Origin of the sequence: Leifsonia sp. 563, from assembly GCF_040545055.1 — a bacterium.
Taxonomy (GTDB): Bacteria; Actinomycetota; Actinomycetes; order Actinomycetales; family Microbacteriaceae; genus Leifsonia.
The window spans coordinates 569885-625705 of the sequence record NZ_JBEPLE010000002.1 but is presented as its reverse complement, the minus strand read 5'-3'; the positions used below and the strand labels follow the sequence as shown (position 1 = coordinate 625705).

General features: G+C 70.8%; 60 protein-coding genes (2 of these 60 only partly in view). 17 read left to right on the top strand and 43 right to left on the bottom strand.

From position 1 onward, the window contains the following. Positions 1–12, top strand: the 3' portion of a protein-coding gene (locus tag ABIC47_RS09945) for a hypothetical protein (RefSeq protein ID WP_354479896.1). 1914 nt of this gene lie to the left of the window's left edge; the window shows 12 of its 1926 coding nt (coding positions 1915–1926); the start codon falls outside the window, past its left edge; the stop codon is at positions 10–12. A gap of 125 nt (positions 13–137) precedes the next feature. On the opposite strand, the gene der is transcribed toward ABIC47_RS09945, so the two are convergent. From der to ABIC47_RS09910, 7 genes are all read right to left on the bottom strand, one after another. Continuing rightward, positions 138–1643, bottom strand: coding sequence for a ribosome biogenesis GTPase Der (gene der, locus ABIC47_RS09940; RefSeq protein WP_020075328.1), 1506 nt, complete (start codon positions 1641–1643; stop codon positions 138–140). Continuing rightward, positions 1636–2307 (bottom strand): (d)CMP kinase, encoded by a 672-nt coding sequence (gene cmk / locus ABIC47_RS09935; RefSeq protein ID WP_018190193.1) that lies wholly within the window; start codon positions 2305–2307, stop codon positions 1636–1638. The genes der and cmk overlap by 8 nt, the downstream gene beginning before the upstream one ends. Further along, complete coding sequence (locus ABIC47_RS09930; protein WP_354479892.1) at positions 2304–3392, bottom strand: prephenate dehydrogenase; 1089 nt, start codon at positions 3390–3392, stop codon at positions 2304–2306. Before ABIC47_RS09930 ends, cmk begins: the two co-directional genes overlap by 4 nt. Before the next feature lie 280 nt (positions 3393–3672). Then, entirely contained in the window at positions 3673–4425 is a 753-nt protein-coding gene (locus tag ABIC47_RS09925) for a pseudouridine synthase (protein WP_309857492.1), read from the bottom strand. Further along, positions 4415–5053 (bottom strand): SMC-Scp complex subunit ScpB, encoded by a 639-nt coding sequence (scpB, locus tag ABIC47_RS09920; protein ID WP_018190190.1) that lies wholly within the window; start codon positions 5051–5053, stop codon positions 4415–4417. The genes ABIC47_RS09925 and scpB overlap by 11 nt, the downstream gene beginning before the upstream one ends. After that, on the bottom strand, positions 5043–5894 hold the full coding sequence (locus ABIC47_RS09915; protein ID WP_354479888.1) for a segregation and condensation protein A: 852 nt from the start codon (positions 5892–5894) through the stop codon (positions 5043–5045). Before ABIC47_RS09915 ends, scpB begins: the two co-directional genes overlap by 11 nt. After that, the gene (locus ABIC47_RS09910) at positions 5878–6777 is read right to left on the bottom strand and encodes a ParA family protein (protein WP_018190188.1); all 900 of its coding nucleotides are present in this window, start codon (positions 6775–6777) and stop codon (positions 5878–5880) included. The genes ABIC47_RS09915 and ABIC47_RS09910 overlap by 17 nt, the downstream gene beginning before the upstream one ends. Positions 6778–6892: 115 nt before the next feature. Here ABIC47_RS09910 and ABIC47_RS09905 point away from each other — a divergent pair, with 115 nt between their 5' ends. Then, the gene (locus ABIC47_RS09905; RefSeq protein WP_354480149.1) at positions 6893–7411 is read left to right on the top strand and encodes a GNAT family N-acetyltransferase; all 519 of its coding nucleotides are present in this window, start codon (positions 6893–6895) and stop codon (positions 7409–7411) included. Positions 7412–7512: 101 nt separating this feature from the next. Here the strand turns inward: ABIC47_RS09905 and xerD are convergent, their stop codons facing one another. The 8 genes from xerD to tyrS form a co-directional block, all read right to left on the bottom strand. Then, positions 7513–8418: a site-specific tyrosine recombinase XerD gene (xerD, locus tag ABIC47_RS09900; protein ID WP_354479885.1), complete on the bottom strand. Its 906-nt coding sequence runs from the start codon at positions 8416–8418 to the stop codon at positions 7513–7515. After that, the gene (locus ABIC47_RS09895) at positions 8415–9062 is read right to left on the bottom strand and encodes an NUDIX domain-containing protein (RefSeq protein WP_354479883.1); all 648 of its coding nucleotides are present in this window, start codon (positions 9060–9062) and stop codon (positions 8415–8417) included. Before ABIC47_RS09895 ends, xerD begins: the two co-directional genes overlap by 4 nt. Beyond that, entirely contained in the window at positions 9062–10789 is a 1728-nt protein-coding gene (gene pyrG, locus ABIC47_RS09890; protein WP_081626597.1) for a CTP synthase, read from the bottom strand. Before pyrG ends, ABIC47_RS09895 begins: the two co-directional genes overlap by 1 nt. A gap of 40 nt (positions 10790–10829) precedes the next feature. Then, positions 10830–12572 (bottom strand): DNA repair protein RecN, encoded by a 1743-nt coding sequence (gene recN / locus ABIC47_RS09885; RefSeq protein ID WP_354479880.1) that lies wholly within the window; start codon positions 12570–12572, stop codon positions 10830–10832. Further along, positions 12565–13482, bottom strand: coding sequence for an NAD kinase (locus tag ABIC47_RS09880; protein WP_354480146.1), 918 nt, complete (start codon positions 13480–13482; stop codon positions 12565–12567). The genes recN and ABIC47_RS09880 overlap by 8 nt, the downstream gene beginning before the upstream one ends. 99 nt (positions 13483–13581) lie before the next feature. After that, positions 13582–14382 (bottom strand): TlyA family RNA methyltransferase, encoded by an 801-nt coding sequence (locus ABIC47_RS09875; RefSeq protein ID WP_020075335.1) that lies wholly within the window; start codon positions 14380–14382, stop codon positions 13582–13584. Continuing rightward, complete coding sequence (locus ABIC47_RS09870) at positions 14369–14530, bottom strand: hypothetical protein (RefSeq protein WP_018190180.1); 162 nt, start codon at positions 14528–14530, stop codon at positions 14369–14371. The genes ABIC47_RS09875 and ABIC47_RS09870 overlap by 14 nt, the downstream gene beginning before the upstream one ends. Positions 14531–14552: 22 nt before the next feature. Continuing rightward, positions 14553–15902, bottom strand: a complete 1350-nt coding sequence (gene tyrS, locus ABIC47_RS09865) for a tyrosine--tRNA ligase (protein ID WP_354479877.1) — start codon at positions 15900–15902, stop codon at positions 14553–14555. Between the two features lie 146 nt (positions 15903–16048). Here tyrS and ABIC47_RS09860 point away from each other — a divergent pair, with 146 nt between their 5' ends. Further along, a complete protein-coding gene (locus ABIC47_RS09860) occupies positions 16049–16678 on the top strand; it encodes a DNA-binding protein (RefSeq protein WP_354479874.1) in 630 nt (209 codons plus the stop codon). Further along, positions 16675–17280, top strand: a complete 606-nt coding sequence (locus ABIC47_RS09855; protein WP_354479872.1) for a hypothetical protein — start codon at positions 16675–16677, stop codon at positions 17278–17280. The genes ABIC47_RS09860 and ABIC47_RS09855 overlap by 4 nt, the downstream gene beginning before the upstream one ends. Positions 17281–17302: 22 nt before the next feature. Here ABIC47_RS09855 and ABIC47_RS09850 read toward each other — a convergent pair whose 3' ends face one another. The 14 genes from ABIC47_RS09850 to infC form a co-directional block, all read right to left on the bottom strand. Next, on the bottom strand, positions 17303–17932 hold the full coding sequence (locus ABIC47_RS09850; RefSeq protein WP_354479869.1) for a DNA-3-methyladenine glycosylase: 630 nt from the start codon (positions 17930–17932) through the stop codon (positions 17303–17305). 1 nt (position 17933) lies between these two features. Then, positions 17934–18056 carry a hypothetical protein gene (locus ABIC47_RS09845; protein ID WP_018190175.1) on the bottom strand — a complete coding sequence of 41 codons (123 nt, stop codon included), beginning with the start codon at positions 18054–18056 and terminating at the stop codon, positions 17934–17936. Beyond that, positions 18056–19525, bottom strand: coding sequence for an argininosuccinate lyase (gene argH, locus ABIC47_RS09840; RefSeq protein WP_354479866.1), 1470 nt, complete (start codon positions 19523–19525; stop codon positions 18056–18058). Before argH ends, ABIC47_RS09845 begins: the two co-directional genes overlap by 1 nt. Next, complete coding sequence (argF, locus tag ABIC47_RS09835) at positions 19522–20460, bottom strand: ornithine carbamoyltransferase (RefSeq protein WP_020075340.1); 939 nt, start codon at positions 20458–20460, stop codon at positions 19522–19524. The genes argH and argF overlap by 4 nt, the downstream gene beginning before the upstream one ends. Before the next feature lie 38 nt (positions 20461–20498). Further along, positions 20499–21725, bottom strand: a complete 1227-nt coding sequence (locus tag ABIC47_RS09830; protein ID WP_354479862.1) for an acetylornithine transaminase — start codon at positions 21723–21725, stop codon at positions 20499–20501. A 26-nt stretch (positions 21726–21751) separates the two neighbouring features. After that, positions 21752–22699, bottom strand: coding sequence for an acetylglutamate kinase (gene argB / locus ABIC47_RS09825; RefSeq protein WP_354479860.1), 948 nt, complete (start codon positions 22697–22699; stop codon positions 21752–21754). Next, a complete protein-coding gene (gene argJ, locus ABIC47_RS09820; RefSeq protein WP_354479857.1) occupies positions 22699–23853 on the bottom strand; it encodes a bifunctional glutamate N-acetyltransferase/amino-acid acetyltransferase ArgJ in 1155 nt (384 codons plus the stop codon). The genes argB and argJ overlap by 1 nt, the downstream gene beginning before the upstream one ends. A 55-nt stretch (positions 23854–23908) precedes the next feature. Then, positions 23909–24967, bottom strand: coding sequence for an N-acetyl-gamma-glutamyl-phosphate reductase (argC, locus tag ABIC47_RS09815; protein ID WP_089874951.1), 1059 nt, complete (start codon positions 24965–24967; stop codon positions 23909–23911). A 331-nt stretch (positions 24968–25298) separates the two neighbouring features. Then, entirely contained in the window at positions 25299–27842 is a 2544-nt protein-coding gene (gene pheT, locus ABIC47_RS09810; protein ID WP_354479853.1) for a phenylalanine--tRNA ligase subunit beta, read from the bottom strand. Then, positions 27842–28882 carry a phenylalanine--tRNA ligase subunit alpha gene (gene pheS / locus ABIC47_RS09805; RefSeq protein ID WP_354479850.1) on the bottom strand — a complete coding sequence of 347 codons (1041 nt, stop codon included), beginning with the start codon at positions 28880–28882 and terminating at the stop codon, positions 27842–27844. The genes pheT and pheS overlap by 1 nt, the downstream gene beginning before the upstream one ends. Before the next feature lie 85 nt (positions 28883–28967). Continuing rightward, the gene (locus tag ABIC47_RS09800; protein ID WP_309857435.1) at positions 28968–29768 is read right to left on the bottom strand and encodes a TrmH family RNA methyltransferase; all 801 of its coding nucleotides are present in this window, start codon (positions 29766–29768) and stop codon (positions 28968–28970) included. Between the two features lie 153 nt (positions 29769–29921). Further along, entirely contained in the window at positions 29922–30314 is a 393-nt protein-coding gene (gene rplT / locus ABIC47_RS09795) for a 50S ribosomal protein L20 (protein WP_026307091.1), read from the bottom strand. A 33-nt stretch (positions 30315–30347) separates the two neighbouring features. Continuing rightward, the gene (gene rpmI / locus ABIC47_RS09790; protein WP_018190164.1) at positions 30348–30542 is read right to left on the bottom strand and encodes a 50S ribosomal protein L35; all 195 of its coding nucleotides are present in this window, start codon (positions 30540–30542) and stop codon (positions 30348–30350) included. After that, the gene (gene infC / locus ABIC47_RS09785) at positions 30542–31198 is read right to left on the bottom strand and encodes a translation initiation factor IF-3 (protein WP_354480143.1); all 657 of its coding nucleotides are present in this window, start codon (positions 31196–31198) and stop codon (positions 30542–30544) included. Before infC ends, rpmI begins: the two co-directional genes overlap by 1 nt. 268 nt (positions 31199–31466) lie before the next feature. Between infC and ABIC47_RS09780 the strand changes: the two genes are divergently transcribed. Together ABIC47_RS09780 and ABIC47_RS09775 are read left to right on the top strand one after the other, a co-directional pair. Beyond that, positions 31467–31841, top strand: coding sequence for a DUF1844 domain-containing protein (locus ABIC47_RS09780; protein WP_018190162.1), 375 nt, complete (start codon positions 31467–31469; stop codon positions 31839–31841). 1 nt (position 31842) lies between these two features. After that, positions 31843–33639, top strand: coding sequence for a gamma-glutamyltransferase family protein (locus tag ABIC47_RS09775; RefSeq protein WP_354479845.1), 1797 nt, complete (start codon positions 31843–31845; stop codon positions 33637–33639). Positions 33640–33651: 12 nt separating this feature from the next. Here the strand turns inward: ABIC47_RS09775 and ABIC47_RS09770 are convergent, their stop codons facing one another. The 3 genes from ABIC47_RS09770 to ABIC47_RS09760 form a co-directional block, all read right to left on the bottom strand. Further along, positions 33652–35028 (bottom strand): pyridoxal phosphate-dependent decarboxylase family protein, encoded by a 1377-nt coding sequence (locus tag ABIC47_RS09770; RefSeq protein ID WP_354479842.1) that lies wholly within the window; start codon positions 35026–35028, stop codon positions 33652–33654. A gap of 78 nt (positions 35029–35106) precedes the next feature. Then, positions 35107–36534, bottom strand: a complete 1428-nt coding sequence (locus ABIC47_RS09765; protein ID WP_354479839.1) for an amidase — start codon at positions 36532–36534, stop codon at positions 35107–35109. Positions 36535–36543: 9 nt separating this feature from the next. Continuing rightward, on the bottom strand, positions 36544–37686 hold the full coding sequence (locus ABIC47_RS09760; protein ID WP_354479836.1) for an alpha/beta hydrolase family protein: 1143 nt from the start codon (positions 37684–37686) through the stop codon (positions 36544–36546). Between the two features lie 124 nt (positions 37687–37810). Here ABIC47_RS09760 and ABIC47_RS09755 point away from each other — a divergent pair, with 124 nt between their 5' ends. From ABIC47_RS09755 to ABIC47_RS09740, 4 genes are all read left to right on the top strand, one after another. After that, complete coding sequence (locus ABIC47_RS09755; protein WP_354479833.1) at positions 37811–38233, top strand: GntR family transcriptional regulator; 423 nt, start codon at positions 37811–37813, stop codon at positions 38231–38233. Then, positions 38230–39147 carry an ABC transporter ATP-binding protein gene (locus tag ABIC47_RS09750; RefSeq protein ID WP_354479830.1) on the top strand — a complete coding sequence of 306 codons (918 nt, stop codon included), beginning with the start codon at positions 38230–38232 and terminating at the stop codon, positions 39145–39147. The genes ABIC47_RS09755 and ABIC47_RS09750 overlap by 4 nt, the downstream gene beginning before the upstream one ends. After that, complete coding sequence (locus ABIC47_RS09745; protein ID WP_354479827.1) at positions 39144–39917, top strand: hypothetical protein; 774 nt, start codon at positions 39144–39146, stop codon at positions 39915–39917. The genes ABIC47_RS09750 and ABIC47_RS09745 overlap by 4 nt, the downstream gene beginning before the upstream one ends. A 206-nt stretch (positions 39918–40123) precedes the next feature. Then, positions 40124–40468: a DMT family transporter gene (locus tag ABIC47_RS09740; RefSeq protein WP_442911219.1), complete on the top strand. Its 345-nt coding sequence runs from the start codon at positions 40124–40126 to the stop codon at positions 40466–40468. Between the two features lie 7 nt (positions 40469–40475). On the opposite strand, the gene ABIC47_RS09735 is transcribed toward ABIC47_RS09740, so the two are convergent. The 6 genes from ABIC47_RS09735 to ABIC47_RS09710 all read right to left on the bottom strand — a co-directional run bounded on the left by ABIC47_RS09735 (position 40476) and on the right by ABIC47_RS09710 (position 44252). Then, a complete protein-coding gene (locus ABIC47_RS09735) occupies positions 40476–40706 on the bottom strand; it encodes a hypothetical protein (protein WP_354479825.1) in 231 nt (76 codons plus the stop codon). Continuing rightward, complete coding sequence (locus tag ABIC47_RS09730; RefSeq protein ID WP_354479822.1) at positions 40706–41257, bottom strand: DUF2781 domain-containing protein; 552 nt, start codon at positions 41255–41257, stop codon at positions 40706–40708. The genes ABIC47_RS09735 and ABIC47_RS09730 overlap by 1 nt, the downstream gene beginning before the upstream one ends. A 19-nt stretch (positions 41258–41276) precedes the next feature. Continuing rightward, a complete protein-coding gene (locus ABIC47_RS09725; protein ID WP_354479819.1) occupies positions 41277–42329 on the bottom strand; it encodes a hypothetical protein in 1053 nt (350 codons plus the stop codon). Positions 42330–42416: 87 nt separating this feature from the next. Continuing rightward, positions 42417–42995: a GNAT family N-acetyltransferase gene (locus ABIC47_RS09720; RefSeq protein ID WP_026307088.1), complete on the bottom strand. Its 579-nt coding sequence runs from the start codon at positions 42993–42995 to the stop codon at positions 42417–42419. 34 nt (positions 42996–43029) lie between these two features. Continuing rightward, positions 43030–43722 carry a uracil-DNA glycosylase gene (locus ABIC47_RS09715; RefSeq protein WP_354479816.1) on the bottom strand — a complete coding sequence of 231 codons (693 nt, stop codon included), beginning with the start codon at positions 43720–43722 and terminating at the stop codon, positions 43030–43032. Between the two features lie 8 nt (positions 43723–43730). Continuing rightward, positions 43731–44252 (bottom strand): phosphoribosyltransferase, encoded by a 522-nt coding sequence (locus ABIC47_RS09710; RefSeq protein WP_018190148.1) that lies wholly within the window; start codon positions 44250–44252, stop codon positions 43731–43733. Positions 44253–44294: 42 nt separating this feature from the next. Between ABIC47_RS09710 and ABIC47_RS09705 the strand changes: the two genes are divergently transcribed. Both ABIC47_RS09705 and ABIC47_RS09700 read left to right on the top strand, forming a co-directional pair. Continuing rightward, on the top strand, positions 44295–45755 hold the full coding sequence (locus ABIC47_RS09705; RefSeq protein WP_354479813.1) for an MFS transporter: 1461 nt from the start codon (positions 44295–44297) through the stop codon (positions 45753–45755). Between the two features lie 2 nt (positions 45756–45757). Next, positions 45758–46552 (top strand): aminoglycoside adenylyltransferase domain-containing protein, encoded by a 795-nt coding sequence (locus ABIC47_RS09700; protein WP_354479810.1) that lies wholly within the window; start codon positions 45758–45760, stop codon positions 46550–46552. An 18-nt stretch (positions 46553–46570) separates the two neighbouring features. Here ABIC47_RS09700 and ABIC47_RS09695 read toward each other — a convergent pair whose 3' ends face one another. Both ABIC47_RS09695 and ABIC47_RS09690 read right to left on the bottom strand, forming a co-directional pair. Further along, complete coding sequence (locus ABIC47_RS09695; protein WP_354479807.1) at positions 46571–47275, bottom strand: potassium channel family protein; 705 nt, start codon at positions 47273–47275, stop codon at positions 46571–46573. Positions 47276–47285: 10 nt separating this feature from the next. After that, positions 47286–48059 carry an SDR family oxidoreductase gene (locus ABIC47_RS09690; protein WP_354479804.1) on the bottom strand — a complete coding sequence of 258 codons (774 nt, stop codon included), beginning with the start codon at positions 48057–48059 and terminating at the stop codon, positions 47286–47288. A 140-nt stretch (positions 48060–48199) separates the two neighbouring features. Between ABIC47_RS09690 and ABIC47_RS09685 the strand changes: the two genes are divergently transcribed. The 5 genes from ABIC47_RS09685 (at position 48200) to ABIC47_RS09665 (ending at position 53966) form a co-directional block, all read left to right on the top strand. Then, positions 48200–49522 (top strand): bifunctional o-acetylhomoserine/o-acetylserine sulfhydrylase, encoded by a 1323-nt coding sequence (locus ABIC47_RS09685; RefSeq protein WP_018190143.1) that lies wholly within the window; start codon positions 48200–48202, stop codon positions 49520–49522. A gap of 155 nt (positions 49523–49677) precedes the next feature. Then, positions 49678–50883 carry a homoserine O-acetyltransferase MetX gene (gene metX, locus ABIC47_RS09680; protein ID WP_354479801.1) on the top strand — a complete coding sequence of 402 codons (1206 nt, stop codon included), beginning with the start codon at positions 49678–49680 and terminating at the stop codon, positions 50881–50883. A gap of 16 nt (positions 50884–50899) precedes the next feature. Continuing rightward, a complete protein-coding gene (locus ABIC47_RS09675) occupies positions 50900–52066 on the top strand; it encodes a sensor histidine kinase (RefSeq protein WP_354479798.1) in 1167 nt (388 codons plus the stop codon). Continuing rightward, the gene (locus tag ABIC47_RS09670; RefSeq protein ID WP_018190140.1) at positions 52063–53280 is read left to right on the top strand and encodes a hypothetical protein; all 1218 of its coding nucleotides are present in this window, start codon (positions 52063–52065) and stop codon (positions 53278–53280) included. The genes ABIC47_RS09675 and ABIC47_RS09670 overlap by 4 nt, the downstream gene beginning before the upstream one ends. Before the next feature lie 32 nt (positions 53281–53312). Then, the gene (locus tag ABIC47_RS09665; protein WP_018190139.1) at positions 53313–53966 is read left to right on the top strand and encodes a response regulator; all 654 of its coding nucleotides are present in this window, start codon (positions 53313–53315) and stop codon (positions 53964–53966) included. A 15-nt stretch (positions 53967–53981) separates the two neighbouring features. Here the strand turns inward: ABIC47_RS09665 and ABIC47_RS09660 are convergent, their stop codons facing one another. The 3 genes in view from ABIC47_RS09660 to ABIC47_RS09650 are tightly spaced (at most 9 nt apart) and all read right to left on the bottom strand, a layout consistent with a single transcriptional unit that may run on beyond the window. Further along, positions 53982–55274, bottom strand: a complete 1293-nt coding sequence (locus ABIC47_RS09660; protein WP_354479794.1) for an MFS transporter — start codon at positions 55272–55274, stop codon at positions 53982–53984. A 9-nt stretch (positions 55275–55283) separates the two neighbouring features. Further along, positions 55284–55520, bottom strand: coding sequence for a hypothetical protein (locus ABIC47_RS09655; protein ID WP_354479791.1), 237 nt, complete (start codon positions 55518–55520; stop codon positions 55284–55286). A 1-nt stretch (position 55521) separates the two neighbouring features. Further along, positions 55522–55821 carry the 3' portion of a thiamine-binding protein gene (locus tag ABIC47_RS09650; protein ID WP_018190136.1) on the bottom strand. The gene runs 9 nt beyond the window's last position, so the window shows 300 of its 309 coding nt (coding positions 10–309); its start codon lies beyond the right edge, outside the window — the gene reads right to left on this strand; it ends in the stop codon at positions 55522–55524.

Here is a 55821-nt window from a genome sequence, read left to right as displayed (position 1 = left end):
CGCCAGCGCTGACGTCGCCCCTCCGCGCCGCCACTCCGCCCCACAGCCACACCGTCGAGTCCGCACAAATTGCACGCCGCGGGGCGGTTTTGTGTGCAGTTTTTGCGTACTCGACGGTGGGTGGAGGGGGGTGGGGGTCAGCGCTTGCGCTTCTCGCGGACGCGCATGTTGAGGACGATCGGGGTGCCCTCGAAGCCGTAGACCTCGCGGAGGCGGCGGATGATGTACCGCCGGTAGCCCGGGTCGAGGAACCCGGTCGTGAACACCACGAATGTCGGCGGGCGGCTCGTCGCCTGCGTGCCGAAGAGGATGCGCGGCTGCTTGCCGCCACGGACCGGGTGCGGATGCGCGGCCGTGAGCTCGGCGAGGAACGCGTTGAACTTGCCGGTCGGGATGCGGGTGTCCCACGACTCGAGCGCGAGCTCCAGCGCAGGGACGAGCTTCTCGAGGTGGCGCCCGGTCCGTGCGGAGATGTTGACCCGCGGCGCCCAGGAGACGTGCGCCAGGTCCTGCTCGATCTCCCGCTCCAGGTAGCGGCGACGGTCATCGTCCAGGAGGTCCCACTTGTTGAACGCGAGCACGAGCGCGCGGCCCGACTCGAGCACGAGGTCGATGATCCGGACGTCCTGCTCGCTGATCGGCTCGCTCACATCGAGCACGACCACGGCGACCTCCGCCTTCTCCAACGCGGTGGATGTGCGGAGCGAGGCGTAGAAGTCGGCGCCCTGCTGCAGGTGCACGCGGCGGCGGATTCCGGCCGTGTCGACGAATCGCCAGATGCGGCCGCCGAGCTCGACCTGCTCGTCCACCGGGTCGCGCGTGGTGCCCGCGAGCTCGTTGACGACGACGCGCTCCTCCCCCGCGGCCTTGTTGAGCAGCGACGACTTGCCGACGTTCGGACGACCCAGGATCGCGACGCGGCGCGGACCGCCGACCTCCTGCTTGGCGACGGCCGACACCTCCGGCAGCACCTTCAGGAGCTCGTCCAGCAGGTCCGCGACACCGCGGCCGTGCAGGGCGGAGACGGGATGCGGTTCGCCGAGGCCGAGCGACCACAGTTCGGTCGCGTACGGCTCCTGGCGTGCGTCGTCGACCTTGTTCGCGGCGAGGAAGACGGGCTTCTTGGTCTTGCGGAGCAGCCGGACGACGTGCTCGTCGGTCGACGTCGCGCCGACCGTCGCATCCACGACGAAGAGCACGGCGTCGGCGAGGTCGATGGCGACCTCCGCCTGCGCGGCGACCGAGGCGTCGATCCCGCGGGCGTCGGGCTCCCAGCCGCCGGTGTCCACCAGGGTGAACCGGCGACCGTTCCACTCCGCCTGGTACGAGACGCGGTCGCGCGTCACACCCGGAGTGTCCTCGACGACGGCCTCACGGCGGCCGAGGATGCGGTTGACGAGCGCGGACTTGCCGACGTTCGGCCGCCCCACGATCGCGAGCACCGGTAGTGCCGGCAGATAGGTGATGCCGTCGACGTCCTCGCCGGCGACCTCGAGGATGTCGAGGTCGCTCTCGTCGAGCTCGTACTCCTCGAGGCCGCTCCGCAGCGCGTTGGCGCGCTGGACGGCGAGTTCCTCGTCGAGCTCGGAAAGCCGGGTGACGAGGTCGTCGTCGCCGGTCGGCTCGTTTTCGATGTCAGACATGTGCTGCTTTCTGTACGACCTGGATGACCGCGTCGACGGTCTGGTCGAAGTCGAGGTCGGTGGAGTCGACGGTGGTCACACCGTCCGCGGCGTTCATGAAGTCGACGACACGGGCGTCGGCCTCGTCGCGTCTCCGAAGTGCCTCGCCGACGTGGGCGGCGGAATGGCCGGCCAGCTCGGCGGAACGCCTGGCCATTCTAACGGCTTCGTCGGCGGTCAGCAGGATGCGCACCGGCGCATCCGGGCAGACGACTGTCGTGATGTCGCGGCCCTCGACCACGATCCCGTCGCGGTCGGTCGTGCGGATGATGTGCCGGAACAGCCCGGTGAGGAACTCCCGCACCTCGGGGACCCGCGCGATCGCACTGACGACGGCGGTCACTTCCGGCGTCCGGATGGCCTCGGTCACGTCGGTGTCGCCGACGAACACGTGGTACGTGTCGGGGTCGGTGCCGATCCGGTAGTCGAAGTCGGGAAGGGAGTCGATCACCGCCGCGGCGTCCGTCGGGTCGACCTGCCGCTCCACGACGTACCAGCTGAGCGCGCGGTAGGCGGCGCCGGTGTCGAGGTAGGCCCAGCCGAGCCGCTTGGCGGCCGCCTTGCTCACGCTCGACTTGCCGCTGCCGGCCGGTCCGTCGACCGCGACCACGATCGTCTCGGTCATCCGGTGATCCTCCATCCACGTTCGGTCAGGTCTTCGACGGTGCGGTGCAGCACCTCGGGCAGCACCGCGATATCGGCGAGGCCGAAGGCCGCGCCGGGCGAGTGCTCCAGGCGCAGGTCCTCCATGTTCACGCCGAGTTCGCCGAGCTCGTGCAGCAGGCGCGCAAGTTCGCCCGGGCGGTCCTCCACCATCACCACGAAGCGCGAATATTTCCGGTCCTGGCCGTGCTTGCCCGGCAGCCGGGACACCCCGATGTTGCCGCCCGCGATTTCCTCCGCGATGGTGCGGCGGGCTCCCGCGGCGTCGACGTCGCCGAGGGCGATGAGCACGCGGTCGAGGTCGTCGCGGTAGGCGCGGAGGATCTCGACGATGGCGGGCGCGTTCGCCCCGAGGATCTGGACCCACAGTTCCGGCTCGCTCGCGGCGATGCGCGTGACGTCGCGGACGCCCTGCCCCGCGAGGGCGAGGGCTGTGTCCGGTGAGTCCGCCAGGCGCTTCGCCATGAGGGAGGAGACGAGCTGGGGCGCGTGCGAGACGAGAGCGACGGCGGCGTCGTGCTCGGCCGCATCCATCTCGACCGGGGTGGCGCCGAGGTCGAGGATGAGCGCCTCCACCAGGCTCACGGCTGGTCGCGGGTTCTCAGGGCGCGCGGCGACGACCCAGGGCCGGCCGATGAACAGGTCGGCGCGCGCGGACGAGGGCCCACCGCGCTCCCGCCCGGCGAGCGGGTGGCCCCCGACGTAGCGGGCGAGGTCGACCCCGGCCTCCTGCAATTCGGCGAGCGGGGCGACCTTCACACTGGCGACATCGGTGACGATGGCATCGGGATGCGCTCCCAGCTCTTCCGCGACGACCTTCCCGGTGAGGTCCGGCGGCACGGCGACCACGATGAGCGCGGGCTCCGCTCCCCCGTCGTCGAGCCGACCCGCCCCATAGTCCGCCGCCAGCCGCAGGTGCGCGGGCGACGCGTCGGCGAGCAGCACGTCGACGCCCCGGGCGCGCAGCCCGAGTCCGACGGATGCGCCGAGCAGCCCCGCGCCGACGACGCGGACGGGGCCGGAGAGGCGGGCGGAGATCTCAGTCACCCGTCCACCTTAGCCAGCGCGTGCCGCCCGTTTTCGCACTCGACCGGTCTGGGAGGAGGCTCCGGCGATATCCGTCACGGATCCCCTCCGTTTTCGGCGCGCGCCCGGCGCGGCGCGGGAGAAGTCCTCCGTTCGCCACAGCTGAGGTGAGTACGCGCAAACGGAGGAGTCCGGGGCGGACACGCCGGCGCGCGACGACGAACGGAGGTCGCTGCGGCGCGCACGCGCCGAACCTCCTCCGTTCCCGCCGAGGCTGCCGCGGGGATGAGCCGGAGAGCGCTCAGCGGTTCTCGCGCGAGATGGTGAGCAGCTGGCCCAGTTCCGCCTTCGTGAGGTCGCGCAGCTGACCCGACTTCAGCGTGCCGAGGTGCAGCGGCCCGAACTGCCGCCGGACCAGCTCGACCACCGGGTGCCCGACCTCGGCGAGCATCCGCCGGACGATGCGGTTGCGGCCCGAGTGCAGGGTGATCTCGACGAGCGAGTCGTCGCCCCGCGGGTTCGACTGCAGCAGCTTGGCCTTGTCGGCGGCGATCGGGCCGTCCTCGAGCTCGACGCCCTTCGTCAGCCGTCCGATGGTCTGCGGCGTGACGACGCCGCGCACACGAGCGATGTAGGTCTTCGTCACCCCGAACGATGGATGCGCGAGCACGTGCGCCAGTTCGCCGTCGTTGGTGAGGATGAGCAGCCCGGAGGTCTCCGCATCCAGCCGGCCCACGTTGAACAGCCGCTCCGGGTAGTCCGCCGTGAAGCGCGACAGGTCGGGCCGGCCCTGCTCGTCGCGCATCGAGCTCACAACGCCCACCGGCTTGTTGAGCATGACGTAGCGGCGGGAGGTGTCGAGCTGGACGGCCGTGCCGTCCACCGCCACCTGATCCACCTCGGGGTCGACTCGCGTTCCGAGTTCGCGGACGACCTTCCCGTTGACCGTCACGCGGCCCGCCACGATCATGTCCTCCGACACCCGGCGCGAGGCCACACCGGCGGCCGCCATCACTTTCTGCAGGCGCTCGCCCTGCATCGACTCAGCGGACATCGCCCTCGAACCCGTCCGCGCCATCCGCGAGCAACGGAGAGATCTTGGGCAGCTCGTCGATCGAGTTGATGCCCAGCTGGCTGAGCAGCAGATCGGTGGTGCCGTAGTTGATCGCGCCGGTCTCGCTGTCGGTGAACAGCTCGGTGATCAGGCCGCGGCCGAGCAGTGTCCGCACCACGGAGTCCACGTTGACGGCTCGAATGGATGCGATGGCGCCGCGACTGATCGGCTGCTTGTACGCGATCACCGCAAGGGTCTCCAGTGCCGCCTGCGAGAGCTTGGTCGGGTTCTGCTGCAGCACGTAGTCGGCCACGACGTGGTCGAACTCCTCGCGGACGTAGATGCGCCATCCCCCGCCCACCTCGCGCAGCTCGAAGCCGCGGCGGACACCGCCGCCCTCGCCGTCGAAGTCTGCGACGATCGTGGCGAGCGCCGCCCGGACACGCTTCACCGGCGCTCCGACGGCTGTGGCCAGCGTGACGACGCTCATCGGCTCGTCCGCGACCATGAGGATCGCCTCGAGGGCGCGCTCGATCTGCGCGTCCTCGACCGGCGCGGGCACTTCGGTGGTGTCGGTCACCTCGGTCGTCTCGGTCGCGTCCGCGACGTCCGTGTTCTCAACCGTCATAGTCGGCTCCCAGATTCGACAGGTTCTCTTCTGACCAGTGCTCGGCGGTCCACCTCAGCGTCAGCTCGCCGAGTGGCTCCAGCTGCTCGAAGGCGATCGCCGCCCGCCGGTACAGCTCCAGCACGGCGAGGAACCGCGCGACGACGACGCCCTTCTGCTCGGCGCCGGCCACCAGCTGCCGGAAGCTCATCGGCTCGCCGTGGCGCAGCATCCCGACGACCACAGCGGCCTGCTCGCGGATGCTGACGAGCGGCGCGTGCAGGTGGTCGAGCCCGACGACGGGGACCTCGCGCGGCGTCATCGCCAAGGTGGCGAGGGCCGCGAAGTCGTCGAGGCTGAGCGTCCAGACGAGCTCAGGCGTGCGCTGGCGGAACTTGTCCTCCAGGCGCACCAGCCGGGCATGACGGGCACCCTCGGCCTCCAGCCGCTGCGCGAACCACGCGGACGCCTCCTTGAAAGCACGGTATTGCAGCAGCCGGGCGAACAGGAGGTCGCGGGCTTCGAGCAGGGCGACGTCCTCCGCATCCACCAACTCGCCCTGGGGCAGCAGACCGGCCACCTTAAGGTCGAGCAGGGTCGCCGCGACCAGCAGGAACTCGCTGGCCTCGTCGAGGCTCTCGTCGGTGTCGAGCTGCCGGAGGTAGGCGATGAACTCGTCCGTCACCCGGCTGAGCGAGATCTCGGTGATGTCGAGCTCGTGCTTGGTGATCAGCGAGAGCAGCAGGTCGAACGGGCCCTCGAAGTCGCCGAGGGAGACACGGAAACCGGACGACTCCTCGGCGGGAACGGTCGCCGCCGGTTCGGTCGTCCCCGGTTCGCTCGTATCAGGCGACGGCGCCACGGAACACCAGTTCCCGCGCCAGCTGGCGGTACGCCTCCGCCGCCTGGTGCTCGGGCGCGAACTGCGTGATCGGGGTGGCCGCGACCGACGCGTCCGGGAACTTCACCGTGCGCGAGATGACCGTCTCGAGCACGCGGTCGCCGAAGGCGTCGACGACGCGCTCCAGCACCTCGCGCGAGTGCAGCGTGCGCGAGTCGTACATGGTGGCGAGGATGCCGTCCAGCTCGATCGCGGGGTTCAGCCGCTCGCGCACCTTGTCGATCGTCTCGATGAGCAGAGCGACGCCGCGGAGGGCGAAGTACTCGCACTCGAGCGGGATGAGCACGCCGTGGCTGGCGGTGAGCGCGTTGACGGTCAGGATGCCGAGCGACGGCTGGCAGTCGACCAGGATCACGTCGTAGTCGTTGGCGACCTTGCGCAGAACGCCGGCGAGGATCTGCTCGCGGGCGACCTCGTTGACCAGGTGCACCTCGGCCGCGGACAGGTCGATGTTGGCCGGGATGATGTCGAGCCCGGGCGTCGACGTCGTCTGGATCGCTCCCTGCACGTCCGCGTTGCGGTTCAGCAGCAGGTCGTAGATGGTCGTCGCGTCGTGCGTGTGGGCGCCGAGGCCGGCGGACAGCGCACCCTGCGGGTCGAAGTCGACCGCGAGGACGCGACGGCCGTACTCGGCGAGGGAAGCGCCGAGGTTGATGCTGGTCGTCGTCTTGCCGACGCCGCCCTTCTGGTTGCAGAGGGCGATGATCTTCGCCGGACCGTGCTGCTTCAGCGGAGCGGGCACCGGGAACGCACGCTGCGGACGGCCGGTGGGTCCGGGCTTCGTGGCGATGGATGCGACATCCATGCCCGGCAGCTCGGTCTCGACCTCGTCGTTGCGCGTCACCTGGGTGTTCCTCGTCCCTCTCGTGGCCGGTCTTTCAAGGGGACAGTCTATCCGCGCCGTGCCCCGCTTGCGGGGCGCGCGCCCGGCGGTTCGGTACGCTGGCGGCGTGCAGCCGATGCCGTCCGCCCTCGAGACCCCGCGCCTGCGTCTGCGCCCGCGCGATGGGCGCGACGCCGAGTGGAACCTCGCACTGCTCGCCGAGCATCCCCTCGGCCGGGCTCCGGGCTCGGTGGAGGACGAGCGGGAGCGGCTGGATGCGCAGCGCGCGACGTTCGAGGAACGCGGGTTCGGGCTGTATGCGATCGAGCTCGCCTCGACGGGTGAGGCGGTCGGGTACTGCGGGCTCGTGGTCGGGCGGGCCAGCGCATCCCAGCCGGAGATCGCCTACGAGCTGCTGCGGGGCCATGTCGGGCACGGCTACGCGACCGAGGCCGCGGCTGCCGTCGCGGACGCGGCGTTCGACGCGGGGTTCCCGACCCTGTGGGCGACGGTGGCGACGTGGAACGCGCCCTCGTTCGGTGTGCTCGCGAAGCTCGGCTTCGCCGGAACGCGCCGCGCCGGCGGGGACGCACGCTCCGTGTTCGTGTGGCTGCGTTGCCGGGCCCCGCGCCGCCGGCATCGCACGGCTCCGTAGGCGAAGATTTGCGCCAAATCGCGGTTATCGCAGCGCCAAAACCGCGATTTGCGCCAAATCTCGCGACTCCCGACCGCGGGACGGAGGGCGGCTCGCAGGGTTCAGCGTGCGCGCGGGTGGGAGGCGGTGTAGACGTCGCGGAGGGTGTCCGCGGTCACCAGCGTGTAGATCTGCGTCGTCGCGACCGAGGAGTGGCCCAGCAGCTCCTGCACGACCCGCACGTCCGCTCCCCCGGCCAGCAGGTGCGTGGCGAACGAGTGCCGCAGCGTGTGGGGCGAGATCTCCAGGTCGAGCTTCGCCCGTTCCGCGGCCGCCCGGATGATGAGCCACACGTTCTGGCGCGACAGCCGCGCCCCGCGCATCCCGAGGAACAACGCGGGGGTCGCCCGTCCCTTCGCCGACAGCACCGGCCGGGCGCGTACCAGGTAGGCGGAGAGCGCGGCCTGGGCGTAGCCGCCCAGCGGCACGATGCGCTGCTTGTTCCCCTTGCCGGTGAGACGGACGACGTCGGTGTCGATGACGTCGTCGACGTTGAGGTCGACGGCCTCGCTCACCCGGGCGCCCGTGGCGTACATCAGCTCGAGGAGCGCCTTGTCGCGGAGCGCCGCGACATCGTCGCCGTCCGTCGCGGCGAGCAGCGCGGCCACCTGTTCGACGGTGATCGCCTTCGGCAGGCGGCTCGGCAGCTTCGGCGGGCGCAGGTCGCGGGCCGCGTCGGCCTGCACGCGCCCCTCCTCGAGCAGGAACCGGTGGAACCCGCGGACCGTGGACAGCATCCGGGCGAGGGATGACGCCGTCAGCGGCGACTCCTCCCGCGTCCCGAGGTGCAGGGCGAACTCCGAGAGGGTCGCCGGGGTGACGACCGACACATCCCCGATGCCCTGCTCTTCCAGCCAGGAGGCGTAGACGACCAGGTCACGGCGGTAGGCGGCCACGGTGTTCGCCGAGAGGCCGCGCTCGATGGCGACATGCCTCAGGAAGGCGTCGACATCGGCCGCGACGGTCATCTCGCGAGCTTGGGGTGGCTCGGCCAGGGCTCGTCCGCCGAGCCGAGCGTGGCCCATCCGCCGTCACGCGCGGTGCGGGCGGCGAGCAGGGCGATGATCAGCGGAGCGTTGTGGACGCGGCGCTGCAGCACCGCCTCCACCGCCTCGTCGAGGGGCACCCAGCGCACCTCGATGTCGGCCTCCTCCGCCTCACGGGCGAACGCGGAGCCGGTCGAGTGGATGCCACGGGCCAGGTAGATCCGGATCGCCTCGTCGTTGCCGCCGGGGCTCGTGAACACGTCGGCGAGCACGTTCCACTCGTCGGCCTGGAGGTCGGCCTCCTCACCCAGCTCGCGCTTCGCGGCCTCCAGGGGGCTCTCGCCCGACATGTCGAGCAGCCCGGCCGGGATCTCCCAGTCGCGGTGACGGACCGGGTGCCGGTACTGGCGGATCAGCAGCACGCGGCCGTCGTCGTCGAGGGCGAGGATGCCGACGGCGCCGGTGTGATCGACGTACTCGCGGGTGATCTCGTCGCCGTTGTACCGGAAGACGTCACGGCGGACATTCCAGATCGCTCCCTCGAAGACCGTCTCGGACGAGACGACCTCCGGGCGGAAGGGCTGGTCGTTCAGCTCAGCGGCTGCGGTCTCGACGTTCTCCGTCATCAGGCTTCGGCGACCATCTCGGCGTCCGCCTCGGCGACCTCGAACAGGAGGCTGGCCTTCTGACGGTCGAGGGCGGCGCCGACGAGCCCGGCGAAGAGCGGGTGCGCGCGGTTCGGGCGCGAGCGGAGCTCGGGGTGGGCCTGCGTGCCGACGTAGAACGGGTGGACGTCGCGCGGCAGCTCGACGTACTCGACCAGGTGGCCGTCCGGCGACGTGCCGGAGAACCAGAGGCCCGCGTCGGCGATCTGCTCGCGGTAGTTGTTGTTCACCTCGTAGCGGTGGCGGTGACGCTCCGACGCCTCGTTCGAGCCGTACAGCTCGGAGACCAGGGAGCCCTCGGCGAGGTTCGCCGGGTACAGGCCCAGACGCATCGTGCCGCCGAGGTCGCCGCCGGCGATGATGTCCACCTGCTCGGCCATGGTGGCGATCACGGGGAACTCGGTGTCCGGGTCGAACTCCGACGACGACGCACCGCCGAGACCGGCCTCGTGCCGGGCGTACTCGATGACCATGCACTGGAGGCCCAGGCACAGGCCGAGCGCGGGAATGCCGTTCTCACGCGCGAACCGGAGCGCGCCGACCTTGCCCTCGATGCCGCGAACGCCGAAGCCGCCGGGCACGCAGATGGCGTCGACGTCCGACAGCTGCGCCGCGGCGCCCTCGGGCGTCTGGCACTCGTCGGAGGCGATCCACTTCAGCTTCACCTTGGTGCGGTGGGCGAACCCGCCGGCCCGCAGGGCCTCGGTGACCGAGAGGTAGGCGTCGGGCAGGTCGATGTACTTGCCGACCAGGCCGATGGTGACCTCGTGCTTGGGGTCGTGGACCGACTCCAGCAGGCGCGCCCAGCCGTCCCAGTCGACGTCGGCGGCCTTGTCGAGGCCGAGCTGGTCGATGATGTACGCGTCGAGGCCCTGCTCGTGCAGCATGGTCGGGATGTCGTAGATGCTCGGCACGTCGACGGCGTTCACGACGGCCTGCTCATCCACGTCGCACATCAGCGCGATCTTGCGCTTGTTGCTGTCCGACACCGGGCGGTCGCTGCGCAGGACGAGCGCGTCCGGCTGGATGCCGATGGAGCGGAGGGCGGCGACCGAGTGCTGCGTCGGCTTGGTCTTCTGCTCGCCGGACGCGTTCATGAACGGCACGAGCGAGACGTGCACGAAGAAGCAGTTCTTGCGGCCGAGCTCGTGGCGCACCTGACGGGCCGACTCGATGAACGGCTGCGACTCGATGTCGCCGACGGTGCCGCCGATCTCGGTGATGATGACGTCGGGCGCGGGCTCGCCGTCCGGCCCCGGCTGCGCCTGCAGCCGCATCCGGCGCTTGATCTCGTCGGTGATGTGCGGGATGACCTGGACGGTGTCGCCGAGGTACTCGCCGCGGCGCTCCTTCGCGATGACGTTGGAGTAGATCTGCCCGGTGGTGACGTTGGCCGACTGCCCGAGGTTGATGTCGAGGAAGCGCTCGTAGTGCCCGATGTCGAGGTCGGTCTCCGCGCCGTCGTCGGTGACGAAGACCTCACCGTGCTGGAACGGGTTCATCGTCCCCGGGTCAACGTTGAGATAGGGGTCGAGCTTCTGCATGACCACGCGGAGACCGCGGGCCGTCAGAAGGTTGCCGAGGGAGGCCGCCGTGAGGCCCTTCCCCAACGAAGAAACGACACCACCTGTCACGAAGATGTGCTTGGTAGTGCCGTTCGATGTGCCCGCGTCTGAATAATCCACCACGGGCTTATAGCCTATCACCCGCCGGGGCTCCGGCTGACCGTCAGCGCCGCGCGGCGGACGCCATGTCGACTAGCTCGCGGGCGTGGGCGAGGCCGCTCTCGGAGTCCGGGAGGCCCGAGAGCAGGCGGGCCATCTCGGCGATGCGCTCGTCGCCGTCGAGTCGCCGCACGGACGATTCCGTCACGGCGCCGTCGCTCCCCTTGACCACGGTGAGGTGGTTGGTGGCGAACGCGGCCACCTGGGCCAGGTGCGTGACGACGATGACCTGCGCGGTCTCGGCGAGCCGCGCGAGGCGGCGGCCGATCTCGATGGCGGAGGCGCCCCCGACGCCGGCGTCGACCTCGTCGAAGATGAAGGTGGGCACCGGGTCGCTGCCCGCGATGACGACCTCGATCGCCAGCATCACGCGCGACAGCTCGCCGCCCGATGCACCTTTGCCGAGCGGGCGGGGCTCGGCGCCGGGATGCGGCTGAAGCAGGATGGCGACCTGGTCGCGGCCGCTCGCGGTGTAGGCCTGCGGGTCTGCGTCGTCGCGCTGCGTCACCTCGACGACGATGCGCGCGTCGGGCATGGCCAGCGCGGAGAGCTCTTCCGTGACCGCTTCGGACAGGCGTGCGGCGGCGGCCGTGCGCTCGGCGCTCAGGCCGGCAGCGAGCTCGGCGACCAGCGCAGCATCTGCCTCGACCTCCTGCGTCAGCTCTCCGATGCGGTCGGCGTCGCCGTCGAGCTCCAGCAGGCGCAGGCTGCCCGTCTCGAGCGTGCGGATGACGTCGTCGAGGGTCGGGCCGTACTTGCGGATCAGGATCGCGAGTTCCGAGCGGCGCTCCTGCACCACCTCCAGCTCGTTGGCTCCGTCGGCGTCGAGCGTCGCGAGGTAGGTCGACAGCTGCGCCGCGATGTCGGAGATCAGGTAGTTCGCTTCCGCGACCGACTCGGCGAGCGGCTGGAGTGCGCTGTCGTGGGGTGCCACGCGCTCCAGCTGGCGGCGTGCGTTGTCGAGCAGGCCCAGGGCGTCCGTGCCCTCGGACTCCTCGGCACTCAGCAGCTCACGGGCGGCGCCCGCGGCGAGCCGGAGGTCCTCCAGGTTGGTGAGCCGCTCGGCGCGTTCAGCCAGCTCGTCGTCCTCTCCCGGCTGCGGTGCGACGGACTCGATCTCGGCCATCGCGACCCGCAGATCCTCCGCCTCACGCGCGCGGCGGTCTTGATCGGCGATCAACTCGTCGAGTTCGGCGCGGTTGTCGCGCCAGCGGTGGAAGACCTGCTCGTAGGTGGCCAGCTGCTCCGCGAACTGCGGACCGGCGAACCGGTCGAGGGCGGCCCGCTGGGCGATCGCCGAGCGCAGCCGGATCTGATCGGACTGCCCGTGGACGACCACGAGCTGCTCGCCGAGCTCGGTCAGCACCGAGACGGGCGCGCTGCGCCCGCCGACGACGGCCCTCGAGCGGCCCTCGGCCGAGACGGAACGGCTCAGCACGAGCTCCGCCTCCGCGGTGTCGATGGGGTCGACGTCGCCGCCGGCGTCGCGAACACGTGCGACGACCTCGCCCGACGACGGCACGCGCCAACGGCCCTCCACCCAGGCCTGCGGACTGCCGAGGCGGACAGCGCCGGTGTCGGCACGCTCCCCGAGCAGCAGGCCGAGCGCCGAGACCACCATGGTCTTGCCCGCGCCGGTCTCGCCGGTGATGGCCGTGAATCCCGCGCCGAGCGGGAGGGAGGCGTCTGCGATGACGCCCAGGTCTTTGATCGAGATCTCCTCGATGCCCCCGCGTGCGTCAGTCACGACCGACCGGCCCCCTCCAACCCGTCACGGGGAGGTCGAACTTGTGCACAAGACGGTCGGTGAAGGGCCCAGGGTGGAGCCGAGCCAGCCGCACCGGGATGGGCGAGCGCCGCACGACGACACGCGCCCCCGGCGGGAGGTCGAACGGACGGCGGCCGTCGCACCAGAGGATGCCGGCGCCGCCCGCACGGTCGAGCAGCTCGACCGCGAGGGAGGAGTCCTCATCCACCACCAGAGGCCGGGAGAACAGGGCGTGTGCGCTCAGCGGCACGAGCAGCAGCGCGGCGACGCCGGGCCAGACCACCGGGCCGCCCGCGGAGAACGAGTACGCCGTCGAGCCGGTCGGCGTCGACATGACGACGCCGTCGCAGCCGAAGCTCGACATCGGGCGGCCGTCGACCTCGATCACGACTTCGAGCATCCGCTCGCGGCTGGCCTTCTCGACCGTGGCCTCGTTGAGAGCCCAGCTCTCGTAGACGACCTCACGGCCGACCTTCACCCGGGCCGACAGCGTCATGCGCTCCTCGACCTCGTAGTCCTTCTCCAGCCCGCGGGCGACCGCGGTCTCGAGATCGTCGCGCTCGCTCTCGGCGAGGAACCCGACATGGCCGAGGTTCACGCCGAGGAGCGGAGCCGAGCAGCCGCGGACCAGTTCGGCCGCACGCAGGATGGTGCCGTCGCCGCCCAGGACGATGACGAGCTCAAGTTCGCTCGGGGCCACGTCGTCGCCGAGCACCGCCACCGCGTCGAGCGACGGATCGGCCTCCAGCAGATCTCGTCGCTCATCGGCGCTCAGCACCGGGACGACGCCCGCGTCGAGCAGCTGCCGGGACACCCGGACACCCGCCTCGAGGGAGTCCTGACGACCGGTGTGCGCGACGACGAGGATGTACCGCGTCGCTGCACCCATCAGTGTCACGTTCCCTCCTGTCGAAAAGCCGTTCTCCCATTCTGTCTGTTTTCACGCGCAGGGCGAGGCCACGCGGCCAGGTTTGTGGAGAACGTTCACCTAGCGCGAAAGTCGCACGACCTCGTCGCGCAGCCCGGACGGGTCCGGCGCGCCCGAGCGCAACCAGACCAGGAACTCGCGGTTGCCGTGCCCTCCGGCGATCGGCGACGGGATGAGGCCCGCCGTTCCGAGGCCGACGTCGTGAGCCGCCCACAGCACGTCGGACACCGCGTCGGCCCGGAGGCCCGCATCCCGGACCACGCCCTCGCGGATGCCCTGCCGCCCGACCTCGAACTGCGGCTTGATGAGCAGGAGGAAGTCGGCGCCGCGGACGGCCGTGGCCACCAGTGCGGGAAGCACCTGCGTGAGCGAGATGAACGACAGGTCGGCCACCACGAGGTCCGGGCGCACGTCGTCGCCGGTCAGACCGGCGAGCACCTCGGGCGAGAGGGAGCGGACGTTGACGCCCTCGTACGATTCGAGGCGCTCCTCCCCCGCCAGCGCGGGCGACAGCTGGCCGTGCCCCACGTCGACGGCGATCACACGGGCGGCGCCGCGTTCCAGCAGCACCTGCGTGAAGCCCCCGGTGGATGCGCCGGCGTCGAGAGCGATCCGGCCCGCCGGGTCCACTCCGAAGCCGTCGAGGGCGGCGATGAGCTTGTGAGCGCCGCGGCTGACGTAGTGGTCGGCTCCGGCGATCCGCAGTTCCTGCCCGTCGCCGACCTTCGCCGCCGCGCGGACCACCGGCTGCCCGTCGACGGTGACCAGCCCCTCCGCGATCAGAGCGGCCGCGTGCGACCGAGAGCGGGCGAGGCCGCGCTCGGCCAGGGCGACGTCGAGCCGCTGCTCAGCTCCGGCCATGGTCGTCGTCGCCTTCCAGGGTGCGACGGAGCTGCTCGTGGAGGTTCGCGTAGGCGTCGGCCCGTGCGGCCAGCGGCTGCTCCTCGATCACATCCAGCCGGTCGACGAGGCCGCCCTCGTCGACCGATCCCTGCGGTTCATCGGACATGGCTCAACCGTACGTCAGCGCCTCACGCGACGAAGACACCCGCGAGGGTCTTCTTTCCGCGTCGCAGCACCACCATGTCGCCGGGCAGCACCGAAGAGCCGATGGGCTGCTCCGCGTCCTCGACCTTTGCGTTGTTGACGGAGACGCCGCCCTGGGCGACCGCGCGCCGCGCCTCGCCGAGGCTCGACGTCAGCCCCGTGTCGACGAGCGCCTGCGCCACGGTCGTCGACGGCGCGGTGGTGGTCGTGTTGGGGAGTTCGCGGAGGGCGGCCTCGAGCGTCGCCGCGTCCAGGTCGGCCAGTTCGCCCTGGCCGAAGAGCGCCTGGGAGGCCGCGATGGCCGCCTCGGTCGCCGCGACGCCGTGCACGAGCGAGGTGACCTCGAACGCGAGCCGTCGCTGCGCCTCGCGCTTGAACGGTTCGTCGGCCACCTTCTGCGCCAGCTCCTCGATCTCGGCCTTGGACAGGAAGGTGAAGATCTTGAGCCGGTCGATCACGTCGGCGTCGTCGGTGTTCAGCCAGAACTGGTACATCGCGTACGGCGTCGTCAGCGTCGGATCGAGCCAGACGGCGTTGCCCTCGCTCTTGCCGAACTTGGTGCCGTCGCTGTTGGTGATCAGCGGCGTCCCGATGGCGTGAACATGCGCGCCCTCGACCTTGCGGATGAGCTCGGTGCCGCTGGTCAGGTTGCCCCACTGGTCGCTTCCGCCGGTCTGCAGCACGCAGCCGTACTGGCGGTAGAGCTCGAGGAAGTCCATCCCCTGCAGGATCTGGTAGCTGAACTCGGTGTACGAGATGCCCTCGTCGGAGTTGAGGCGCGCGGCCACCGCATCCTTCTTGAGCATGGTGCCGACCCGGAAGTGCTTGCCGATCTCGCGCAGGAAGTCGATCGCCGACATCGGCGCCGTCCAGTCGAGGTTGTTCACCAGCCGGACAGCGTTGTCGCCCTCGTCGGAGAGGAAGCGGGTGACCTGCGCCTGCAGGTAGCCGACCCACTCCGCGACGGTCTCCTTGGTGTTGAGGGTGCGCTCGGCCGTCGGGCGGGGATCGCCGATCAGGCCGGTGGAACCGCCGACCAGCCCGAGCGGCCGGTGGCCGGCGAGCTGGAGGCGCCGCATGGTGAGCAGCTGCACCAGGTTGCCGAGGTGGAGGCTCGGCGCGGTCGGGTCGAAGCCGCAGTAGTACGTGATCGGGCCGCCGGCCAGGAGCTCCTTGAGGGCGGTCTCATCCGTCGACACGTGGATGAGTCCGCGCCACTTCAGCTCGTCCCAGACGTCGTCGAAGGACGCGTCGTTGGCCTGTGCGGCGAGGCCGTGCGCGCGGGCGCTGTCTGCGCTGCTGCTCGGATCGCGGGAGAGGGCGGTTTCTGACACGCGTTCAGGTTATCAGCGGGTGTCCGGGCGGATGGAGCGGGGCGGGCGTCCCGCGATCAGGCCAGCAGGCCTGATGCACTGGTCATCAGGCCGAGAGACCTGATATCATCCTCATCAGGCCCACAGCCCTGATGAAGGAGGCCAGGATGTTCGTGATCACCGCCGACCAGGTCGACAGCCGACGACGAGCCGACATCGTCGCCCCGACGCTCGACACCATCCACGAGCGCTACGGCGAGCGCCTCGCCCTGCCACCGGACCGCAACGCCGGAGACGAGCTGCAGACGCTGACGGCGGATCCGGCGACGGCGCTCGACCTCGTCCTCGATCTCACCCGTGACGGGGCCTGGAGTGTGGGGCTCGGACTGGGCGACGTGCGCCTCCCCCTGCCGGACAACACCCGGGAGGCCACCGGGGATGCGTTCATCGCGGCGCGCGCGGCGGTCACCCGCGCAAAGCGCACCCCGGCCCGATTCGCCGTCGAGGCGGTCGCCGCCGAGGAGCCCGCAGCGGATGCGGAGGCGCTGCTCACCCTGCTGCTGACCCTCCGCGAGGGGCGCACCGCCGCCGGCTGGGAGCTCTACGACCTCGTCTCGTCCGGACTCACCCAGGCCGAGGCGGGCGCCCGGCTCGGCATCACCCCGCAGTCGGCCAGCGATCGCGCGCGGGCCGGGGCGCTCCGTGCAGAACTGGCGGCCATCCCGGCGCTGACTAGGCTGTTGGCACGTGCCGACGCGGCCCAGGCCGATCGGCGGACACCCGAGGAGGACGCATGACCACGTGGCCGCCGGTGCCGGTGCTGCTGAACCAGGTGGCGCCGCACGCGCTCTGGGTGCTCGCCCTCCTCCTGCTGCTCGCCTCACTCGGCTGCATCGTGGCCACGTTGCGGACACCGCGTCGCCCTCTGGTCTACTGCGCGACCGCATTGCTGGCCGCTTCCCTCGTGATCGTCCTCATCCCGGCGCAGCACGCCCCCTTCGTGCTCAGACTGCTGATCGGTGCAGCCGCCCTCGCCCTGGCGGTGCTCGGCGGCTGGCCGGTCTCGCAACTGGTCCTCGCGCTGGCCACACGCAGCACGACCGAGCCGAGCGCCCACGGCGGCATCCTGGTGCGCGCGGTGACGCCGGAAGGCGGCACGACCACGCGCGAAGTGCTCCGCGGCGGCACCACCATCGGCCTGCTGGAGCGGCTGGCCGCGGCCGGGACGATCATGGCCGGCTTCCCCGAGGGGCTGGCCGTCCTGGTCGCCATCAAGGGCGTCGGCCGGTTCACGGAGCTCGAGGAGGCCGAGGCGCGCGAGCGCTTCATCATCGGCACCCTGACCAGCATCATCTGGGCGTGCGTCTGCGCGGCCGTCTTCCGGATCGTGGCCGGCTGAACCGCGCCGCCACGGCATCCCGTCAGTCGTCGGACTTGGGATGCCGCTTATACGGCGAAACGGTGGGGTCTCCCGTCAGCCAGTAGCGCCACGGGTACGCGAGTCCGCCGCCCGCCCCGGAGACTCCTGTCCGCGGCCCCATCGAGTACTCCGCCTGCTCCGTCGGCAGCAGCAGCTCGAACGGCGGGCGGAAGAGGTCGGCGCCGTCGTCGGCGAGGCTCATCCCGGCGGCGACGACGAGTCGTGCCGGTCCTCGCGCGAGGTCGCGGTGCGGGATGCGGCGGCCGCTGCCCCCGACCCTCCGCAGCTCGGCGAGGTCCTCCCCCTCGATCACCTCCGCCGCGCGCAATAGCACGGCGGTCGCCTCGCCCTCCGGCGAGCAGACGACGTTGGCGCACACATGCATCCCGTACGTGAAGTAGGCGTACAGGTGGCCGGGCGGCCCGTACATGACGGCGTTGCGGCGGGTGCGTCCGCGGAAGGCGTGCGACCCGGGGTCGAGGCCGTCGCCGATGTACGCCTCCACCTCCGTGATCCGCAGCCCGACCGTCCCCTCCGGCGTCTCGTGCCGGAGCACGGCGCCGAGCAGCTGCGGCGCAACCTCGAGCGACGACGCCAGGAAGACGTCGCGCTCGGGCCGGTACAGCGTCACGTCAGAAGATCCGGCCGCCCGCGGCGACGGCGACGACCAGCCCGATCACGATGACGGCGACGGCGAGCACCACGACGGCTGGGATGATCCACGGTCGCTTCCGCTCGGGTTCGAAACGCGCCATCAGACCAGGTCCCTTCTGGATGCGCGGAGGGCCAGCGCGGCCTTCCTCACGTGGTCGGTGAGAGCCGCCAGCTGCTCGGCGACGCGGTCGGGCGCGGTGCCGCCGACGCCGTCGCGGCTCGCCACCGATCCCTCCACCGAGAGCACGGAGCGGACCTCGGGCGTCAGCAGGGGTGAGATCGCCGCCAGCTGCTCGTCGGCCACTTCGTGCAGCTCCAGCCCGTTCTCCTCGGCGAAGCGCACCAGGCTGCCGCTCAGTTCGTGGGCGGTGCGGAACGGAACGTGCTGCTTGACGAGCCACTCGGCCACGTCGGTCGCGAGCGAGAAGCCCTGCGGTGCCAGCTCCGCCATGCGGTCCGTGTGGAAGCGCAGCGTGGCGACCATGCCGGTGAAGGCGGGAAGCACCGTCTCGAGGGTCCGCACCGAGTCGAACACCGGCTCCTTGTCCTCCTGCAGGTCGCGGTTGTACGCGAGCGGCAGTCCCTTGAGGGTGGTGAGGAGACCCGTGGCGTTGCCGATGAGGCGACCGGCCTTGCCACGCGCGAGCTCGGCGATATCCGGGTTCTTCTTCTGCGGCATGATCGACGAGCCCGTCGAGTAGCCGTCGTCGAGGGTGACGAACCCGAACTCGCGCGTGTTCCAGAGGATGATCTCCTCGGCGAACCGCGACAGGTCGACACCGATCTGGGCGGCGACGAACGCGAACTCGGCCACCACATCCCGTGCCGCCGTGCCGTCGATCGAGTTCTCGGAGCTGCGGGCGAAGCCCAGCTCGCGCGCGACGAGCAGGGGGTCGAGTCCGAGGGTGGAACCGGCGAGGGCGCCGGAGCCGTACGGAGAGACGTCGGCCCGGCGGTCCCAGTCGGCCAGACGCTCCAGGTCGCGCACCAGCGGCCAGCAGTGCGCGAGCAGGTGGTGCGCGAGCAGCACCGGCTGGGCGTGCTGGAGGTGCGTACGCCCCGGCAGGATGGCGGCGGGATGCGCGTCCGCCTGGGAGGCGATGGCGTCGATCAGCGCGATGAGCTGCTCGGCGATGACGCCGGCGTGGTCACGCAGGTACATCCGGACGAGCGTGGCGATCTGGTCGTTGCGGCTGCGGCCGGCGCGCAGCTTGCCGCCGATCTCCGCCCCCGCCCGCTCGATCAGTCCGCGTTCGAGGGCTCCGTGCACATCCTCGTCGGTCTCGGCCGCGACGAAGGCGCCGGACGCGACATCGCGGTCGAGCTTGTCGAGAGCGGCCAGCATCCCGTCGAGTTCCTCAGACGTGAGGTACCCCGCCGCGGCGAGCGCCCGGGCGTGCGCCCGGGACCCGGCGATGTCGTATGCGGCGAGCTGCCAGTCGAAGTGGGTCGACTTGCTCAGCGCCGCCAGCTCGGGCGATGGACCGCCGGCGAAGCGGCCGCCCCAGAGGGAGCCCTCGCCGGTGCGGCCGACGCCGCCGGTCTCGCCGGTTTCGCCCGTGTCGGTCATGCTGCCGTCTCCTCGTTCTTCGCGAGCAGCCAGGCGAGCAGCGCCTTCTGCGCGTGCAGACGGTTCTCCGCCTCGTCCCAGATGACGGACTGCGGGCCGTCGAGCACCTCGGCGCTCACCTCGTAGCCGCGGTAGGCGGGCAGGCAGTGCAGGAAGACGGCGTCCGGTGCGGCCAGCCCCATCAGCCGCTCGTCGACCGTGTAGTCGCCGAAGACGGCGACGCGCTCCGCCTTCTCGTCCTCCTTGCCCATCGACACCCAGGTGTCGGTGACCATGACGTCCGCACCCGCCGCGGCCTCGGCCGGGTCGGTCAGCACCGTCACCGAGCCGCCCGTGCGCTCGGCGATGGCCCGCGCATCCGCGACGATCGCCTCGGCGGGCGCGTAGTCCGCCGGCGCCGCGATACGCACGTGCATGCCCGCGGTCGCCCCGCCCAGCAGGTACGAGTGCGCCATGTTGTTCGCTCCGTCGCCGAAGTAGCTCATGGTGAGCCCGGCCGTACGACCCTTGTGCTCGCGGACGGTGAGCAGGTCGGCGAGGATCTGGCACGGGTGGAAGTCGTCCGACAGCGCGTTGATGACCGGTACGCGCGTCCCCTCGGCCATCTCCTCCAGTCCCGCCTGCGCGTAGGTGCGCCAGACGATCGCGGCGACCATGCGCTCCAGCACCCGGGCGGTGTCGGCCAGCGACTCCTTGCCGCCGAGCTGGCTCTCGCCGCTCTGGATGATCAGCGGGCTGCCTCCCAGATCGGCGATGCCGACGGAGAACGAGACGCGGGTGCGCGTCGACGTCTTGTCGAAGATCACCGCGACGGTCTGCGGGCCGGCGAGCGGCTTCGCCGAGAAGCGGTCGCGCTTCAACACGGCTGCGAGGTCCAGGATCTCCGCCTGCTCGGCGGGCGCGAGGTCGTCGTCGCGGAGGAAGTGCCGGGTCATGCTGGCCCTTTCGTGGATCGGAGGTGGTCGGCGCGGAGTTACAGGGTGGCGAGAGCCCGAGCGAAGCGGTCGCGGAACTCCGCGAGCTCGGCGTCGCCGACGATGAGCGGCGGAGCCAAGCGGATGCTGGACTCGTTGGGGGCGTTGATGATGAGACCGTTGGCGAGCGCGGCGTCGGAGAGGCGGTGCGCCTCGCCGTCCGTGAGGCCGATGCCGATGAGCAGGCCGTGGCCGCGCACATCCCCGATCAGAGGCGACTCGAGCGACCGGATGATCTCCTTCAGCTCCTCCCCGCGCCGGGCGGCGTTGCCGACCAGGTCGGAGCGCTCGATCTCGGCGAGCACGGCGTTGCCCGCCGCGGTCGCGAGCGGGTTGCCGCCGAACGTCGATCCGTGCTGACCCTGGGTGAACAGGTCGGACGCCCAGCCGAACGTCACCAGGGCGCCGATCGGCACACCGCCGGCCATGCCCTTCGCGACGGTGACGGCATCGGGAAGGATGCCCTCGTGCTGGTACGCGAACCAGGCGCCGGTGCGGCCGACCCCGGTCTGGATCTCGTCGATGATCAGCAGCGCTCCGTGCTGCTCCGTGAGCTCGCGCGCCCGCTTCAGGAAGCCCTCGGGCAGGTCGAGGACCCCGGCCTCCCCCTTGATCGGCTCGACGAAGAGCGCGGCCACGTGATCGTCGATGGCCGCTTCGAGCGCCGCGATCGTGGAGTCGATGTGCTGCACTCCGCCGGGCAGCGGCTCGAACGCCTCCCGCATGGGCGGCTTGCCGGTGAGGGCGAGCGACCCCATGGTGCGGCCGTGGAACGCGTTGTTGAGAGCCAGCACCCGCGTCTTCCGGCCGTGCGGGCCACGATTCAGGCGGGCGAGCTTGAACGCGGCCTCGTTGGCCTCCGCGCCCGAGTTGCCGAACAGCACCCGGCCGCGGTCGCCGGCGCCCGTGATGGTGCGCAGACGGCCGGCGAGCTCCAGTTGCGGAGCGGTCGAGAAGTAGTTGGAGACGTGCGCGAGCGTCGCGACCTGACGGCTGACCGCATCCACCAGCACCGGATGCGCGTGCCCGAGCGAGTTGACCGCGATCCCGGCGAGGAAGTCGAGGTACTCGTTACCGTCGACGTCCCACACCCGGCAGCCCTGGCCGTGCGAGAGCATCACCTTGGGCGTCGCCAGCGTGCGCATGATCGTCTCGCCGAACGGTGTGCGCCAAGCGCCGTCGCGCCACTGCGCTCCGGGTGCCGGGCTGTCGGGATCTTCCGTCATGGTCCTGTTCCATTCCTGGTCCTCGCTCACGCGGGCACCACCTCCGTCCCGATGCCGGACTGCGTGAACACCTCGAGCAGGATCGAGTGCGGCACCCGCCCGTCGATGATCGCCGCTTTCTCCACTCCACCGTCGACCGCGTCGAGGCACGCCGCCATCTTCGGGATCATGCCCGATTCCAGCGAGGGCAGCAGCTCGCGGAGCTCGTCCGCGCCGATCTTCGACAGCAGCGAGTCGCGGTTCGGCCAGTCGCTGTACAGCCCGGCGACGTCCGTCAGGATCACCAGTTTGGCGGCCCCCAGCGCGACCGCGAGCGCCGCCGCCGCCGCATCCGCGTTGACGTTGAGCGCCTGGGCCGCGTCGTCGATGTCCGGCGCGATCGACGACACGACGGGGATGCGTCCGGCGGCCAGCTGCGCCAGCACAGCCTCGGGATCCACGGCGACGACGTCTCCGACGAGGCCGAGGTCGACCTCTTCGCCGTCGATGACCGCCGCGCGGCGCCGGCCCTGGAAGAGTCCGGCGTCCTCGCCCGAAAGTCCTGCCGCGAGCGGGCCGTGCTTGTTGATGTTGCCCACGATGTCGCGGTTGATCTGCCCGGTCAGCACCATCCGGACGACCTCCATGGCCTCCGGGGTCGTGACGCGGTAGCCGCCGCGGAACTCCGAGTCGATGCCGAGCCGGTCGAGCATGGCGGAGATCTGCGGACCGCCGCCGTGCACGACGACCGGGCGGAGACCGGCGTAGCGCAGGTAGACCATGTCCTCGGCGAAGGTGCGCTGCAACTCCTCGTTGACCATGGCGTTGCCGCCGAACTTCACCACGATGATGCGGTCGTGGAAGGTCTTGAGCCACGGCAGCGACTCGATGAGGGTCTCGGCCTTCGCCGCAGCGGCCGCGTGGTCGCGTTCGGCTGCGTCCGCAGCCAGGTCTCTCTCGGTCTGGTCGGTGTCCATGTCGTCCGTCGCGGTCATCAGCTGGCGTACGCGCTGTTCTCGTGCACGTAGTCGTGCGTGAGGTCGTTGGTCAGGATGGTCGCCGTCTCCTCGCCCGCGTGCAGGTCGATGAGGATGTGGACCGCGCGCGGCGTCAGGTCCACCAGCTCGCGGGGCTGGTCGGGCTCGCCCGCCGTGCACACCTGCACGCCGTTGATCGCGACGTCGATCCCGTAGGGGTCGAACTCGGCGTCGGTCGTGCCGACGGCGGCGAGCACCCGGCCCCAGTTGGGGTCGTTACCGAAGATCGCGGCCTTGAACAGGTTGCTGCGCGACACCGCCCGGCCGACGATGACCGCGTCGTCCTCGCTGGCGGCGTTCACGACCTCGATCGCGATGTCGTGCGAGGCGCCCTCCGCATCGGCCTGCAGCTGCTCGGCGAGGTCGCGGCAGACGTCCGTGAGCGCTCGGGCGAACTCGTCGTCGCCCGGCTCGACACCGCTCGCTCCGGAGGCGAGGAGCGCGACGGTGTCGTTGGTCGACATGCAGCCGTCCGAGTCGAGGCGGTCGAACGTGACGCGCGTCGCCCGGCGGAGGGCCGCATCCAGCTGGTCAGAGGTCCGCACGGCGTCGGTCGTGATGACGACGAGCATGGTGGCGAGACCTGGCGCGAGCATCCCGGCGCCCTTCGCCATGCCGCCGACCGTCCAGCCGTTCGGCGAGCGGAACTGCGCCTCCTTGGCGCGGGTGTCGGTGGTCATGATGGCCTCCGCCGCGCCGAGGCCGGCATCGCGGGCGAGCGCGTTGGCGGCCGTCGAGACACCGGCGACCAGCTTGTCCAGCGGCAACTGATCGCCGATCAGACCGGTCGAGCAGACGAGGACGTCACCGGCCGAGATACCCAGTTCCGTGGCGACGGCCTCCGCGGTCGCGTGCGTCACCTGGAAGCCCTGCGAGCCGGTGTAGCAATTGGCCCCGCCCGAGTTGAGGACGATGGCGGAGACCACGCCATCTTGGATGACCTGCTCGCTCCAGAGCACCGGGTTGGCCTTGCACCTGTTGGTGGTGAAGACCGCGGCCGCAGCGTTCAGCGGGCCGAGGTTCTTCACGAGGGCGAGGTCGCGCCGCCCGCTGGCCTTGAGGCCGGCGACGACGCCCGCCGCGGCGAACCCGGAGGCTGCGGTGACGCTCACGAGTGTGCTCCCGTCGCCGGCGGTTCCGCCGTCTGGGCAGGGCTCGACGTTCGCGTCACGGTGCGACTCCGTTCACGGTCAGGCCCGCGGTCTCGTCGAGTCCGAGGGCGATGTTGACGGATTGGATGGCCGCTCCGGCCGTCCCCTTATACAGATTGTCGATCGCGAGCACGGTCACGACCCGGCCCGCTGCGGCATCCAGCGCCACTCCGATCAGCACGGTGTTCGCTCCGAGCACGTCGGAGGTGCGCGGCACCACGCCCGCGGGCAGCACCTGCACGAACGGCTCCCCGGCGTACGCCTCCTCCCACGCGGCCTGGACCTGCGCGGCGGTGACGCCGGGCTTCACCCGCGCGGTCGAGGTCGCGAGGATGCCGCGTGACATCGGCACCAGCACCGGCGTGAACGACAGCGTCGGCGATCCGGCGCCAGCCTTCCGCAGGTTCTGCTGGATCTCGGGGATGTGCCTGTGCGTCCCGCCCACTGCATACGGGTTGGCGGAGCCGAGGATCTCGCTGGCCAGGTACATCGTCTTCAGCGACTTGCCCGCGCCCGACGGGCCGACCGCGAGAACCGCGACGATGTCCTCGTCATCGATCAGCCCGGCCTGGATGCCGGGAGCGAGGGCGAGAGAGACCGCGCTCGCGTTGCAGCCGGGAGCGGCGATCCGCCGTGCGCCGACGAGGTGGTCGCGCTGCTTGCCGGACACTGCGGCGCCACTGCCAACGGGCAGCTCCGGCACGCCGTACGCCCAGGCGCCGAAGTGCTCACCGCCGTAGAACGCCGCCCAGTCGGCCGGGTCCTCCAACCGGTGGTCGGCGCCGCAGTCGACCACGACCGTGTCGTCCGGCAGCTGCGCCGCGATCTCGCCGGACGTGCCGTGCGGGAGCGCCAGGAAGACGACGTCGTGCCCGCTGAGCGTCTCCGGGCTCGTCTCCTGCAGGGTGAGGTGCGCGAGCGACCGCAGGTGCGGCTGGTGCGCGATCAGCGGGTGGCCCGCATTCTGGTGCGCGGTGACGGTGCGGACCTCGAAATCGGGGTGCCCGGCGAGGATGCGCAGCAGTTCACCGCCCGCGTATCCGGAAGCGCCTGCGACGGCGACCGAGAAAGTCATGCTTGTTCCTTGTTCGAGTGGACGACGGTTGTCTCGGCGACGGCGGCGCCCACGTCGATCCACTGGTCAGGACCGCCCGGAACGCCGCCTAGCTTCGGCGGTCGCGCAGGCGTCGGCGCATGGCGCGGGCGGCGAGAGCCGCACGCGTCGAAACGGTGCACCGGACGGAAAGCATGGGACAACCCTAGCGCTCCTGCCCGGGCGGTCACCAAATCCGGACCGGGATGCACGCGACCGGTACGCACGCGACCGGTCCGGGTCCGCGGCGAGGGGATGTGTCTCGCCGCGGTCCGGGACCGGTCGGGGGTGTCGCGTCGGGATCGCGTGACGGCTACTCGCGGATCGTGGCGCCGAACAGCTCGCCGGCGCGCGCGGCTCCGGCCAGCTTGGCCTCGCTCGCCTCGGCGGCGGTGAGGGTGCGGTCGTCCGCGCGGAAGCGCAGCGCGAAGGTCAGGCTCTTGTGCCCGTCCGGGAGTCCTGGGCCGCGATAGTCGTCGACCAGCCGGATGTCTTCGAGCAGCTCACCGGCACCCGCGCGGACGGCCCGAAGCAGCTCTCCCGCAGGGACGTCCTCGCGCACGACGAGCGAGAGGTCCTGCGTCGCGGCCGGGAAGCCCGCGATGACACCGGCGACGATGTCGACCGGTGCAACGGCGATCAGAGCGTCGAGGTCGAGCTCGAACACGGCGACGACGCGTGGCAGGTCGAGGTCGTGGGCCAGGGCCGGGAGCAGCTCTCCGGCGTAGCCGACCGGGACCTCGGCTCCGTCGGCGCCGCGGGCGACCAGGCGCGCCGTGCGGCCCGGGTGCAGCGCCTGGTGCGACGACTGCACGAGGTCGACCGTCACGCCGACGGCTGCGGCGGTCTGCCGCACCATGTCGAGCGCATCCACCAGTCCGGCCGGCACGGCGGCCAGGCCCGGCTGCTTCTCGACGGCGTTGCCGACGACGAGGCCCGCGAGGTGGCGCGGCTGCGCCGGGATGCCCGCGTTCAGCCCGGCGAGGATGTCGGCTCCAGGAAGCGCGGCACCCGGCGGAAGCGTCTCGCTGCCGATCGACCCCTCCGAGGGGCGGAAGACGGTGCCCAGCTCGTAGACCTTGAGGTCGATGAGCCCGCGCGCGAGGTTGCGCTTGGCGGCATCCAGCAGGCCGGGGAGCAACGACGTGCGCAGGTACGGCGCGGTGGCGTCGAGCGCGTTCGCCAGCCGTGCGGCGAGTACGCCGCCCGCCTCGGCGGAGCCGAAGAGGTCGTTCTGGGCCTCGCTCACGAACGGGAAGGACAGCACCTCGGTTGCGCCGTTGTCGGCGAGCGTCTGCGCGACAGCGCGACGCAGGCGCTGCTCGCGCGTGAGCCCACGGCCGGGAGGCGCCACCGGCAGCACCGACGGGATGCGGTCGTAGCCGACGATGCGGGCGACCTCCTCCGCCAGGTCGGACTTGTCACGGAGGTCGGGGCGCCACGTCGGCGGCACGACCAGCAGGTCGTCGCCTGACTCGGTCACCGTCCCGCCGATCTCGGCGAGCGCTCCGCGCACCTCGTCGTCGGTGAAGTCGACGCCGATCAGCGAGGCGATGTACCCCTTCGGCAGGCGGATGGCCTCGGCGGTCTCCGAGGCGTCCAGCAGCGAGCCGAGGTCGTCCGCGCGGCCGCCGGCGAGCTGCTCGAGCAGCTGGACGACGCGTGCCGCCGCGGCGACGGCGACCTGCGGGTCGACCCCGCGCTCGAAGCGCTTGGACGCCTCGCTGGGCAGCTTGTGACGGCGTGCCGTCCGCGCGATCGACACCGGGTCGAAGTTGGCGGCCTCGATGAGCACGTTGCGTGTGCCGTCGCCGATCTCGGTGGAGGCGCCGCCCATGACGCCCGCCAGGCCGATCGCGCCGGAGTCGTCGGAGATGACGAGGTCTTCCGGGTCGAGGGTGCGGGTCTGGTCGTCGAGGGTGACGAGCTTCTCCCCCGGCGTCGCGCGTCGCACGACGATGCCGCCGGACAGCTTGTCGAGGTCGTAGCCGTGGATCGGCTGGCCGAGCTCGAGCATGACGTAGTTCGTGATGTCGACGACGAGCGAGATCGACCGGATGCCGGCGAGCTTGAGGCGCGCGATCATCCACGGCGGGGTCGGGCGGGACCCGTCGACGTCGCGGACGACGCGGGTCACGAAGACGCTCGCGCCGACACGGCCGCGGATCGGCGCGGTGTCGTCGACCGTCACGCTGAAGCCGCTCGGGTGATCGGCCACGGAGCCGACGGGCACCGCATCGGCCGGGTCGCGGAAGGCCGCGCCGGTCGCGTGCGAGTACTCGCGGGCGATGCCGCGGATCGAGAACGCGTACCCGCGGTCGGGGGTGACGTTGACCTCAACGGCGGCGTCGTCGAGCCCGAGCAGGGCAACGGCGTCCGTCCCCACCTCCGGGTCGAGACCGAGCGTCGACAGGCGGAGGATGCCGTCGTGGTCCTCACCGAGGCCGAGCTCGCGGGCTGACGCGATCATCCCGTCGGAGACGTGCCCGTAGGTCTTGCGCGCGGCGATCGGGAAGGGACCGGGCAGCACGGCGCCGGGCAGGGTCACGACGACCTTGTCACCCTCGAAGAAGTTGCGCGCGCCGCAGACGATGCCGCGCACGTCGGCACCGCCGTCGGCGGCGTTCTGACCCTCGGGGGCGACGCGCACCTGGCACCAGCGGATGGTCTTGCCGTTGCTCTGCGGCTCCTCGACGAACTCGAGCACCTGACCGACGACGATCGGGCCGCTCAGCTCGAAGGTGTGGATGTCCTCCTCCTCGAGTCCGACGGACACGAGGGCGGCGTGCACCTCCTCCGGGGTCGTGCCGGGCTCCAGGTCGACGAACTCGCCGAGCCAACTCAGGGGGACGCGCATCAGACCACCATTCCGAACTGCTGGGAGAACCGGACATCGCCCTCGGCCATGTCGCGCATGTCCTTGACGTCGTTGCGGAACATCAGGGCCCGCTCAACGCCCATCCCGAACGCGAAGCCGGAGTAGACGTCCGGGTCGATGCCGGCGGAGCGCAGGACGTTGGGGTTGACCATGCCGCAGCCGCCCCACTCGATCCAGCGGGCACCGCCCTTGAACGTGGGATGCCACAGGTCGAGCTCCGCGCTCGGCTCGGTGAACGGGAAGTAGTTGGGGCGCAGGCGCACGCGCGCCTCGTCGCCGAACAGCGTCTTGACGAAGTGGTCGAGCGTTCCGCGCAGGTGGGCCATGGTGAGGCCCTTGTCGACCGCGATGCCCTCCGTCTGGTGGAACACCGGGAGGTGCGTCGCGTCGAACTCGTCGGTGCGGAAGACCCGGCCCGGGGCGATCCGGTACACCGGCAGGTCGTCGCCCAACAGGGCGCGCAGCTGCACCGGGGAGGTGTGCGTGCGCATCACGAGGTGCGCGTCCGTCGGCTCGACGAAGAAGGTGTCCTGCATGGCGCGCGCCGGGTGGTCGGCGTCGAAGTTGAGGGCGTCGAAGTTGTACCACTCGCTCTCGAGCTCCGGGCCCTCCGCGACCTCCCAGCCCATGCCGACGAAGACGTCGGCGATGCGCTCCTGGAGCAGGCTGAGCGGGTGCCGGGCACCGGGCGTCCACCGCGACGGGAGCGCCGTGACGTCGACGGCCTCGGCGGTGAGCTGAGCAGCCTCCTCCGTCGCGGCGATCTCGGCCTCTTTGGCGGTGAACGCCTGGGTGACGCGTGCGCGTGCGCCGCCGACGAGCTTGCCCGCCGCCGCCTTCTGATCGCCCGGGAGCGAGCGGATGCTCGCGTTCAGCCGGGCGAGGGGCGAACCCTCGGCCGTGTGGTCGTGGCGCACCGCCTTCAGGGCCGCCGAGTCGTGTGCGGCGTCGATCGCGGCGAGCGCCGCGCTGACCGCCGACTCGACCGCGGATTCGGTGATCTCCGTGGAATCTGACACGGTCACCCAGTCTAGTCGGCGCGAGCCCGGCATCTCGGCGCGGCGACCGGCCTGTGGCTGGAGCCCGCCTGTGGAGAAAACGCGCTCAGGAGCGCTGCGCGAACGCCGACTCGTAGAGGCAGACGGAGGCGGCCGTCGCCAGGTTCATCGACTCGGCCTTGCCGTAGATCGGGACGGTGACCACCCGATCCACGAGCTCGAGCAGCTCGTCGGCGAGCCCGTGCGCCTCATTGCCGAACACCCACGCGGTCGGCCGCGCGAGCTCGCCGTCACGGCGGGCGGACAAGAGGTCCTCCCCCTTGATGTCAGCCGCGAGCACCTGCAGGCCCGCAGTGTGCGCCCGTCCGACGACGTCGCCCAGGTCGGCGCCGACCGCGACCGGCAGGTGGAAGAGGGATCCGGTCGTCGAGCGGACCACCTTGGGGTTGTAGAGGTCGACCGTGCGGCCGCTCAGCACCACCGCATCCGCCCCCGCCGAGTCGGCTGCGCGGATGATCGTGCCGGCGTTGCCGGGGTCGCGCACCTCCTCGAGCACGGCGACGAGCCGCGGCGAGCCGGCGAAGATGTCTCGGATGGAGGTGGGGAACTGCCGCGCCACGGCCACGAACCCCTGCGGCGTGACGGTGTCGGCCATCGCATCCAGCACGTGCTCGGAGACGAACTCCACCTCGATTCCGGCGTCGGACGCCGCGCGAGCGATCTCCGGGTACCGCTCGAGCGCCGTCGGCGTCGCGAACAGGTCGACGACGAGCTCCGGACGGAAGGCGAGGGCCTCCTCGACGGCCTGCGGCCCCTCCAGGAGGAACAGCCCGGTCTCGGCACGGGCCGGGCGCTTGGCGAGCTTGGCGACGGCCCTGACGCGCGGTGAGCGCGGGTTGTCCAGCATGGCACCAGCTTAGGGGCGGACGGCCCCGCGCCCGTGGGTCGCAACACGCCGTTATGGCCGAGCCATAACGGCGTGTTGCGTCCCACCGGCGTGACGGGCACGCAGAACGGCCCGGCCGACGTGGGTCGACCGGGCCGTTCGTGGATGCGCGTGTTACGCCGCGGCGTCCGCCTTCGGGGCCGACGTGTCGGCCGGCAGTGCCTTCTTGGCGGTCTCGACGAGGGCCGCGAAGGTCGCGGGCTCGTTCACGGCCAGCTCGGCGAGGATGCGACGGTCCACCTCGACGCCCGCCAGGGCCAGGCCCTGGATGAAGCGGTTGTAGGTGAGGCCGTTGGCGCGGGAGGCCGCGTTGATCCGCTGGATCCACAGACGACGGAAGTCGCCCTTGCGCTTGCGGCGGTCGTTGTAGGAGTAGACCAGGGAGTGGGTGACCTGCTCCTTGGCCTTGCGGTACAGGCGCGACCGCTGACCGCGGTAGCCCTCGGCGCGCTCGAGGATGACCCGACGCTTCTTGTGGGCGTTGACCGCCCTCTTCACTCTTGCCATTAGTCGATTTCCTTCTTAAGTGCGTGTCGGGGGTTACTTGCCGAGCATCCGGCGGATGACCTTGGCGTCCACCTCGGGGACGACCTGCTCCTGGTTCAGCCGGCGGGTGCGACGGCTGGACTTGAGCTCCAGGTTGTGGCGCATGCCGGACTGCTGCTTCATGACCTTGCCGCTGCCGGTGATCTTGAAGCGCTTCTTGGCGCCGGAGTGGGTCTTCTGCTTGGGCATTACTTCTCCTCGTTCGTCGCCTGGGCGGGCGAACTCTCGTCGGACTGAGCAGCGTCGACTGTCTCAGCAACCGCGTCCTGGTCGCGCCCCTGGGCGCGCGCCTTGGTAGCGGCACGTACTGCGTTGGCCTCGGCCTTGGCCTCGGACTTGTTCTTCACCGGGCTGATGATCATCACCATGTTGCGCCCGTCGATCGTGGGGTTGGACTCCACCGTGCCGAGCTCGGCGACGTCCTCCGCGAAGCGCTGCAGCAGACGCACGCCCTGCTCCGGTCGCGACTGCTCGCGGCCTCGGAAGAGGATCATGGCCTTCACCTTGTCGCCGGACTTCAGGAAGCCTTCGGCGCGCTTGCGCTTGGTCTCGTAGTCGTGCTTGTCGATCTTGAGGCGGAAACGGACCTCTTTGAGGATCGTGTTCGCCTGGTTGCGCCGGGCCTCCTTGGCCTTCTGCGCAGCCTCGTACTTGAACTTGCCGTAGTCCATGATCTTTGCGACCGGCGGCTTGGAGTTGGGCGCGACTTCGACCAGGTCGAGGTCGGCCTCCTGCGCGAGTCGCAATGCGACCTCGATCTTGACGACACCGACCTGCTCTCCGCTGGGGCCGACGAGTCGTACTTCGGGGACGCGGATACGGTCATTCGTACGGGGTTCGCTGATGTCTGTCTCCTCTGATCAAGCGATTCTTCGCGAGCCACGGGCCGTCGGTGACGGTCCGGCGAAAGAGGAGGTTCCACGCACCAGCGTGGCCTGCGATCTGACGATCACAGGCCTGGTACAGCACCCTGACTACCCTCGCGTTCGCACGCGGTGGCGGAGTGCAACGACCCGGTAACCTATAAAACGGTCAAGCGCGGGTGGGAGGAATCTCCACTTTCGTACCGGGACAGAAGTCCCGGAGCCCGAACGATTCTAACAGAGGAATGCAGTGAGCGACACATCCTTCACCTTCGACGACTCCGGCCACGACGAGGACGGTGTGGCCGAGGCCACCCGCGACATCGCCGAGGTGCCCGCCGTCGAGGTGATCACTACCACCGCAGTGCACCTGATGAGCGCCGCCGCCGTCAAGTGCGGGCTGGCGGACGACCCGGAGCACCAGACGGATCTGGATGAGGCGCGCAAGCTGATCGACGCCCTCGCCGGCCTCGTCACGGCGAGTGCACCGCACGTGGGCGACCAGCACGCCAGGAGCCTCCGCGACGGGCTCCGCTCGCTGCAGCTGGCCTTCCGCGAGGCGTCGGCGATCCCGGACGAGATCGGCAAGGGCCCCGGCGAGAAGTACACCGGCCCGGTCAGCTGACATGGCGTTCACGCCGCCTCCCGCGTTCACGACGCGTCCCACCCTGCAGGGGACGTTCGGCATGAGCGCGTCAACCCACTGGCTCGCGACAGCGGCTGCCCAGGCCGTGCTGGAGCGCGGCGGCAACGCCTTCGATGCGGCAGCGGCGGGCGCCTTCGTGCTGCACGTCGTCGAACCCCACCTGAACGGCCCGGGCGGCGACCTCGTGGCGCTCTTCGCCACGGCGGACGACCCGACGCCGGTCGTGCTCTCCGGCCAGGGCCCCGCACCTGTCGGGGCGACCCGCGAGCATTACCTCGCGGAGGGGCTCGAACTGGTGCCGGGCTCCGGCGCGCTGGCCGCGGCCGTCCCGGGCGCCGTGGATGCGTGGCTCCTCCTGCTGAAGGACCACGGCACCTGGGAGCTCGCCGACGTGCTCGCGTTCGCCATCGGCTACGCGGAGGGTGGGCATCCCGTACTCGAGCGGGTGTGCGCGACGATCGAACGCGTCGCTCCCCTGTTCGCCGAGCACTGGCCGACGTCGGCCGAGCGCTGGATGCCCGGCGGCCGCATCCCGGAACCCGGCGAGCTGATCGTCGACCCGGCGTATGCGCGGGTGCTGCGCGGCCTCATCGCCGCGGGCGACGGCGCAGCGAGCCGGGAGGAGCGGATCGAGGCGGCGCGCACGGAGTGGGCGACGGGATTCGTCGCCCGAGCCGTCGAGGAGTTCGTGCGCACCCCGCACCGCCACTCCGACGGAGGCGACCACGCCGGCGTCATCGCGGCATCGGACTTCGCGGGGTACCGGGCGTCGTACGAGTCGGCGGTGACCCTCGAGTTCCGCGGCCACACCATCGCGAAGACAGCCGCGTGGAGCCAGGGGCCGGCGCTGCTCGCGACCCTCGCCATCCTGGACGGCTTCGACGACGACCGCCTCGATCCGTCGACCGAGCTCGGCGCGCACACGGTGCTGGAGGCGCAGAAGCTCGCCTACGCCGACCGCGACGCCTACTTCGGCGACGACGATGTGCCCCTCAGCACGCTGCTCTCGCCCGCCTATGCGGCCGAGCGTCGCGCGCTGATCGGCGACCGGGCGTCCGCCGAGTTCCGTCCGGGGGTGCTCCCCGGCCGCGAGCCCTTCACACCGCCACTGCGCACCGCGTACACCCCACCGTCCGGCGTCGCGGCGGAGGGCGTCGGAGAGCCGACGGTGTCGCGGACCGGCGAGACGCGCGGAGACACCTGCCACATCGACGTCGTGGACCGCTGGGGCAACATCGTCTCGGCGACGCCGTCCGGCGGCTGGTTGCAGTCGTCCCCGACCATCCCGGAGCTGGGGTTCTGCCTCGGCACCCGCCTGCAGATGACCTGGCTGGAGGAGGGCTCCGCGTCCACCCTGACGGCCGGGCACCGGCCCCGCACGACGCTGACGCCGACCCTGGTGCTGCGCGACGGCGTCCCGGTGACCGCACTCGGCTCGCCCGGCGGTGACCAGCAGGATCAGTGGCAACTGCTGTACCTGCTGCGCACGATCGTGGGCGGCTACTCCCCGCAGCAGGCCGTCGACGCCCCGGCGCTGCACACCACCTCCATCGCGGAGTCGTTCTGGCCACGCACCTGGGTTCCCGCCGGCGCGGTCGTCGAGGACCGCCTCGGCGACGGCGTCATCGCGGGTCTGGAGGCGCGCGGCCACCGGGTCACCCGCGCCGGCGAGTGGACGCTGGGCCGCCTGTCGTCCGTCGGCCGCGACCCGCAGACGGGCGTGCTGAGCGCCGCCGCCAACCCGCGCGGCCAGCAGGGCTACGCGGCCGGTCGCTGACGGCGCGGCGCGTCAGGCCACAGCCTCGACCGCGCGACGGACGGCGGCGACCGTTCGGGCCGCCTCCTCCGCGTCGGTCAGCCAGTTGCTGACGGAGAAGCGCAGCACGGCCCGGCCCTGCCAGGTGGACGGGGACGCGAGGGCGACACCATCGGCGAGGAGCGCCGCCCCGACCGCACGGGTGCGGTCGTCGCTTCCGAAGGACGCGCACACCTGCGTGTAGACGACCTCGTTGAGCACCTCCGCACCGGGCATGCCGCGGATGCCGTCGGCGATCACCGTCGCCGCGTCCGCCAGCTGCTGGACCAGCTCGGCCACGCCGAGGCGGCCGAGCTGCGCGAGCGTCGCGTACGTCGTCAGCCCCCGGGCGCGGCGAGAGAGCTCCGGGACGCGGTCGCTCGGGTCGGCCACGTCGGCGGAGGAGGCGAGGTACGCCGCGTGCTGGGCCATCGCACCGTGCAGGGCGGCAGGATCGGCGACGACCGCGATGCCGCAGTCGTAGGGGACGCTGAGGGTCTTGTGCGCATCCGTCGCCCACGAGTCCGCGCCCTCGATGCCGTCGGTCAGCGCGCGCAGGCTTGGGGCGGCGGCGGCCCAGAGCCCGAAGGCGCCGTCCACGTGCACCCAGGCGCCTGCGTCGTGCGCGATCTCGATCAGTTCCGCGAACGGGTCGAACGCGCCCGAGTGGATGTTGCCCGCCTGCAGCACGACGAGCGCCGGGCCATCGCCGTCCGCCAGGGCCTCGCGCAGAGCCTCCGGCAGCATCCGCCCCTGCCCGTCCGCCGCCACGACCCTCCCGCGCCCGAGCCCGGCGAGGTGAGCGGCGCTGTCCACCGAGCCGTGCCGCTCGGCGCCGACCAGCACGCGGATGCGCGGTGACCCTGCCAACCCGTCGCCTGGGTCCCATCCGGCCCGTCGCAGCAGGTCGTCGCGGCCGCAGGTCAGGCCGACGACGTTCGCGACCGTCGCGCCCGTGACGAACCCCACTTCCGCGGTGTCGGGCAGCGCGAGCAGGTCGAGGAGCCACTCGGCCGCGAGTTCCTCTGCGCCGGCGACCCCGGGCGTGACAGAGCGGAGACCTGTGTTCTGGTCCCACGCCGACGTCAGCCAGTCGGCGGCCAGCGCAACCGGCTGCGCGCCTCCCATCACCCAGCCGTGGAACCGGGGCGAGTGGATGCGCATCAGCCCCGGCTCGATCGCCGCCGACATCCGGCGGATCACCTCGACGGGGGCCGGGCCACGGTCGGGCAGGGCGCGGCCCAGCGCATCCTTCACCCGCTCGACGTCGGTCTCGGGCGGGATGCGCCCGTCGCGGATGCCGTCGAGCCAACGCTCCGCCGACCGCACCGCTTCGTCGAGCGGCTCCCGAAATCCCTCCGGATCAGTCACACGCGCATGCTAGTGCGGCCCGTGGTGCTCGTTGATGCTGCGTTTCGGGGGCCGAATGCAGCGCCGGCGAGCGCCTCGTCACCAGACGGGCGGGCGGCGATCCGTCCAGCGGAGGCGGCGCTCCAGCTGCGCGGCCAGCGAGAGCAGCGTCCGCTCGCCGCCGGGGCGCCCGATCAGCTGCACACCCATCGGCAGGCCGTCGGCGGTCTGCGACACCGGGAGGACGATCGCCGGGAGGCCGGTGACGTTCAGCATGGACGTGAAGGGCGTGTACTGCACCTGCTGCTCGAAGTTGCGCTCCCCGTCCTCCTGGTCGTACCAGCCGACCGGGCGCGGGGTGAGCGCCATCGCGGGCGTCAGCACGGCGTCGAACGACGACAGCTGACGGATGAAGGACCGCTCGTACGCGGTCAGCGCCGAAAGCGCCTCACTGAGCTCGCGGGCGCTGAGCGCGCGGCCGCGCCCGACCAGCCACGCCGTCAGCGGCTCGAGAAGCGCGAGCGTCTCCCCCTCGGCCGGGATGCGCGCCGCGCCCGCCTGCCAGATCGTGCGGAACGCCGGAGCGTACGTGTCGTCCGGCTCCAGCGCCGTCTCCTCGACGCCGTGCCCGAGAGCGGAGACGGCGTCGACGGCAACGGCGAGCGCCTCGCGCGCCTCCGGCGAGATACGGATGTCATAGGCGCTGTCCCAGGCGGACGTCGTCATCACGCCGAGCTGGAACCTGCCCTCCCCGCGCACGGCGGTCCCGAGGAACGGACCATCGTCGTCGTAGGGAGCGCGCAGCGTGTAGTGGTGGTCGATCCGGCCGTTGCGCTTCGCGATGATCCCGTCGAGCAGCAGTGCCGCATCCGCCGTGGTGCGCGCGATCGGCCCGTCGACGACGAGCCCTGCGAGCGACTCGATCCCGCTGCCGGCGGGCACCAGCCCGCGGGAGGGCTTCAGTCCGACGAGTCCGCACGCGGCGGCGGGGATGCGGATGCTGCCGCCGCCGTCGGACCCCGGGGCGAAGGGCAGCATCCCGGCCGCCACCGCGACCGCGGCCCCGCCGCTCGACCCGCCGGCGCCGAGGTCCGGGTTCCAGGGGTTGCGGGCGGGCGGCGCGGCGAGCGACTCCGTGTAGGCCGGGAGCCCGAATTCGGGCGCGTTCGTCTTGCCGAGGCTCACCGCACCCGCCGCATCGAGGGTCTCGACGATCTCGTCGCTGGCGCCGGGAACGAAGCCGGCCATCGCGCGGGAGCCGAACCCGGTGGGAACGCCGGCGCGCATCCACAGGTCTTTGTCGCCGGAGGGCAGCCCCCACAGCGGGGCGGTCTTGGGCACGCGCTCGGCCACCTCGTCGGCCCGCTCGAGAGCCTGCTCGCGCGTGACGGTGACGAATGCTCCCAGCTCGGGGTTCAGGCGTTCGATGCGGTCCAGGTAGTGAGTGGCGAGCTCCCGGGGCGACACCCGCCCGGACTGGAGTTCCTGCCAGAGGGCGAGCGCCGTCAGCTCGTGGAGGTCGGCCATGGGGCCAGGCTAGCCGACCGCGCCGTCCTCCCGCGCCGGCTGCAGGAACTCGATCACGGCGGCGTTGAACGCAGCGGGGTCGACGTTGTACTCCCAGGTGTGCTCGGCCGGCGGGAGTTCCACGAGCCGGACCAGGCGCGGGTTGGCCATGGCGAACAGGAGCGACGACGACAGCGGCACCTCGCGGTCGCCATCGGAGTGCAGCACGAGTGTCGGGACGGTGAGTCTCCCCGGTCGCGACCAGTCGAGCAGGTCGAAGTCGATCGGTTCGGGCAGGCCCGCCTTCTCGGCCGTGACCGGATCGGCGAGCGCCCGGATCGCGAGAGACCCGACCCACCCGGGAAGCCCGCGCTCGGCTGCCACGTTGCGGATCGCCGCGCGCCAGTCGGTGACCGGCGCGACGAGCACGAGCCGATCGATGGCCGCCCGGTGCGCGCTCCGCTCGGAGAGCTGCAGTGCGAGCGCTCCCCCGAGCGACCAGCCGACGAGCACCACTCGCTCGGCGCCGTGCGCGAGCGCGAAGGCGATCGCCGCATCCACGTCCTCCCATTCGCTCTGCCCGAGCTGGGAGGCGCCGCCCGGCACGGTCGGCCCCTCCCCGTCGCCGCGGAACGAGACGACGAGGGAGGTCATGCCGAGCGCGTCCGTCGCCGGCACGGAGCGGAGGGCCGTCACGCGCGTGCTGTTGTGCCCGTGGATGTGGATGGCCCAGGTGACCGGATGCCGGGGCTCCTCCGGCACGATCACCCACGCCGGCGCCGCTCCGCCCGGCACCGGGAGCAGAACCTCCCCGTATCGTCGCCGAAGCGCGGCCGGATCGGGGTGGAGGTGTCCCGTCCACACCCCCTCGTCCGCCGCCGACAGGTCGCCGGTGACCTCCAGCAGTTCTCGGGCGACGGTTCCCGCGTCGCGGTCGTAGGCGACGGCGTGACCGACGACGGCGTGCCCGCCGTCGCCGAACCAGAGGCCGAACTGGCCCCGGTGGAGCGTGCGCCGGTCGGCCTCGAGCGTGACGGTCGTGTCGGTGCTGCCGTGGATGCGGGTCTGCGGCCGCGGGCCGGGCGCGACGATCGCACGCGCGAGCGCGACCCGGGCACGCCGGACGCACCACAGCCCGCCGGCCCAGAGCAGGCCGGCCGCTGCGACGGCCACGAGAATCCACCCCATACCCGGGGGACGAGACGAGGTGCCGCTTCGTGACGCGGAAACCGGCTCTTGACATCGCACACCCAGCCTGGTTGGTTAGTTACATGAGTAATGAACCGGTGAAGCTCGCGTGATCGACGAAGGCAAGCCGATCTTCGTCCAGATCGCCGAGCAGATCGAAGACGACATCATCGACGGGGTCTACCCCGCCGAGACCCAGGTGCCGTCCACGAACGAGTTCGCCGCCTTCTACCGGATCAACCCGGCGACGGCGGGCAAGGGCGTGAACCTCCTGGTCGACGACGGAATCCTCTACAAGAAACGAGGGATCGGAATGTTCGTCTCCGACGGCGCCCGCGAGCGGCTCGTCGCCAAGCGCCGCGACGCGTTCAGCGACGAGTACCTCCGCCCGCTGCTCGCCGAGGCCGCGAAGCTCGGCATCGGCGCAGAGCAGCTGACCCGCATGATCCGGACGGCCGCCGATGAGCGACCGGCCACCCCGCACATCCAGACGACGCCGACGGCGTCCCCGTCGAAAGGAGTGAGCGCATGAGCGCCGCCCCCGCCCCGACCTCCATCGCTCCGGCGGTGCAGGTGTCGGGCCTGACCAAACGGTTCGGATCGTTCACCGCGATCGACGACGTGTCCGTCACCATGAAGCCGGGCCGCATCCACGGCCTCCTCGGCCGCAACGGCGCAGGCAAGACGACGCTGATGCAGCTCATCACCGGGCAGGACTTCGCCACGCAGGGCGACATCCACGTCTTCGGCGAGAAGCCGACCGAGAACCCGCGCGTGCTGCAGAACATCTGCTTCATCAAGGAGAGCCAGCGGTACCCCGAGGACTTCCAGCCGAAGCACGTCCTGCGCAGCGCGCCCTGGTTCTTCGAGAACTGGGACGCCGAATACGCGGAGCAGCTCGTGGACGAGTTCCGGCTGCCCCTCAACCGGCGCATCAAGAAGCTCTCCCGCGGACAACTCTCGGCGATCGGCGTGATCGTCGGACTGGCGTCGCGCGCGCCGCTGACGTTCTTCGACGAGCCCTACCTCGGACTGGACGCCGTCGCGCGCCAGCTCTTCTACGACCGCCTGCTCGAGGACTTCTCCGAGCATCCACGGACCGTGGTGCTCTCGACGCACCTGATCGACGAGGTGGCGAATCTCCTGGAGCACGTCATCGTCATCGACCAGGGCCGCATCCTGATGGATGAGGACGCCGAGACCCTGCGCACCTCCGCCACCACGGTGGTCGGCCCGCGCGGAGCCGTCGACGAGTTCGTCCGGGCCCGCGAGGTGCTGCACCGCGACGGCGTCGGCGGCCTCGCCTCCGTGACCGTCGCCGGCCTCAGCGCCTCCGACCGTTCCCAGGCAGCGGCAGCGGGACTCGAACTCGCGCCGGTGTCCCTCCAGCAGTTGATCGTCCGCAGGACGGATGTCCGTGAGACAGGAATCGAGCAGACCGCATGACCATCGCGAACCCCGCACCCGCGCTGATCGCCGCTCCCGCGCTGGGGCGCCGCGTCTGGCGCGTCGTGCGCCTCAATCTCGTCAACAAGTGGACCGTGATCTGGATCCCGGCCATGATCATGCTCTTCATCGGGCTGGTGAACTGGCTGATCTGGTGGATCATCTGGGCTGCGGCCGCCCCGGCCGACCGTGCGGACGCCGTGGACGGCACGCAGTGGAACGGCGGAGCGTTCTACATCTTCGTCTACATGCTGGTGGTGGCCGTCCAGGTCATCACGGGGACGTTCCCCTTCGCGCTCGGCTACAGCACCACCCGGCGCGACTTCGCACTCGGCTCGGGGCTGACCTTCCTGATGCTCGCCGCCGGCTATGCCGTCGGGTTCACGCTGCTGTCGGCCATCGAGGAGTGGACGAACGGCTGGGGCCTCGGCGGCCACCTGTTCACGTCGGTCTACTTCGACGGGGAGAGTCTGGGCGGCCGCCTCTTCACGGTGTTCGCCACCATGCTGTTCTTCTTCGCCGTCGGTGCGTTCTCCGCTGCGCTCTTCATGCGCTGGCGGATGAACGGCATCCTCGCCGCCGGTGCGGTCTTCATCCTGCTCGTGGTCGGCGCCATCGCGCTGATCACCCTCACGCAGAGCTGGCCGGCTGTGGGCGACTGGTTCGCCGCGAACGGCCCCTTCGGTGTCTCCGCGTGGCTACTGCTCCCGACCGCGGTGGCGGCGATCGCCGGGTACGCGGTGCTCGGGCGGGCGACCCCGCGCAGTTGAGCGGACCGGCGGATGCCGGGCATGGACGTGGCCGGGAGTCTCGCGCTCCCGGCCACGGTTTCATGCCATCGGCCTCACTCGGCCGGCGCGGTCTCCACGCCGTCCGACGATGTCGTCGAGGTCAGGCTAAGCCGCTCCTGCGACGCGCGACAGAACGTGCGGTGAACTCATAGCGGGATGCGAGAACCCGCTCACCGTTCGCTAGCGTGTCTTCCGTGCTGGGCTACCTGTTTCTCGCCGTCGCCATCGCGACCGAGGTCGTCGCGACGACGTTCCTCAAGTTCACCTCCGGCGACAACCCGAAGTGGTGGGCCTTCGTCATCGTCGTCGTGGGCTACGTCGCGTCGTTCTTCGCGCTGTCCCTGGCTCTCGGCCGCGGCGTGCCCCTCGGCATCGCCTACGCGATCTGGTCGGCCGTCGGCGTCGCGGCGATCGCGATCATCTCCTGGGTGTTCTTCAAGGAGTCGCTCACCTGGGTGCAGATCGCCGGACTGGTGCTCGTGATCGGCGGCGTCGGACTGCTCGAGCTGGGCGCGAAGCACCCGGCCTAGCGGTCGGTCAGGCCGAGCCGACGAACGCGCCGAGCGCCTCGTCCAGCGTCCGGGCGGGGGCGATGTACTCGTAGCGGGCGCCCTCCCCGGCCGGGATGTACTCCCCGTCCGGCGTGACGGTCACCGCGCCGAGCAGACGGCCTCGGCCGAGCTCCGCATCCTCGTCCGGGAAGGAGTGGTCGTAGACGTCGTAGCGATCGCCGTCCTCGTAGACGGTCAGGTCTTCCAGCAGCGGCATCAGAACCTCCTCGTGAACGGCAGCGGTTTGCGCATCCGGATGAGCAGCAGCAACGGCACCAGCACGTACGGCCCGTTGTAGAGCAGGAAGACGATCGGGTTGGGCGTGCGCTGCCCCACCGGACCGAAGAACTCGACCCCGAAGATCGGGATGGCCGTGAGGCTGATGATCATCGTCGCGTAGATCACGGCGAACAGCTGGATCCAGTTGAAGCCCTTCACGAGGCAGATGACCAGGAGCACGTAGAAGGGCAGATAGACGAAGGCGCTCGTCCCGGTGATGAACCGCAACCAGAGCGGCTCCTGCATGTAGAGCGGGTCGTACTGCGACGAGTACGTGTAGTTCCACTGCGCCAGGATGTTCGTCGTCGTCGCGGTCTGCGGGATCCCGAGGGTGGGGATCGCGTCGCTGATGATGCAGGTCACGATGAACAGCGAGAACATCACGATGAAGAAGATGTCGACCGGACGCTTGCGCAGAGGCAGGTTGGCGGGCGTCACCGGTGCGGTGGCGACTCCGCTCGTCGCGGTTCCAGGGGTCACGGTGCTCACGCGGCGAGCCTAGCGCCCGTCAGCCGGTGTAGCCGACGTTGAGGAGCACCTGTTTCGCCAACGCCGTCTGCTGCTCGGGCGTGACGCCGTCGTAGCCGTGCACCTGTACCCAGCCGCCGTCCGCGATCACATTCAGCTCGCCGTCCGGGCTCCGGTACGCGGATGCCCCGACTCCCGCAACGTCGACGGATCCCGCTGGGCGCACCTTCTTCGCGTACTCCGCCCCTCCTGGCAGTACGCTGACGCTGATCGAGGCAGTGTCCGATGCATCCTCCGACAGCCACGTGCACCAGTACCCGCCGACCTGGCGGTCGATGTCGAAGAGCGACACCGAGTATTCCCCGGCATCGCTCTTGACCACCCGCGCGGAAGGCAGGCCGCCGAGAGAACCGAGCTGGTCCGCCGTGGCCAGCCCGTCGCATCCGGTCGCGCCGGTCAGAGTCGGAGACGGCGTCCACAGCGGGCCAGGGGCTGCGAGAGCCGAGACCACGCCGTAGATCTGTTGGAGCGCGATGGCGTCGGCGTCCGGGGGAAGGGGCACGTTCGATCCGGCCATCACATTCCCCGAACCCCCGTAGTGCACGGTCAGGAAGACGAAGCCAAAGGGTTTGTCGCCTGCGCGAAGAGTGTAGGCATCCGGTCCGGCAGCCGGGTAGTGGATTCCTCCCCCCTGCTCGCCGTTCAGGTATCCCTCGAACGACTCGCGCGTCACCTCGGGGCCGACCACGGCGGTGAGTCTCAGGACGTCGGCGCTGGACACGTCGGCACCGTTCGACCACGAACAGGTGAGCGCGCCGACGCGTTCGTTCATCCACGACGACAGGTACGGGGTGTGCGACGACTCTTCGGGAACGAGACCCGTACCGATCCGCGCGAGCACTCTCGCCGGCACGAGCTGGTCGCACGTGGTCGGGACGCGGACGGGCTGCGTCGTGATGACCGGGGTCGGCGTCGGAGTGGGCGACGCCGTATGCGGCGTCGGCTGAGCCCCGGGAACGCTGTGTGCACATCCGGTCAGGATCAGCGCCAGCGCAGCGGACACCACGAGACTTCGAGCAATGCGGCCGTTCATATTCCCCCCTCGGCATGCGCCCGGAACGGGCGCTCAGGAGAACGCTAGTGGATGCCCGAGCCCGTGATACCGGGCGTTGCCGAAGCGTTACTTCAGCGACTTCTGCATCAGCACCGTGCCGAGCCAGCGATCGAACTTGTAGCCGACGCGGCCCATCCGGCCGATCTCGGTGAACCCGAAGTTCTCGTGCATCCGGATGGACGCCTCCGCGCCCTTGTCGGCGATCACCGCGATGATCTCCTTGAGTCCCGCCGCCTTGGACCGGTCGATCAGCTCCTGCATCAGGACCGGACCGAGGCCCTTGCCGGTGGATGCGGCGCCCAGGTAGATCGAGTTCTCGACCGTGAACCGGTACGCGCGCTTCTGCTTCCACGGCTGCACCAGCGCGTACCCGAGGATCTGGCCGGACGGCGACTCGGCCACGATGAACGGCATCCCGAGCTTCTTGAGGTACGCGTACTTGCTCTTCCACTCGCGCAGCGTCATCGCATCCTCGTCGAAGGTGACGGTGCTGTTGGCCACATAGTGGTTGTAGATCTCACGGATGTGCGGGAGATCCTCGGGCCGCGCCTCGCGGATCGCGTACTCGAACGGCGCCTCCGTGGGCGCGGGCTTCCGCAGGTGCCGCGGCAGCACCCGACGTTCCTGGTATTCCTCTTCCAGCACCCGTCAAGCCTACGTCGCCCGTATTGCGTGCGGGTTACGGTTCGAGCGACCAGTCGACCGGTTTCTCGCCCAGCTTCGTGAGCAGGGCGTTGGCGCGCGAGAAGGGCTTCGACCCGAAGAAGCCGCGCGACGCCGACAGCGGGCTGGGGTGCGCCGACTCGATCACCGGGTTGCCGTCGAGCAGCGGAGTGAGCGTCGCCGCATCCCTCCCCCACAGGATGGACACGAACGGCCGGCCGCGCGCGACGAGCGAGCGGATGGCGTGGTCCGTCACGGCCTCCCATCCCTTTCCGCGGTGCGAGGCCGGCTCCCCTGGACGGACCGTGAGCACCCTGTTGAGCAGCATGACTCCGTGGTCGGACCACGCGCCCAGGTCGCCGTGCGGCGGCGGCACCACGCCCAGATCGTCGCGCAGCTCGCGGTAGATGTTCTGGAGGCTGCGCGGCAGCGGGCGCACGTGCCGGTCGACGGCGAACGACAGCCCGATGGGATGCCCGGGCGTCGGGTACGGGTCCTGCCCAACGATCAGCACGCGGACGTCGGCGAGCGGAGCGCGGAACGCCCGTAGGACAGCGTCGCCGGCGGGCAGGTAGGGGCGCCCGGCGGCCACCTCGGCGCGGAGGAAGTCGCCCATCGCGGCGATGCGGTCGGCGACGGGCTCGAGGGCGGCCGCCCATCCCGGGTCCATCGAACCGTCGGCGGCCAGCTCCGCCAGCGTCTTCGGCACGGTCCCGCTCAGTGGGTCGCGGCCGTCACCGGCGGGAGGGCGGACCACGGGAAGGTGATCCAGCGGTCGGTGCGTCGCCAGACGAAGTCGGGCTCGAGCACGGTCCGCGGCTTGGAGTAGAGGCACACGGTGCGGACGTCCGCGCCGGAGGCCGCGATCAGGTCGACGACCATCGCGAGGGTCCGGCCGGAGTCGGACACGTCGTCGACGAGCAGGACGCGCTTGGACTGCAGGGCCGCGGAGTCGAGCATCGGCGGGAGGACGACGGGCTCAGGCAGACGCGTGTCGACGCCCGTGTAGAACTCGACGTTCAGTGCGCCGCACGCCTTGATGCCGAGGGCATACGAGATGGCTCCGGCGAGCAGCAGGCCGCCACGGGCGATCGCGACCACCATGTCCGGCTCGAACCCGGACTCGACGACCTCGCCGGCCAGATGACGTGATGCTTCACCGAACTCCAACCAGCCGAGGACCTCCCGTTCCGCCTCCTGAAGGACGTCTGCACCGGAATCGTCGAGTTCGCTGGCCATTGCTCTACCGTACCGGGGCCACCCGGGTGTTAGCATCCGCGCATGACTTCGGAGAAGACGTCGGCCCAACGCCGGGCGGCGGTCGTCATCGGCACCACGGCGGGCCTGATCGGCTGGCTCGCCCTCGTCGAGCTGACCAGCGGCATCCTGCAGGGGTACTACGTCCCACTGATCTCCGACATCGTGAAGCACCTCGGCATCCACGACGCCGACTACAACTGGTTCGAGGCCGCCCAGCTGCTCGTCTCCGCCCTGGTGGTGCCCGTGCTGGCGAAGCTCGGCGACATGTTCGGGCACAAGCGGATCCTGCTGATCGCCACCGCCGTGACCGCCCTCTCGACGTGGTGGCTCGCCTTCGCGGGCGACTTCACGACCTATCTGCTGGCGTTCGCGCTGCAGGGCTTCTACGTGGTCTGGCTTCCGCTGGAGGTCGCGCTGATCTTCGACCGCGGACGCCGCAGCGGGACGGCCGCGTCGGGCACGCGACGCGCGGCCGGTCTGCTCGTCGTCGCCCTGGAGGCCGGGGCGATCGTCGGCGCGGTGGGCGCCGGACTGCTCTTCGAGGCCCTCGGCGGGGATGTGACGCTCACCCTCCTGGTGCCGGCGGTGGCGGTCACGCTCGTGTTCTTCGCGATCCTCTTCGGCGTTCCCGAGTCGGAGCCCGTTCCCGGCCGCAGCCTCGACGGCGTCGGCTTCAGCTTGCTGGCGCTCGGCCTGCTCCTGATCACCTCCGGCCTCACCTTCCTCCGACTCAACGGTGTCGGGACGTGGTGGGTGTGGGTGCTGATCGCGGTCGGCGTGCTCGCGTTCCTCCCGTTCGGGCGTTGGGAGCTGCGCCAGGCCGACCCCGCCATCGACCTGCGCGTGCTCCGCCGCCCCACCATGTGGCCGGTGCAGCTCACCGCCGGCCTGATCGGGATCAGCCTCCTCGGCGCGCAGGCGCCGCTCAGCACGTATGCGGGCACGGATCCGGCGAACGGCTACGGGCTCGGGCTCTCGGCCGGCCAGCGCAGCATCCTGATCGGCGCCTATCTCATCTCGATGATCGTCGGCGCCCTGCTGTTCCCGCTCGTGTCGTCGTGGCTGACGCCGCGGGTCACCCTGATCGTCGCCGCCTTCCTCGTCGCGATCGGCTACCTGATGTTCCTGCCGTTCCACCTCCAGACCTGGGAGGTGTTCACCAACATGGCGATCGCAGGAATCGGCTCCGGAGCGCTCGTCGGCGCGCTCCCCGCAGCGGCCGCGGCGGCCGCACCGCGCGGGCAGACCGGCGTCGCCACCGCCCTGACGAACACCACCAAGACCATCGGCGGATCGTTCGCGTCCGCCGTCTTCGGTGTCGTGCTGCTCGCGGGCGCCGCCACCGTGACGGCCACGGCCGCCAGCCTCTTCGGCTACATGCTCGTCTGGACCATCTGCGGCCTCGGCGCCCTCGTCGCTGCAGTGCTCCTCTTCTTCGTGCCGCGGCTCGCGTTCGCGGATCCCGAACCCGCCCTGGAGTGACCATGTCCGAGCAGCAGCTCCCGCCCGCCGTCGCCGACGCGCTCACCGCGTTCCTCCTGGAGCAGAGACGCCTCGCGCCCGGACTCGTGAGCCGCGCGATCGTCACCGGCTCCGCCGTCGCCGGGGACTGGCATCCGGGAGTAAGCGACATCGATGTCGTGTTCGTCGTGACCCGCGACCCGGTCGACGACCTCCCCGCGCTCGCGGAGCTTCACGCCTCCTCCCAGCCGCACATCGACGGCGTCTATCTGACCGAGTCGGAGATCGCTCGTGGGCCGGATGTGGTCCAGACCGCTCCCCAGGTGGTCGAAGGCGTGCTGGTCTCCGCGCTCGCGGGCGCGCAGCTCAGCTGGATCACCTGGCGGGAGCTGGAGTCTGGCGTTCAGGGCATCGTCGACGGCGGCGACGTCATCTGGTCGCCGGTCGCCGACCGCCACCCGCAGACCGCGGAGGGGGTCGTCGCGTTCTCGCGCGACAACCTGCTCGACTACTGGCAGCGGATCGGCGACGGCCTCGAGGCGGAGATCGCCGACAGGCCGGACGACGGCCCCGTGCGCGCAGAGACCGTGCGCTGGGTGGCGCTCGGCCCCATCCGGCTGGTCGCCACCATCGAGACGGGCGAGGTGCTCTCGAAGACGGCCGCCGCCGCGTTCGCCGCCGAACGCTGGCCGGAGCACGCCGAGCTTCTCGAGCGGGCGGTGCGCGACCGGGCGGGCGAGCGTCAAGAGTTCACGGTGCGGGACGCGCGCCAGGCCATCCAGCTGCTGCGGGCGTGTGTGGCGGTCGCCGACGGCTGATGAGCTTGGGCCACCGCGTCAGCTCGGGGCGTCGTTCTCCTCCTCCGGGCCGGGATGCGCGTCGTGCGGCCGCGGCTCGTGGTGGCGCAGGTGCTGCGTGCGGTCGTTCAGGTAGCTGACGATCGTCGCACTCGAGGTTCCGACGATCACGATGCCGCCGATCATCAGGATCACCGCGAGGACGCGTCCTGGGACCGTGACGGGGTAATAGTCGCCGTAGCCGACCGTCGCCATCGTCACGCAGGCCCACCAGACCGCGTCTCCGAAGCTGCGGATGTTCGATCCCTCCGCGTACCTCTCCACCCGGAACTCGGCCAGCGAGATCACGTAGATGAACATGATCACGGCGGTGCCCGCGATGATGATCACCCGCCTGCGCAGGTGGGAGGCGGTGTTGCCGCGCAACGCGCGGACGTGGCGGAGGCCGGTCAGCAGACGGAACGGCCGGGCGAGCGGCAGGAACACGCTCAAGAGGTCGATCAGCGAGTGCCGGACGAAGTCGCCCTTGTGCTCGGCGAGGACGAACCGCACGGCGTAGTCGAGCACGAAGAAGGCCCACACCGCCAGCAGCACCACGAGGAGGCCGATGCGCAGAGCCTGCGGCGGGTGCTCCTCCAGCACGCTCCACGAATACGCGACGAGGAACGCGGCCGACGCGACCAACGCGGGCCACGCGGTCGCCCGCTCCCAGCGTTCGCGCTTCCTGTCGTCGGCGATGCTCATGGGGTCCGCCTCAGCCGCGGACCGTCAGCTCGCCCTTGTGCAGCCGGTACGGCGCCGCCTGGGCGACCGGCTTGACCACGATCAGGTCGAGGTCGACGTGGCGGGGGCGGGTGAGCGCGTGGACGATCGTGTCGGCGACGTCCTCGGCCGAGAGCGGCTCGGGCACATCCTCGTAGACGGCATCCCTCCTGGCTTTGTCGCCGCCGAAGCGGACGAGCGAGAACTCCTCCGTCGCCACCATCCCCGGCGCGATCTCGACGACGCGGATCGGCTCGCCGTTCAGCTCCAGCCGCAGCACCTCGGTGAGGGCGTGCTCGGCGAACTTCGCGGCGTTGTACCCGCCTCCGCCCACGTACGTGGTCAGGCCCGCGATGGAGGTGACGACCGCGATGTCCGCGTGGCCCGTCTCGGTCGCGCCGGCCCGCAGCAGCGGGAGGAGGGCGGAGATGACCCGCTTCGTGCCGATGACGTTGATCTCGTACATCCACACCCAGTCGTCGACGCTGGAGGCCTCAACGGAGTCGAGCCCGTGCGCGCCTCCCGCGTTGTTGACGAGCGCGTGGATGCCGCCGGTCGAAGCCAGGTGGTCGCGGAGCGCATCCACGTCTTCCTGCTTCGTCAGGTCGGCGACGACGAACTCGGCGCCGGTCTCGTCGGCCAGCGCCCGCAGGCGGTCCTCCCGGCGGGCCACCGCCACCACGTCCCAGCCCTCGCTCCGGAAGGCGCGGACCGTCGCCGCCCCGATGCCCGAACTCGCTCCCGTCACGACCACACGTCTGCTCATGCCCTCATTGTCGCGGGTTACGGCGTGTTTCGGATACGTTGCCCGCGTGGGACGGCGCGTCTAGCCTGCTGACAACGGCGGTGGCCGACCGCTCGCAGACCCTGCGCACCATGCGCTCACAGACCCGAAGGAGAGACGCCATGACCGACGCCGCAGACTGGCAGTTCGAAACCAAGCAGATCCACTCCGGCGCTGCTCCCGACCCGGTGACCAACGCCCGCGCGACCCCGATCTACCAGACCACGTCGTACGTGTTCAACAACGCGGAGCACGCGAAGAACCTGTTCGCCCTCGCCGAGTTCGGCAACATCTACACGCGCATCCAGAACCCGACCCAGGCGGTCGTCGAGGAGCGCGTCGCCGCGCTCGAAGGGGGCACCGGCGCCCTCCTCGTCGCCTCCGGTCAGGCCGCTGAGACCTTCGCGGTGCTGAACATCGCGCAGGCGGGCGACCACATCGTCTCCTCCAGCTCGATCTACGGCGGCACGTACAACCTGTTCAAGTACACGCTCGCGAAGCTCGGCATCGAGACCACCTTCGTCGAGAACCAGGACGACGCCGAGGAGTGGCGTCGCGCGGTCCGCCCGAACACCAAGCTGTTCTTCGCCGAGACCATCGGCAACCCGAAGATCAACATCCTCGACATCGCCCTCGTCGCCGAGGTCGCGCACGAGGCGGGCGTCCCGCTGATCGTCGACAACACGATCGCGACGCCGTACCTGATCCGCCCGTTCGAGCACGGCGCCGACATCGTCGTCCACTCGGCGACCAAGTTCCTCGGCGGTCACGGCACGGTCATCGGCGGCATCATCGTCGACGGCGGCTCGTTCGAATGGTCGAAGAACGTCGAGAAGTTCCCGGGCCTCACCGAGCCGGACCCGTCGTACCACGGCGCCAGCTACACCGCAGCGGTCGGAGACGCGCTCGCCTACATCATCAAGGCGCGCGTGCAGCTGCTCCGCGATCTCGGTGCGGCGATCGCACCGGCGAGCGCCTGGCAGCTCATCCAGGGCATCGAGACGCTGTCGCTCCGCGTCGAGCGTCACACGCAGAACGCGCAGGAGATCGCCGAGTTCCTCGAGTCGCACCCCGATGTCGCGTCGGTCAACTACTCGGGTCTGCCGACCAGCCCGTGGTACGCGACCGCCAACAAGTACGCCCCGAAGGGTGTCGGCGCGGTGCTCTCGTTCGAGCTCAAGGGCGGTGTGGATGCGGGCGCTGCCCTCGTCGACAACCTCTCGCTGTTCAGCCACCTGGCGAACATCGGCGACGTCCGCAGCCTCGTCATCCACCCGGCGTCGACCACGCACTCGCAGCTCACGCCCGAGCAGCAGCTGACCGCCGGCGTCACCCCGGGCCTCGTCCGCCTCTCGGTGGGTCTGGAGAATGTCGACGACCTGAAGGCGGACCTCTCCGCGGGCCTCGCCGCTGCGCGCTCCGTCGCCGAGGCCGCCCGCGCGTAACCCCCCGCCCCTCCGCTCGGCGCCCACCGTCGAGTACGCAAAAACTGCACGCGAAACTCGGGTTTCGCGTGCAGTTTTTGCGTACTCGACGGTGGGTGGGAGTGCGCGGCGTAACAGAGCAAGGGCGGAGCGCGACGTCCGGGAGAATGAGCGGTATGGAGTGGCAGACATCCGCCGACACGGCGCCGTCGAGTTTCATCACGGAGGCGCAGGCGAGGACGCTGCTCGGGAAGCCGCCGGCGAGCGGCGCCTGGAAGGAGTCCGATCCGGCCGGCGACCGGCAGTTCGCCGGGATCGGTGCGTTCTCCTTCGAGAGCGGCGAGACCCTCCCGTTCGTCCGAGTCGCCTACGAGACCTGGGGCACGCTGTCGCCGGAGCGCGACAACGCCGTGCTGGTGCTGCACGCCCTGACCGGTGACTCGCACGCAGTCGGCCCCGCCGGTCGCGGCCACCGCACGGCCGGCTGGTGGCAGGGCATCATCGGACCCGGCAAGGCGATCGACACCGAACGCTGGTACGTCGTGGCGCCGAACATGCTGGGCGGCTGCCAGGGCACGACCGGTCCCGCCTCCCTCGCCCCGGACGGCGCCGAGTGGGGCGCCCGCTTCCCGTTCACGACCATCCGCGACCAGGTCGCCGCGCAGGCAGCTCTCGCGGACGCCATCGGGCTGGACCGCTGGGCTGCGGTCGTCGGCGGCTCGATGGGCGGGATGCAGGCCCTGGAGTGGGCGGTCATGTTCCCGGAGCGCGTCGAACGGCTCGCTGTGATCGCCGCTCCCCCGTATTCGACCGCCGACCAGATCGCCCTCAACTCGGTCCAGATCGAGGCGGTGCGCACCGACCCGCTGTTCCGCGGCGGCCAGTACTACGACGCGGAGGACGGCGACGGCCCGCACCGCGGACTCGCGCTCGCGCGGCGGATGGCCCTGCTGAACTACCGCAGCCCGTCCGAGCTGAACGAGCGCTTCCAGCGGGCATGGCAGAGCGAGATCAGCCCGCTCGGCGGCGGCGGACGGTTCGCCGTCGAGTCGTACCTCGACTTCCACGGCAACAAGTTCACGCGCCGCTTCGACGCGAACAGCTACATCACGCTGGTGGAGGCGATGAACTCCCACGACGTCGGACGCGGGCGCGGAGGCCTCGCCGCAGCGCTGTCACGCGTGACCGCGCGCACCCTCGTCGTCGGCATCGACAGCGACCGCCTGTTCCCGGTCGAGGGACAGGAGCAGATCGCCTACCATGTTCCGGTCACGCTGGACGGTAGAGTTCCAGTGGTGATCCGGTCGGACTTCGGCCACGACGGGTTCCTGATCGAGGACGACGCCGTCAGCGCCCAGTTGAGGCGACTGCTCGACGTGTGACGGAGGACGGAGGGGCATGTCGCGCATCCAGAAGGAGCGTGATCGACTCCTCGCTGCGACGGCCCGCACCGTCGGGCTGACGGCCACGGTCACAGCGCTCTTCTGCCTGAGCATCCCGGGCTCCCTTCCGCTCCCCCTGTACCTCGCGTCGCTGGTGCTCATCGTGTGCCTCGGCTACGCGCAGTGGCAGCTGGCCGGCCTGCTGCGACTGACCCTGTGGATGTGGGTCATCGTGGTCGCGGGCGTCGCGCTCATCCTCATCCACCTGCTGCCGGGAACCGCCCTCGGGCCGTCCGCGATCAGCGCTGTCAGCGTGATCGGCGCGGCATCGGTCGCGTGCGTGTGCGTTGTCGGTGTGAGCTCCCGCAGCCGGCTCGTGCTGCTGGTGGCGGCCGCGGCACTGACGGTGACCGCGCAGGGCGTCACTCTCGGGGTGACCCAATCCCGCATGGTCGAGACGCTCGTGTTCACGATGACCGGGTGGATCGCCCTCACCGCCACCGGCGTCTGGCTCTCCCGCACCGTCCCGCGGACCCTCAAGCGCATCTCGACGATGAGCCGCGCCTATCGGGTCGAGCGCCAGGCGAGCGAGACGGAGGCCCGCCGTCGCCAGAGCGCGCGACTGCTGCACGACACGGTGCTGGCGACGCTCACGCTCCTCGCGCACTCCGGTGTCGGCGTCAGCCACGGCGCCCTCCGCGAGCAGGCCGCCGAGGATGCTGCTCTTCTGCGCCAGCTGCGGCTCGGCTTCACGCCCGACCCGGCCCGGTCCGGCGACTACAAGCTCAAGCCGGTCGAGGAGTCCACGCTGGGCAACACGCTCGAGTCGGTGAAGCAGCGCTTCCGCCGCATGGGGCTCGAGGTGAACTGGCACGGCGCCGGTCAGGTGCTGCTCCCCAGCGACGTCCTCGACGCGTTCCTCCTCGCCCTCGGCGAGTGCCTGGAGAACGTACGCAGGCATTCGGGCGTTCTCGAGGCGCACGTGACAATCACGGACGACGAGACGAACGTGCGCGCCATGGTGACGGACGCCGGCAAGGGATTCGACGTCGCCTCCATCGACACCGGGAGGCTGGGCTTCACCGAGTCGATCGTGGCGCGCCTCCGCGACGTGGGCGGCAACGCCCGCCTGTTCTCGTCGCCCGGCAGCGGGACGACCGTCGTGCTGGAGGTGCCGAAGTGACCCGGGTCGACGAGCGGACCGTTCCCCGCAGCCCGCTGGCGCGCGGCGCCGCCGGGGACGAGCGGGATGCGCTCGGCCGCGCACGTCTCGACCTCGGCTTCAACGTGGCGACGGTCGCCTTCATCGCGTTCCTGCTCACGCTGTTCGGCCTGAACATCGCCGAGTACCCGCTGCTGGGCTTCACGGTGACCGCCTGGGTGCTGGTGGCCGTGACCCTCGTGGCCGCCCTCGTCCTCCGTTTCCGGCTGCCCGACGAGCTGCCGTCGTGGCTCTTCCTGGGTGCCTTGGGCGTCTGGGCCGCCGCCGTGGCGCTGGACATCGCGGGCACCTGGCCGATCGGCGGGGCCATCGTCCCCCTGACGGCGGCCGCCGCCGTCGGCCCGACGCTGCTGCTGTGCGTTCCGGTGCGCCCGGCCCGCGACATCGTCCTCGCCACGGCGGTGCTGGGGGTCGTGCTCGCCGTCGTCGAGATCTGGAGGTCGCTGCCGAACCTGCAGCTCCTCGGTCCGGGTCTGGTCACGGTCGCCATCGCGGTCGCGCCTCCGCTCGTCGGCGTGCAGATCGTGCGGTCGCTCCGCACACTGGTGCAACTGGAGCTCGATCTCGTCCAGGTGCAGAGCACGGTGGTCTCCCCCGGCTACGCCATCGGGATGCTGGCCTCCGAAGAGCTCGCCCGCCTCGACCTCGCCGCCGAGCGACTGCTCGACGGCGTCGCCACGGGCCGCACGGCGCTGCCGCTCGACGAGGACACCGCCGACGCCGCGGCCTCGATCGCGACGGAGCTGCGCCTCCACCTCATCCAGGGCCGCCGGGAGACGTGGCTATACCACGCCGTCACGGAGTCCGCCCTCCTCGGGCCGTCGGTGACGCTGACCGACCCGGACGGGCTCGCCGCCGGCCTCAACCGCGAGCAGCGCGACGGCCTCCTCACCGCGGTCTGGCTGCTCATCAGCGACCCGGTCCGCAGCGGGGCCGGCCAGCCGCGGACGCTGACCCTCGATCTGACACGACCGGTCGGCACCTACCCGAGAACGGCGAATCCTGGGGCCACAATGGCTATCGTGATCTCGACCAGCGGTGTGCCGCGAAACGGGGTAGACCCCGCGGCATGGCAAGCTATCCGTAAAGTGGGCCGCTACGTCGAGTCGTTCTCGGGTTCGACCCTGCGCATCGAGATCACGACGGTGAGCGACACATCAGCCGAGCTGGTCTGACCCAGCTGGTTCGATACAGAGAGAGGCACCCCATGGCCGAGGAACCCCCGATCCGGATCGCGATCGTCGACGACCACAAGATGCTGCTGGGAGCACTGACCGAGTGGATCCGCAGTGCAGCGGACGACATCAGCATGGTCGCAGCCGTCGCGAGCTGGCCGGAGCTGCTGACGCATCCCGAGTTCCCGGTGGACGTCGTCCTCCTCGACCTCGACCTCAAGGACAACATCCCGATCTCGCTGAAGCTCTCGACACTGAAGACGACCGGTGTCGCCACGGTGCTGATGAGCACCTACTCGGAGCCCGCGGTGGTCCGGGAGGCGCTGGCGGCCGGGGCGATGGGCTACCTGGTGAAGAGCGAGGATGCGGAGATGATCGTCGAGGCGATCCGCGCCGCCCGCAAGGGCGAGTCGTTCATCTCGGCCGAACTCGACCTGGCGCTCAACGCCGGCGAGGTCGGCGGCGCCCCCAAGCTGAGCGCGCAGGAGCGTCGCGTGATGGCGCTCTACGGCGCCGGTGAGCCGGTCAAGGCGGTCGCCTTCCAGCTGGGCATCTCGGACGAGACCGCCAAGAGCTACCTCAAGCGCATCCGCGAGAAGTACCGCGTGGCGGGCTACGACGTCGGCACCAAGGTCGCCCTGCGCAAGCGCGCCATCCAGGACGGCATCCTGCTGCAGAACGACTGACGGAACCCGCGTCCGTCAGTCGACGGGCGCGGAGACCGGGGTCCGCTCCGGCCGCTGAGCCGCGACCGAACCGGTGGCGACACCGCGCCGGATGCGCGACCGGTCGATGCCGAACGAGATCAGCGCCAGCGCGATGCCGCCGAGGGCGAGCAGTCCGCCGACGACGACCGGCGACAGGTAGCCGAGACCGGCCGCGATCGTCAGGCCGCCGAAGAACGCTCCGGCGGCGTTCGCGATGTTGAGCGCCGAGTGGTTGAGCGCCGCGGCGATCGACTGGCTGTCGCGCGCCACATCCATGAGCCGGGTCTGGATGGTCGGCGAGAGCGCCGAGCACGCTCCGGACACGACGAACACCGAGATCAGCAGGCCGGGGATGGTGGATGCGGTCAGCCAGAGGGCCGCAAGGCCGACCAGCAGGATCGCGAAGAACAGCAGCATGCTGCGCGGGACGCTGTGGTCGGCCGCACGCCCGCCGAGGATGTTGCCGACCGTCATTCCGAGGCCGGCGAGCACGAGGACCAGCGGAACAGTCGACTCGGGCATCCCGGTGATCGTCGTGACGATGGGCGCGATGTACGTGTACACGGCGAAGAAGCCGCCGAAGCCGACAGCGCCGATGAGCAGCGCGAGCCACACCTGCAGCCGGGTGAACGCCCGCAGCTCGTTCTTCATGGTCGCCTTGGCGTCGCCCGCCTGCCAGGGCACCAGCAGCGCGACGGCGGCGAACGTCAGCGCGAAGATCGCGGCGACGACGAGGTAGGCGATGCGCCATCCGCTGTGCTGGCCGATCCACGTGATCGTCGGAACGCCGATCACGTTGGCGATCGTCAGGCCCGACAGCACGAAGGCGACCCCGCGCCCGCGCTTGCCCGGCCCCATCAGCGAGGCGGCGACGAGCGAAGCGATGCCGAAATAGGCACCGTGAGGCAGCGCAGAGATGAAGCGCGCGAGCATCACGAGCTGGAACGTCGGGGCGACCGCCGAGGCGAGGGTGCCGACAGTGAACGCCACGAGCAGCCAGAGCAGCAGCTTCTTACGCGGCCAGCGCGCGGCGACCGCCGCGATCGTGGGCGCGCCGACCACCACGCCGAGCGCGTACGCCGAGATGATCCAACCGGCCTGCGCGTTGGCGTCGGTCGGCGAGGCGGCGTACAGCTGCGGCAGCAGATCGTGCGCGATGTTGGGCAGCAGGCCCATCGCGACGAACTCGGTCGATCCGATGCCGAATCCACCGAGGGCGAGCGCCAGCAGCGCAAGACGGATACGGGCCGACGACAGCTTCGTCGGCCCGTCGATAAGCGGGGTCACCGCACCAGCCTATATCGAATCGTTTCGACCCGCGGCGGCCGCGGCCGTCTGCTCCTCGAAGAACTGGGCGACATCCACGTCGCGGGTCTCCTCGGGCTTCGACACCCCGGCCCGCACCGCGCCGACGATGGCGACGACGACGCAGCCCAGCAGGACGCCGCCCACCAGCACCGCGACGATGATCAGGAAGGGTCCGAACTGCACGAACAGGCCGAAGAGCAGGAGCAGGAGGGTGTCGACATCCACGTCAGTCGCCTCGCTCCAGCGCGGCCTCGAGCCGCTGGACCTTGCCGTCGAGCTCGCCGGAGTACCCGGGACGGATGTCCGCCTTCAGCACGAGGGAGACGCGCGACCCGTATCGGCCGACCGCCTCGGTGGCGCGGCGGACGACGTCGAAGACCTCGTCCCACTCCCCCTCGATCGTCGTGAACATCGCGTCCGTACGGTTCGGGAGGCCCGACTCGCGCACCACGCGCACGGCCGCGGCGACCGCGTCGTGCACCGACGCGTCCGCTCCCTCACCGCCGCTCGGCGCGACAGAGAACGC

Excerpts from the sequence above, each read along its gene's own strand:
- der (WP_020075328.1), bottom strand. The coding sequence starts at position 1,643 with ATGTCTGACATCGAAAACGAGCCGACCGGCGACGACGACCTCGTCACC.
- cmk (WP_018190193.1), bottom strand. The coding sequence starts at position 2,307 with ATGACCGAGACGATCGTGGTCGCGGTCGACGGACCGGCCGGCAGCGGC.
- ABIC47_RS09925 (WP_309857492.1), bottom strand. The coding sequence starts at position 4,425 with ATGTCCGCTGAGTCGATGCAGGGCGAGCGCCTGCAGAAAGTGATGGCG.
- scpB (WP_018190190.1), bottom strand. The coding sequence starts at position 5,053 with ATGACGGTTGAGAACACGGACGTCGCGGACGCGACCGAGACGACCGAG.
- ABIC47_RS09905 (WP_354480149.1), top strand. The coding sequence starts at position 6,893 with ATGCCGTCCGCCCTCGAGACCCCGCGCCTGCGTCTGCGCCCGCGCGAT.
- xerD (WP_354479885.1), bottom strand. The coding sequence starts at position 8,418 with ATGACCGTCGCGGCCGATGTCGACGCCTTCCTGAGGCATGTCGCCATC.
- ABIC47_RS09895 (WP_354479883.1), bottom strand. The coding sequence starts at position 9,062 with ATGACGGAGAACGTCGAGACCGCAGCCGCTGAGCTGAACGACCAGCCC.
- ABIC47_RS09880 (WP_354480146.1), bottom strand. The coding sequence starts at position 13,482 with ATGGGTGCAGCGACGCGGTACATCCTCGTCGTCGCGCACACCGGTCGT.
- ABIC47_RS09875 (WP_020075335.1), bottom strand. The coding sequence starts at position 14,382 with ATGGCCGGAGCTGAGCAGCGGCTCGACGTCGCCCTGGCCGAGCGCGGC.
- ABIC47_RS09870 (WP_018190180.1), bottom strand. The coding sequence starts at position 14,530 with ATGTCCGATGAACCGCAGGGATCGGTCGACGAGGGCGGCCTCGTCGAC.
- ABIC47_RS09860 (WP_354479874.1), top strand. The coding sequence starts at position 16,049 with ATGTTCGTGATCACCGCCGACCAGGTCGACAGCCGACGACGAGCCGAC.
- ABIC47_RS09855 (WP_354479872.1), top strand. The coding sequence starts at position 16,675 with ATGACCACGTGGCCGCCGGTGCCGGTGCTGCTGAACCAGGTGGCGCCG.
- ABIC47_RS09845 (WP_018190175.1), bottom strand. The coding sequence starts at position 18,056 with ATGGCGCGTTTCGAACCCGAGCGGAAGCGACCGTGGATCATCCCAGCC.
- argH (WP_354479866.1), bottom strand. The coding sequence starts at position 19,525 with ATGACCGACACGGGCGAAACCGGCGAGACCGGCGGCGTCGGCCGCACC.
- argF (WP_020075340.1), bottom strand. The coding sequence starts at position 20,460 with ATGACCCGGCACTTCCTCCGCGACGACGACCTCGCGCCCGCCGAGCAG.
- ABIC47_RS09830 (WP_354479862.1), bottom strand. The coding sequence starts at position 21,725 with ATGACGGAAGATCCCGACAGCCCGGCACCCGGAGCGCAGTGGCGCGAC.
- argB (WP_354479860.1), bottom strand. The coding sequence starts at position 22,699 with ATGACCGCGACGGACGACATGGACACCGACCAGACCGAGAGAGACCTG.
- argC (WP_089874951.1), bottom strand. The coding sequence starts at position 24,967 with ATGACTTTCTCGGTCGCCGTCGCAGGCGCTTCCGGATACGCGGGCGGT.
- pheT (WP_354479853.1), bottom strand. The coding sequence starts at position 27,842 with ATGCGCGTCCCCCTGAGTTGGCTCGGCGAGTTCGTCGACCTGGAGCCC.
- ABIC47_RS09800 (WP_309857435.1), bottom strand. The coding sequence starts at position 29,768 with ATGCTGGACAACCCGCGCTCACCGCGCGTCAGGGCCGTCGCCAAGCTC.
- rplT (WP_026307091.1), bottom strand. The coding sequence starts at position 30,314 with ATGGCAAGAGTGAAGAGGGCGGTCAACGCCCACAAGAAGCGTCGGGTC.
- rpmI (WP_018190164.1), bottom strand. The coding sequence starts at position 30,542 with ATGCCCAAGCAGAAGACCCACTCCGGCGCCAAGAAGCGCTTCAAGATC.
- ABIC47_RS09775 (WP_354479845.1), top strand. The coding sequence starts at position 31,843 with ATGGCGTTCACGCCGCCTCCCGCGTTCACGACGCGTCCCACCCTGCAG.
- ABIC47_RS09765 (WP_354479839.1), bottom strand. The coding sequence starts at position 36,534 with ATGGCCGACCTCCACGAGCTGACGGCGCTCGCCCTCTGGCAGGAACTC.
- ABIC47_RS09750 (WP_354479830.1), top strand. The coding sequence starts at position 38,230 with ATGAGCGCCGCCCCCGCCCCGACCTCCATCGCTCCGGCGGTGCAGGTG.
- ABIC47_RS09745 (WP_354479827.1), top strand. The coding sequence starts at position 39,144 with ATGACCATCGCGAACCCCGCACCCGCGCTGATCGCCGCTCCCGCGCTG.
- ABIC47_RS09735 (WP_354479825.1), bottom strand. The coding sequence starts at position 40,706 with ATGCCGCTGCTGGAAGACCTGACCGTCTACGAGGACGGCGATCGCTAC.
- ABIC47_RS09725 (WP_354479819.1), bottom strand. The coding sequence starts at position 42,329 with ATGAACGGCCGCATTGCTCGAAGTCTCGTGGTGTCCGCTGCGCTGGCG.
- ABIC47_RS09710 (WP_018190148.1), bottom strand. The coding sequence starts at position 44,252 with ATGGCCAGCGAACTCGACGATTCCGGTGCAGACGTCCTTCAGGAGGCG.
- ABIC47_RS09705 (WP_354479813.1), top strand. The coding sequence starts at position 44,295 with ATGACTTCGGAGAAGACGTCGGCCCAACGCCGGGCGGCGGTCGTCATC.
- ABIC47_RS09700 (WP_354479810.1), top strand. The coding sequence starts at position 45,758 with ATGTCCGAGCAGCAGCTCCCGCCCGCCGTCGCCGACGCGCTCACCGCG.
- ABIC47_RS09695 (WP_354479807.1), bottom strand. The coding sequence starts at position 47,275 with ATGAGCATCGCCGACGACAGGAAGCGCGAACGCTGGGAGCGGGCGACC.
- ABIC47_RS09690 (WP_354479804.1), bottom strand. The coding sequence starts at position 48,059 with ATGAGCAGACGTGTGGTCGTGACGGGAGCGAGTTCGGGCATCGGGGCG.
- ABIC47_RS09685 (WP_018190143.1), top strand. The coding sequence starts at position 48,200 with ATGACCGACGCCGCAGACTGGCAGTTCGAAACCAAGCAGATCCACTCC.
- metX (WP_354479801.1), top strand. The coding sequence starts at position 49,678 with ATGGAGTGGCAGACATCCGCCGACACGGCGCCGTCGAGTTTCATCACG.
- ABIC47_RS09675 (WP_354479798.1), top strand. The coding sequence starts at position 50,900 with ATGTCGCGCATCCAGAAGGAGCGTGATCGACTCCTCGCTGCGACGGCC.
- ABIC47_RS09665 (WP_018190139.1), top strand. The coding sequence starts at position 53,313 with ATGGCCGAGGAACCCCCGATCCGGATCGCGATCGTCGACGACCACAAG.